Genomic DNA, 57,105 nt, shown 5'->3' with positions numbered 1-57,105 from the left:
GGCTGCAGACCCAGCGCCTGTGCGGCCTCGATCCAGACCGGCAGTTCGCGCTGATACAGCGCATTGGTGTCCTTGAAGCCGATGGCGGGCTCCAGAGCGACGGTCTTCAGCACTTCCTTGATCTTCGGATCGCTGTTGGCGGCGACGAACAGTTGCGACAGACGGTCGACGATCGGCTGCGGCGTCGCCTTCGGCACGGCCCAGCCGGAGAAGCCGCTGACGGTGAAGAATTTCGACGTCGCCCCCTGTTCGGGCAGGGTCTTGATATCGGGGATCGCGTCGACCTTCTTCGAATGCACGGCGAACACCACGCCGCGATTGCTCTGCAGCACCGATTGCGCGGCCGTGTAGCTGCCCATGGCGAAATCCAGCGAGCCGTCGGCAAGGCCGGTCCACATCGGCGCTTCGCCGCGATAATGGATCGGCTCGATCTTGAGGCCATACTGCTTGTTGAGTTCGTTGACAGTGAAGTGCGGGGCGGAGCCGACGCTGTAGGTGCCGAAGTTGATCTTGTCCTTCTTCTTCGCATAGGCGACGAAATCGTCGAGCGACTTCACGCCCGATGCCGGATTCGCCACCAGCAGCAGTCCGGCGCCGGGGACGACGCTGACCAGCGACAGGTCCTTGTCCATGTCGTAACCGGGCGTCTTCAGCATCACCCGGTTCATGATGTAGGTGGTCGAGATGGAGCACAGGATGGTGTGGCCGTCGGGCTCGGCGCGGGCGACTTCGGCGGTGCCGATGGCGCCGGATGCGCCGGCCTTGTTCTCGACGACGACGGTCTGGCCGACCTGTTTGCCGATATACTCACCGAACGAGCGCGCCAGCAGGTCGGTCTGCCCGCCTGCGGGATAACTGCACACCATGCGGATCTGTTTCGATGGCTGCCAGACTGTTTGTGCGGAGGCACCGCGCGTCAGGAATGGCAAGGCGGCGGCAGCCGAACCGGCGGCCAGGAAATCACGGCGATTGAATCGTTTGGTCATGGTTGTTCCCTCCTATGTCTTTTTTTGTGACGGTATCGCATAGCCCATCTGTTCGCCATGCAGACGTCCGGGACAGTTTGGCGCATCGTGTGCGCGAGGTGTCGCAAACCACACTGGTTTAGACGCCCTCGGGTTGCCCGCCCGATGGCGGTGGGCTACCACTGACATCCAGCTTCCCGCTTGATTTAACGTGAGTTTTCCCGATGCCCACGCCCGTTGCCCTGACCATTGCCGGCTCTGATTCCTCGGGCGGTGCAGGCATTCAGGCCGACCTCAAGACCTTCGCGGCTCTGGGCGTCTATGGCGCCACGGTGATCTCTGCACTCACGGCGCAGAACACCCGCGGCGTCACCGGCATCCATCAGGTGCCGGCGGAATTCGTCACGGCGCAGATCAATGAGGTCTTCGACGATCTCGCGGTCGGTGCGGTGAAGATCGGCATGGTCGCACAGCGCGAGATTATTGCTGCCATCGCGGACGGGCTGGCGCGCTGGAAGCCGGCGCATGTGGTGTTCGATCCGGTGATGGTCGCGACTTCCGGCGATCGCCTGCTGGTGCCGGACGCGGTCGAAGCGCTGCGCAGCATCCTGATCCCGCATGCGCACATCATCACGCCGAACATGCCGGAAGCGGCAGCGCTGCTCGATGAAGCCTTGGCGACGAATGAGCAGGAGATCGAGGACCAGGGCAAGCGGCTGCTCGGGTTCGGCTGCAAGGCCGTGCTGATCAAGGGCGGGCACGGCAACGGACCGTCGAGCATCGATTACTTCATCACGGCGGAGCACGCGATTGCGCTGCCGGCGCCGCGCGTGATCACGGTGAACACCCATGGCACCGGTTGCACGCTGTCGTCAGCGATCGCCGCCGAACTCGCCAAGGGGCAAAGCATGGAAGCCGCCGTGCGCGGTGCCAAGGCCTATGTGACCGCGGCGATTGCTGCCGCCGATCGCTTCACGGTCGGTCATGGCCACGGGCCGGTGCATCACTTCCACGCATTCTACTAGAGCCGGACATTCATCACGTTGCAGGCAACATGTCGCGGGCATGCGCCGCATGCTGCGCGTTGACGAGCCGCCGCTGCCGCCAGCGATCGATGGGTCGTTCGACCAGGTGATGGATCGCGACGGACGCGATCAGCGTGAGCGCGAGGGCTGCGAAAGAAGCGGCCCGCGTTTCCGGCATCAGCAGCCATCCCAACAGGAAGTGGCAGATATAGATGGGATAGGACAGCTCGCCGAGATAGCGGTCCCAGCCGATCGTCTTGGTCAGTTCGAATAGCCGCGGGACGGTGACGATCACGGCGGCGAGGAACAAGACGGATGGAAGCGCGGAGACGCCATCCCCCTTGTTGATGCCGAGGCATACGAAGACGAGCGCGGCTGTCAGCATCAGCAAGATCTTCGATCGCCCGCGTTCACTGTTCTCTCCGGCATAGACGGCGTAGCCGAGCGTACCTGCGCAGAACAGCGCGAGTTCGAACACGAAGACACGATAAGACCAGGGATCTCCGCTGAGACCGAACGCCCATTGCGCACCCATGCGGCAGGCGAGACTGGCCAGCAGGAGGCTGAAGATCACGACCGGTCCGCGCCTGACGATGAACGGCGCAAGCAGGTAGAAGTAGATTTCCAGCGCGAGCGTCCAGGCCTGCGGGATCGGCGCGAAAGTGTAGAGCAGGTTCGGCACGCCGACCGGCTGCAAAGTGAGCGCAAGCGTGCCGTCTTTGACGACGAGGAAGAAATAGATTTCCTGACCGACGATCATGAGCTGGGAGGCCACGAAGTAGATCGCGGCGGACCAGTCGAGCGCGATGATCTCCGTCCACTTGCTGGTAACGGCCAGCGAGACGGCGAGGACGAGTAGATAGGCTGGAAACAGGCGGAGCAGGCGGTTCGAGATGAACAGGCGATAGCTGCCGGGGCCGTATTTTCCGTTCAGCACCAGCGCCATGTAGAAGCCGGAAATCACGAAGAAGCTCTGCACCGCGATGTCGCTGGTGAGCACGCTGAGCGGCATGCCGTAATGCGCGCAGACGACCGCCAGCGCGAGGATGATTCTGAGCGTTCCCATCCCTGCAAGCTGCGTGAAAACCTTTAAAGGTTGTTTAGTGGAATCCCCACCACTTTGATGGACGCACAGCGCGTAGGAAGGGTAGAGCGGAGGCGCATGGCGCGGCAGCGAAACCCATCACCGCATACGCCAGCGCTTGTTGCGATGGGTTTCGCTTCGCTCTACCCATCCTACGGGCTGCCGGGGGCTGAGCTACACACAGCCGCTGCGACACTCTGTCGTTGATCTGTCATCCCGCCTTGATATCAGCCGATCAGCACACGGGTTGTCCGATTCCATCGGACACGCTGGACGGAACCAACGATGACGACGCTGGATCTTGAGAAGTCCATTGTTGAAACGGCCTATGCCCGCTGGGCGCCGATCTACGATGCTGTCTGCGGGCCGGTGATGCTGAAGGGCCGCCGTGCTGCTGCCGAAGCGGCGCGTGGTATCGGCGGCAAGGTGCTCGAGGTCGGTGTCGGCACCGGCCTGTCCTTCGACGACTACGATCGCAGCACGGAAATTACCGGTATCGATCTGAGCGAGCCGATGCTGGCGAAAGCGCGTAGCAAGATGGCGAGCGGGCGCTATCCATGGGTGAAGGACGTCCGGCAGATGGATGCCCATGCGATGGACTTCGCCGATGCCAGTTTTGACTGCGTGGTCGCGCAGTTCGTCATCACGCTGGTGGAAAATCCCGAGCAGGTGCTGTCTGAATGCCACCGCGTGGTGAAGCCGGGTGGCCGCATCATTCTCGTCAATCATCTGTATTCGGAAACCGGCTGGGCCGCGGCGCTGGAGCGCTGGGCAGCAGAGAAGACGCGCTCGCTCGGGCTGCGTCCGGAATTCCCGTTCGCACGGCTGCAGGCGTGGTCGCAGGCGAATGCCGACAGCATTCTCGTCGAGCGCCGCAAGCTGCGGCCGTTCGGCATCTACACGCTCGTGACCTTCGAGCGCACCGCACCGGCGCTGGCAGCGTGAGTTGTCATCGCCATGTCACGCAACTCTGCTAGCCGCTCGCATATGGAAAGAGACGCGATGAGTGAAGGCAACGAACACCGCTTTCGCACCTTGTTCATCTCCGACGTGCACCTGGGGGCACGTGGCTCGCAAGCCGACAAGCTGCTCGATTTTCTCCGTGTTCACGATGCCGATACGATCTACCTCGTGGGTGATATCGTTGACGGCTGGGCGCTGAAATCCGGCTGGCACTGGCCGCAGTCGCATAACGACTTCGTGCAGAAGATGCTGCGCAAGGTCCGCAAGGGCGCCAAGATCGTCTATATCCCCGGCAATCACGACGAGTTCCTGCGCAACTATTACGGCACGCATTTTGGCGGCATCGAAGTCGTCGAGACCGCCATGCATGAAGGCGTGGACGGCAAGAAGTATCTCGTCATCCACGGCGACATCTTCGATCTCGTGGTTCAGAACGCGCGGTGGCTCGCGCATCTCGGCGATCGCGCCTATGACTTCGCGATCCAGATGAACCGCCTCGTCAATGCCTGCCGCCGCCTGTTCGGCTTCCCTTACTGGTCGCTGTCGAAATGGGCGAAGATGAAGGTGAAGAACGCCGTGAACTATATCGGCGCCTTCGAGGAGACGCTGGCCGGCGAAGCGCGTCGCCATGGCGCCGACGGCGTGATCTGCGGTCACATCCACTACGCGACGATCCGCGACGAGCACGGCATTCGCTATATGAATTGCGGCGACTGGGTCGAGAGCTGCACGGCGCTGGTCGAACATGAAGACGGCCGCTTCGAGATCCTGACCTGGACCGATGTCGCCAAGAAGGATGCGCCGGTCCCGGCGCTTGCTCCAGCAAAGGCTGCTTGATGCGCATTCTGGTCGCGACCGACGCCTGGCACCCGCAAGTCAACGGTGTCGTTCGCACGCTGACCATGATGGCGGAGGCCGCCGGGACGTTCGGCGTTGAGGTCTCCTTCCTCACGCCGGAGACCTTCCACACCTTCGGCATGCCGAGCTATCGCGACCTGCGCGTCGCCATCCCGCGCCGCCGTCAGATCGCACGCATGATCGAGGCGGCGAAGCCCGACAATATCCACATCGCCACCGAAGGTCCGATCGGCTTTGCCGCGCGCGCCTATTGCCGCCGTCGCAACATTCCATTCACGACGAGCTTCCACACCCGTTTCCCGGAATACATCTCCGCGCGTTTCCCGATCCCGGAAGCCTGGGTCTGGGCCGGCCTGCGCTGGTTTCACGGCGCGAGTTCGGCGGTAATGGCGGCAACGCCGGCGCTGGCCACCGAGCTCCGCGACCGCGGCTTCAAGAATGTCGTGCTGTGGCCGCGCGGTGTCGATGGCCATCTGTTCCGTCCGCGCGATGTCGATCTCGGCTATGCCAAGCCGGTCTATCTGTCGGTCGGCCGCGTGGCCGTGGAGAAGAATCTCGAGGCCTTCCTCGCGCTCGATCTGCCGGGCACCAAGGTCGTGGTCGGCGATGGTCCCGCGCGCAGCGAATTGCAGGCGAAATATCCGAATGCGGTGTTCCTCGGATCGCTGCAGGGCGAGGAGCTGGCCCGGGTCTATTCCGGTGCGGATGTTTTCGTGTTTCCCAGCAAGACCGACACCTACGGCCTCGTGCTGCTCGAAGCGCTGGCGTCAGGCGTGCCGGTGGCAGCTTTGCCGGTGACCGGCCCGAAGGACGTGATCGGCACCGCGCCGGTCGGCGTGCTGTCGGACGATCTGCAGGGCGCATGCCTGCAGGCGCTAAAGATCGATCGCCAGGCCTGTCTCGATTTCGCGGCGAACCATACCTGGGAAGCGTCGGCGCGCGCCTTTGTCGGCAATATCACTAGCGCCCGCGCCGCCGTTACGCTCCGGATGTCATCACCCGCGAAAGCGGGTGATCCAGTAGACACGTCCGCTGCGTTTAAGCCGTGAAGCCGGTGGCTACTGGGTCACCCGGTCAAGCCGGGTGACGACATCCATCGTTTCACGCGCCCTTGTCGCTTTGATACCCCGCGCGTAGCATGCGGGCATGACAAATTCAGCTTTGCCGATCACCGCCGCCGATATCGATGCCGCTGCCCGGGTCATTGCGCCCTATGCCGTGCGCACGCCACTGTTGCCGTCGCCCGCGCTCGATGCGCTCACCGGCGGACGCATCTTCATCAAACCGGAAGTCCTGCAGCGGACCGGTTCGTTCAAGTTCCGTGGCGCCTTCAACAAGCTGTCGTCGATCCCGCAGGCGGATCGGAGCAAGGGCGTCGTCGCATTCTCCTCCGGCAATCACGCGCAGGGCGTTGCCGCCGCGGCGCGGATCCTCGGCATGAAGGCGACGATCGTGATGCCGGCCGATGCGCCCGCGTCGAAAGTCGCGCGCACTCGCGGCTACGGCGCCGAAGTCGTGCTCTATGATCGCGACAAGGAAGACCGCGAGGCGATCGCGAAGAAGATCGCCGGCGACAGCGGGGCCACGGTCGTGCCGCCCTATGACGACGTGTTCGTCATGGCCGGGCAGGGCACGGTTGGGCGCGAGATCGCCGAGGACATGGCAGCCCTTGCCGTGGTGCCGGACATCGTGTCGGCGCAGGCTTCGGGCGGCGGCCTGATCGGCGGCATCGCGACGGCCGTGAAGGCGCGCTTCAGCGACGCGCAGATCATCGTCGCGGAGCCCGCAGGTTTTCACGATCACGAACTGTCGCTCAAGGCCGGCAAGCCCGTCGCTCACGGCAATAGCGGCCGCACCATCTGCGACGCGCTGATGGCCCAGCAGCCCGGCGATATCACCTTCGCCGTCAACCGGCATCTGCTGGCGGGCGCGGTGAGCGCGACGGATCAGGAGGTCATGGAAGCGATGGCCTTTGCATTCCGCGATCTCAAGCTGATCGTCGAGCCCGGTGGCGCCGTGGCGCTGGCGGCGCTTCTCAAAGGCAAGATCGATGCACGTGGCAAGACCGTCGTGATCGTCCTGTCGGGCGGCAATGTCGATGCGGAACTCTATGCGAAGGTGATCAGCTGATGCGCCGACGTCTCTTCACCTCTCCCCACCGGGGAGAGGTCGCGCGCACTTGCGCGCGGGTGAAGGGGCTTGCGCCGCTGCTTGTTGCTCCCCCTCACCCGGATCGTAAGAACGATCCGACCTCTCCCCGGTGGGGAGAGGTGAAGAAGAGTTCTGATCATCTCCGCACTGAGGTGGTGCCTCAGCCCTTACGAGAAGAACGCGATCTTCTCGGCCTGGGTCATACGGCGGATCGGCGCCAGCGGATCGGAGGCGGGGGCTGCCGGATTGGCGATCACGCCATTGGCGATCAGGGCTGCGCCGAGTGAAGGCGCAGCGGGGGCCACCGGCTCCGGCGTCAGTGCAGCCTGGGTGATCTCGGCCAGCGTCATCTCATTGGCGACGGGCGCTGACACGGGCGCGGCCACCGAAGCGCTCGGTGCCGCCTCCTGCACGATCACATCCTGCTGGACCGGTTCGCTGTGCACCGGGGCCGTATAAGCGGGTTCGTCGTGCACGGCTTCTGCTTGCGGCGCGAACAGCTCGTCGTCGGCGACGGACTCGTCGAAATCCATCGCGCCCATTTCCATGGCGACGGCATCGAGCACGGCAAGATCCTCGGCTTCCTCGGCGGCGACGTCTGTCTCGGCCATCGCCGACATCTCGTCAGCGGGCATCGCCGCGGAGGTGTCGACCATGACTTCGGCGGCCTCGGCCAGCGCTTCGGCAGCCGGCGCCTCGACGATCGGCTCCGGTATGGTGACGACCGGCTCGGGTGCCCGCATGATTTCTGCCGGCGCTTCCGCGACGGTCTCGCTCGCATGCGCCTTGAACAGCGGCGTCACCGATGCTTCGCGCGGTTCGGGCGCGGCTTCGGCGGAGGGCTCGGCTTTCGCTGCTGCTGGCAGGCCATCGGCCAGCGCCTCGATGCGCTCCATCAGCGCGTCGTAGCTCGCCAGCACGGCCTCGCGGCTGTTCTCGGGCGTCTGCGCCTGCAGGGCGGCTTGGCCGGCTTCGATGGCCTTCACCTGGGTGTCGAGGAGATCGCAGATGCGGGCATCGGCGCCGCATTCGCGCAGCGTCCAGGCGATCTCGCGCACGATGCGCGCGCCATTGCGGGCGCCGGTCTGGATGTCGTCGCCCTCGCTGCGCGGCAGCACCTCGATGGCGGTGGCCTTGGCCTGGCGTACCGCGGAGCGAATCGCGCCAAGCGCCGCGGTCAGGCTCAGTCCCTGCGGCTGCTGCTTCTGGGCGGCGAGGTTGCCTTCCAGCCGTGAGACGGCTTCGAGCAACAGGTTGGTATCGGCGTTGCGGTTGCGCTTGGTGTATTCGGCCAGGAACCAGCGGCCGCGCGCGGTCTCCATGAAAGCCTCGCGGATCGCCTCATAGTCCGCCTCGCCCGGCACAGTGGGACGGGCGTTGATCGGCGACAGGGCAAATGCTTCTTCAGCCATCAGGTCAACTCGCGGCGCGCCGTCAGGCGCGGTATGTCAGCATGGCAACGATCCCGTACGAATCGCAACCCCGCCGATGATACCTGAAACCGCCCCCAGATCGCCCCGTCGTTAGCGCGCAAATTCGCGCAGCGGCTGGCCATGTTCTACGGTACGGTGTTCGGCTCCAGCGGTTTTTATCTGCCCTTTTTCCCGGTCTGGCTGAAGGCCATCGGGATCGATCCGGCCTGGATTGGTATCATCCTCGCGGTGCCCTCGACGACCCGCTTTACCACGCTGCCTTTCATCACCGCCTTCGCCGAGCGGCATCACGCGCTGCGCCAGACCATGATCGTCTGCGCCTTCCTCACCATGATCGGCTTCGCAGTGGTGGGGATGCTGCGCGAGCCGCTGGCGATCCTGCTCATGTTTGCGCTCACCGCGGTGGTGTGGACGCCGCTGACGGCGCTCACTGATGGTTATGCGCTGAAAGGCGTGGTGCGCTTCGGCTTCAATTACGGCCCGTTGCGGCTGTGGGGCTCGGCCGCCTTCGTGGTTGGCGCGCTCGCCTGCGGCCTGGTCGTGAACTGGCTCGATGGCACGCAACTGATCTGGGTGATCGTCGGCGCGATGGTGCTGTCGGCTATCGTCAGCCTCGGCCTGCAACCGCTTGGCGCGCCGATCGGTGACGGCAAGGTGCTGTCGAAGGCAAGCGCGCTGCTCCGCGATCCCGGCTTTCTCGCTATTGCCGCGTCGACGGCGCTGATCCAGGGCAGCCATGCCGGCTACTACACATTCGCATCGATCACCTGGCAGGCGGCCGGCTATGACGGCCTGACGATTGCGGGCCTTTGGACCATCGGCGTGCTCGCCGAGATCGTGCTGTTCGCGCTGTCGCCGCGCATCACCTTCGCGCCGGCGACACTGGTCATCCTCGGCGGTCTCGGTGCGCTGCTGCGCTGGACGCTGACGGCGCAGACCTTGCCGCTGCCGGTGCTGGTCGTCGTGCAGGTGCTGCACGGCGCCACTTACGGGCTGACGCAGCTCGGTACCATGGGCCTGCTGCTGCAGCACGTGCCGCCGCATGTGATGGCACGAGCGCAGGGCTATGTCACGGCATGTACAGGCCTCGTGATGAGCAGCATGGCGGTGCTGTCCGGCGCGATCTATGCGCGCTACGGCGAGGGCGTGTATTACGTGATGGCGGTCTTGGGCGCAGCCGGCGCCTGCGTGATCTGGTTCGGGCGGAAGCGCGTGAGCGAGAAACTCCACGACGTCGTGTAGGCGAAGCGCTTGCTTTTCCCTCCTCCGCGTCTTCGCGTGGGGAGGGTGGCCGCGCGCAGCGCGGTCGGGTGGGGGTGTTGCACACATGCCGCGCTCGCTTGCCTAGGCACCCCACCCGTCTCAAAGCTCGCTGGACGCTCGCTTTGATCCACCCTCCCCACCGCGCGGCTTCGCCGCTAGGGGGAGGGAGATGCGCAACACTACCCCCATAACCCCGTCTCCGGCGGATACACCGTACTGCCGTCATAGCGCAGCCCGCCGTCGCGATCCCCTGCGAGCAATAGCGGTCCATCGAGATCCACAAACCGCGCGCCTTGCGCGATCAGCATGGCCGGCGCCATGGCCAGCGATGTCGCCACCATGCAGCCGACCATGATGTCGAGGCCCATGTCGCGCGCGGCATCCGCCATCTTCAGGGCCTCGGTGAGGCCGCCGGCCTTGTCGAGCTTGATGTTGAGCGCGTCGTAACGTCCGGCCAGCGCCGGCAGCGAGGCGAGGTCGTGCACGCTTTCATCGGCGCAGACCGGGATCGGCCGCTGCACATGCAGCAGCGCCTCGTCATTGCCTGCGGGCAGCGGCTGTTCGATCAGCGTCACGCCGGCGCGGTGACACGCTGCGAGATTGGCTTCGAGATTATCGGCCGTCCACCCTTCATTGGCATCGACGATCAGATCGGACTGCGGCGCAGCGCTGCGCACGGCCGCGATGCGCGCCATGTCGTCGTCACTGCCGAGCTTGATCTTGAGCAAAGGGCGATGCGCGGCTTTGGCAGTGGCCGCGGCCATCGCCTCGGGCGTGCCGAGCGAAATCGTATAGGCGGTGGTGCAGGGGGCAGGCGCCGGCCGCTGCAGCAGGTCCCAGATGCGCCGGCCGCTCTCCTTGGCTTCGAGATCGAGCAAGGCGCAATCCACGGCATTGCGGGCCGCACCATGCGGCATGGCCGTCTGCAATGCTGCGCGGCCGAGTCCGGCAGCGAAGGGCCCGGCCATCGCCCGAATGGTCGCCAGTGTTGCCTCCGGTGTCTCGCCATACCGCGCATAGGGCACGCATTCACCACGGCCGGTATGACCACCGCGGCTGATTTCGGCAACGACCACCACGGCCTCGGTCTTGGCGCCGCGGCTGATGGTGAAGGAACCGGCGATCGGCCAGGTTTCAATGCGGGCGGCAAGTGTCGCAGGGGCAGGGGATGCAGCGGACAAGGAGGCGTCCTTCGGGTTGAAATGCCGTGAGGTTGATGACGGTCTCTATAAGTTTAAGTGACAGGCGTGAACTTGTTTGCGACGTATTGCGGTGCTTTGAGATCGGGTTCCCGGACACCGGTTTAGACGATGTTAACCATAGCATCGTGTTGGCGCGACTTGTGTTCTCCGATCCGTGTGTTGGCGTGTTAATACTTTGTTCATGACTTGGTTGAACGACCCCAAGGGGGCGCTGTGAGCGCTCCCACTCTCGAACAGATTGCCAAGGGCGATGGTCTGGCGCTATGCGCCGCCGGCGCGTGGACGGCTGCGTCCGCCTCCGTGATGGAGAAGCTCGTCACGGATGCCGAAAAGCTCAGCCGCAGCCGGCCAAACATCTCGATCGATGTGTCAAAGATCGACAAGCTCGACACGTTCGGCGCCTGGCTGATCGAACGCCTGCGCCGCACGCTTGCCTTGGGCGGGCAGGACATTCCGATCGCCGGCCTGTCGGATAATTATGCCAGCCTCGTCGATGAGGTGCGCAAGGTGAAGCCGCAGACGGCAGCGACGGGGCGGGGACCGAACGGCGTCATCGTCGCGCTCGATGGCATCGGTCGCAATGTCTACGGCGTCGGCCAGACGCTGTTGTCGCTGGTCGATATGATCGGCGCCGTGATCGCGGCCTGGTTCCGGATCTGGCTGCATCCGTCGCGCTTCCGGCTCACCTCCATGGTGCATCACCTGCAGCAGGTGTGCTGGAATGCGGTGCCTATCGTCGTGCTGATCACCTTCCTGATCGGCTGCATCGTCGCCCAGCAGGGCATCTTCCATTTCCGCAAATTCGGAGCCGACGTCTTCGTCGTCGATATGCTCGGCATTCTCGTGTTGCGCGAACTCGGCGTCTTGCTGGTCGCCATCATGGTCGCCGGCCGCTCGGGCAGTGCCTATACGGCCGAACTCGGCTCCATGAAAATGCGCGAGGAAATCGACGCGCTGCGCACCATGGGCTTCGATCCCGTCGAGGTGCTGATCCTGCCGCGCATGATGGCGCTGGTGCTGGCGATGCCGATCCTCGCCTTCCTCGGCGCCATGGCCGCGCTCTATGGCGGCGGTCTTGTCGCCTGGATGTATGGCGGCGTCGATCCCGCGACCTTCCTGTCGCGCCTGCGCGAGGTGTTGTCGATCAATCATTTCGTCGTCGGCATGGCGAAGGCGCCCGTGATGGCGATGGTGATCGGCATCGTCGCCTGCGTCGAAGGGCTGGCCGTGAAGGGCAGTGCGGAATCGCTCGGCCAGCACACCACGGCCTCTGTCGTGAAGGGCATCTTCTTCGTCATCGTGATGGATGGCATATTCGCCATCTTCTTTGCATCGATCGGGATCTGATCATGAGCCCGACAGAACCATACGTCGCCCCGGCCATGCGCGAAGCCATCATTCGCGTTCGCGACCTCACGGTCGCCTTCGGCAGCCGCAAGGTGCTGGACGGCCTCAACCTCGATGTCGCACGCGGCGAAATCCTCGGCTTTGTCGGCGCGTCCGGCGCCGGCAAGTCGGTGCTGATGCGCACCATCATCGGCCTGGTGCCGAAAGTGTCGGGCAATATCGAGGTGTTCGGGACCGATCTGCACAGCAACGACAAGGCGCGTCGTGACATCGAGCGTCGCTGGGGCATCCTGTTTCAGCACGGTGCCCTGTTCTCGTCGCTGAATGTGCGGCAGAACATCCAGTTTCCGGTGCGCGAATATCTGAAGGTCTCGCAGCGTCTGCTCGACGAGATCACCATGGCCAAGCTCGCCATGGTGGGTCTCAAGCCGGAAGTGGTGGAGCGCTATCCGTCGGAACTGTCCGGCGGCATGATCAAGCGCGTGGCGCTGGCGCGCGCGCTCGCACTCGATCCGGAGATCGTGTTTCTCGACGAGCCGACCTCCGGCCTCGACCCGATCGGCGCCGGCGATTTTGACGAACTGGTGCGCACGCTGCAGCGGACGCTCGGGCTCACGGTGTTCATGGTGACCCATGACCTCGACAGCCTGCACACCGCCTGCGACCGCATCGCTGTGCTCGGTAGCGGCAAGATCATCGCACAGGGGACTATGGCCGACATGCAGGCCGCGACGCATCCCTGGCTACGTGAATATTTCCATGGCAAGCGCGCACGCGCTGTCATGGCTTGACTGGAGTTTGAGCAATGGAAACGCGGGCGAACTACGTCCTGATCGGAACCTTCACGCTGGCGGTGATCGCGGCAGCGATCGGCTTCGTGATGTGGTTTCAGAACCTGCATTCGGGCAAGCAGCGCACGCCGTTGCGTGTCGTGTTCGAAGGCTCGGCCTCGGGCCTGCGCAATGGCGGCAATGTGAACTTCAACGGCATTCGCGTCGGTGAAGTGGTTTCGGTGAAGCTCGACAATCCCAAGCGCGTGGTGGCGCTGGCGATGATCGACACCGTGGCGCCGATCCGCAAGGACACGCTGGCCGGTCTCGAATTCCAGGGCCTCACCGGCGTCGCCGCCATTGCGCTGAAGGGCGGCGCGCCGGATGCGCCGGACGTGCCGCTCGACACCGACGGCGTGCCGGTGCTGACCGCGGATCCTGATGCAACCAGGGATATCGGCGAGGCCGTGCGTGCGACGCTGCAGAACGTCAACCGGCTGGTCACCGACAACCAGGAGGCGCTGAAGGGCGCGCTCAGCAATGTCGAGACCTTCACCGGCGTGCTCGCAAAGAATGCCGAGTCCATCGACGGCATTATGAAGAAGATCGACAGCATCATGGGCAAGGCCGATGGCGTCGTCGCCAAGACCGACAATATCATGCTCGGCCTCGATACATTGGCAGGCGGCAAGGACGGCGGCGCGCTGACCGCGGCCGTGAAGTCGTTCCACGAACTCACCGACAATCTCGACAAGCGCACCGGGCAGTTGATCATCGATGGCCGCCGCACTCTGGGCGATGCCTCGCGCACGCTGAACGATGTCAGCCGCGCGGTGAACAATCTCGACCGCAACCCGACGCGCCTGCTGTTCGGCCCGAGCACCAGCTCGCAGCAGCAGGCCCCGCCGCCGCAACAGCAGGCGCCGCCGCAGCAGTTGCGAAGGCGCTGATCCGTAGCCCGGATGGAGCGCAGTTTAATCCAGGGATGTCGAGCTAGCTGAAACGCCGGTTCCCGGGTTACGCTGCGCTCCACCCGGGCTACAGGAGCGCTTATGGCTATCGACGATCACTTCACCATCAGCAATGGCCGCGTGATGGCCACCATCAAGGCCGATGGCGCCGAGCTGTGCTCGCTCAAGAATGCGGATGGTTATGAGGTGCTGTGGCAGGCCGGCCCCGAATGGCCGCGTCACGCGCCGATCCTGTTTCCCATCGTCGGGCGGCTCAAGGATGACGTGCTCCGTCATGGCGGCAAGACCTATCCCATGACCCAGCACGGCTTTGCCCGCGACCAGCTCTTTGCCTGGACGGCGCGCGAGAAGACGCTATGCGTGTTGTCGCTGAGCGACAACGAGGCCAGCCGCGCCAAATACCCGTTCGCCTTCCGGCTCGACGTGTCCTACGTGGTCGATGAGGACGAGCTGGTGATCGGCTATGCGATCACCAATACCGGGGACGAGATGTTGCCGGCATCGATCGGTGCGCATCCGGCATTTCACTGGCCGCTCGCGGATGGCATCGCGAAGACCGCGCATCGCATCGTGTTTGCGCAGCCGGAGCCAGCCCCGATCCGACGGCTCGACGGCGGGCTGTTGCTGCCGCAGCCGGAAGCAACCGCAGTGCAGGGCGATACGCTCGCTTTGTCCGAAGCCCTGTTCGCCGCCGACGCGATGATCTTCGATCGGATCGCCAGCACATCGCTGCGCTATGAGGCGCCGGGGGCACCGACCATCACCTTTGCCTGGGATGGTTTCCCGCAACTCGGTATCTGGTCGAAACCATCGGGGGCAGCTTTTCTCTGCATCGAGCCATGGCATGGTTTTGCGAGCGCGGTGGATTTCGATGGCGAGTTCAGCGACAAGCCCGGCGTGATGCAGATAGCGGTCGGCGAGACACGCAGCTTTACGCAGCGGATTGGGTTCGCTTAGTAGCGCTCAGTTCTTTCCCTCCCCCTTGTGGGGAGGGTGGCCGCGCGAAGCGCGGACGGGTGGGGGTGCACCACGGTACGACGTCACGTGGGGATAGACCCCACCCCCGCCTATCGGCGGACCCTCCCCATTCGCTTCGCTCCGGGGAGGGAGGCCATCAGCAATCTCGCGATACGTGCAAACAAAAAGCGGAGGCAGCGCTGCCTCCGCTTTCGCGTTTCAATCTGTGCTGAGCTTTATCCCAGCCGGCCTGCGGCATGGGCCAGAAGCGTGTAGACCTGACCGGTTTCCGATGTCAGGTGGCTGCGCAGGGCGCTCGGGCCGCGTTCATCGCGGGCCACCTCGTCGAGCAGGCGCTCGAATTCGGTGATGTAGCGATCCACGGTGCCCTTGAAGTTGCGGTCGGCGCGATACTTGCGGGCGACTTCATCAAAGGCCTTCTGGCCGGCGGGCGTGTAGAGGCGCTTGCTGAAGGCCTTGCGCTCGCCGCGCTGATAGCGGTCCCACATCTCGGCTGCGAGGTTGCGATCCATGAGGCGCGCGATGTCGAGCGACAGCGACTCCAGCGGATTGCTCGGCGCGGCAGGCTGCGCTGCGCGGGCGCGCGGCTGCTCCTGCTCTTCGTCCTCGGCGCGGCCGAGCAGATCGGTCAGCCAGCCATCGCCACGGTCCTGTTCGGCCGGTGCAACCGACGGCGCTTCGGTGCGGCGCGACGGGCTGCCGAAGTCGGCAGTCGGCAGGCTCGAAGCGGTGCCGATCGGCGAACGGCGCGGCGCTTCGTTGCGCGGCTCGCTACGCACCTCTGCGCGGGTCTCGGCGCGGCTGCTGCCGACCGTGGCCATCACCGGTTCCGGCTCGCGCTGCGGCGCGCTGCGGGCGTTGGTCTGCACCACGTCCATACCGCGGCCGTGACGGGCGACGATGCGGTTGAGCTCGGCGAGGGCTTCGATCTGGTCGACGATCACCTTGCGCATCTGCGCAGTGCTCTCGGCGGCCTCCTGCGGCATCTCGAACACGCCGCGGCGCATGTCGGCGCGGGTGGCTTCGAGCTCGTTGTGCATCTCGGCAGCCATCGCCTTCATGCCCTGGACCATCGACGCGAACTTGTCGGTCGATGCCTTGAACATGGCTTCGGCTTCCTTGGTGCCCTGCTGATAGATGTCGTTCATGGCCTCCGAGGTCACGCGACGCTCTTCTTCTGCCGCGCTGCGCACGGCTTCGAACTGCTTGGTAATGGCCGAGGAGCCTGCACCAGCGGTTTCGGCGACCACGCGGGCGATGTCGCGGGCACGCTCTTCCGCGGCCGCCAGCGACTCGTCGAGCAGGCCGGTGAAGCGGGTGAGGCGCTGATCGAGATCATTGGTGCGCAGATCGATGGTGGAGACCAGCGATTCCAGTGCCTGCTTCTTGTCGCCGACCGAGGTGAGAGTCGAGCGGTTGCTCTGTTCGACCAAAGCTGCGGCATCGACCAGCGCATGGCCATGGGCCTCGAACTGGGTCGATAGCGTGCCGAGGTCTTCGAGCGCCTTCTCGGACTTGGACGAGAACAGCGTGAGCTGCTCTTCCAGCGTCTGGGTCGCGATGCCGTTGCGCGAGGTCACGTCGTTCATGGTGGCGACGAAATCGGCCACGCGGGTGACGAGGGCGCGCTCCAGCGAGTTGAGGTTGTCGTGGGCGCCGGTGAGGACTTCCTGCAGCAGGATGTTGCCTTCACGCAGCCGCTCGAACAGGGCGACCGTGTCGGTGCGCAGGATCTTGCTGGTTTCCTGCATCTCGGTGACGGCGGTGATCGACACCTGGCGCGACTGCTCGATGGCGGTACGCGACGAGGTTTCGAGGTCCTTCAGTGACTTGTTGACCGCGCCGGCTGCGAGTTCGCCAGCCGTGGTGATAGCCCGGGCGACATCGGTGCTGGAGGTCGCCAGCGTCTGCGAGAAGGTCTGGCTGCGATTTTCGATCGCCTTCAGGGCATCCACCGTCACGCGATCGATATCGATCGTGAGCTGGTTGGCCTTGCCGCCGAGTGCATCGACCAGCGAGCCGCGCTTCGCGTCCACCATCTGCGACAGACGTTCGGTCTGCTGCTGCACGTAGCCGACGATTTCGTCGGTCTTCGCGCTCATGGTCGTGCCGAACGAGCCCGATGCCGTGAACACCGACCGTTCGATCTCCGACGACGTGGTCTTGATCTTGGTGGTGATCTCGGTCGAGGCGGCGACCAGCGACTGCTGGGCCTGCGCAGCGCTGACCTTGATATTGTCGGTGGTGTTGGCTGTGACGGCCGACAGCGTACGCTCGATATCGACCGAGATGGCCTTGATCTGCGCAGCGGCATCGGCGGACGAGGTGGTGAGCGAGGTCTGCACTTCGCGGGCGCTGCTGAGCAGCGAGGACGCCGAGTCAGCGCCGATGGCGAGCAGCGTGCGCTCGACATCGATGGCGAGGGTACGGACCGACGCGGTGGTTTCCGACGAGGCCGAGACCAGTGCGTTCTGCGCTTCGCGGGCGTGGCTGACGATTGCCTCGGTGGTCGAGGTGCTCGCGGCCATCAGGCTGCGTTCCATATCGGCCGCAAGGGCCTGGACCTGGCTGGTGGCTTCCGACGACGCCGAGACGAGCGTGGTCTGGGCTTCGCGTGCGCCGGCCACGATCGAGCTTGCCGTTGTGGCGCCAGCGGTCGTGATGCTGCGTTCGACGTCGGCCGCAAGGGTGCGCACCTGGTTCGCGGCATCGGTCGAGGCCTCGATGAGCGAGGACTGCACGTTGCGGGTCGAGGCGAGGATCGATTCCGCGCTGGCATTGCCGGCGGCGATCAGCGTGCGTTCGACATCGGCGGCGAGCGAGCGGACCTGCTGCGATGCATCGGTCGAGGCAGTGACCAGCGTCGACTGCGCCGCGCGGGCACCGGAGAGGACGGCGTCCGCGGTGGCGGTGCCGGCCGTGGTGAGGGTGCGCTCGATATCGGCGGACAGGCTCTGGATCTGCGTCGTGACTTCGGTCGAGGTCGAGACGAGGGTGGTCTGCGCGTCGCGTGCACCGGCGATCAGCGAGGCTGCGGTGGTCGAGCCCGCCGTGGTGAGCGTGCGCTCCACATCGGCCGACAGTGTCTTGACGTGCTCGGACGCATCCGTGGACGCGGTGATGAGCGTGGTCTGGGCTTCGCGGGCGCTGGCGATGATGGCGCCAGCGGCGGTGGTGCCGATGGCGGTCAGCGAGCTCTCGATATCGGTGGCGGTCAGGCGCAGCTGCGCGCCGACATCGGTCGAGACCGAGACGAGAGACTCTTGCGCGGCGCGGGCGCCTGCCTGGATGGTCTCGCTGGTGTTGACCATGAGATGGGTGAGCGAGCGCTCGGCATCGTCCACATGGCCCTTGATGTTGACCGACAGTTCTTCGGCGCGCGCCATGAGCTGATCGCTCGCGGTGCGGCCCGAGGTCTCGATGCGGCCAGCGACGGCCTCAATGCGCGAACCGAGCAACTCCTCGAACTGTTCGACACGTCCTTCGATCTCGGTGGCAATGGCGCCGGCGCGGGTTTCGATACCCTGATGAATGCCCTGGAAGCGCGCAGTGACGGTGTCGGCAAGGTTGTTGCTGCGCGCGTCGATCGCCTCAGTGACGTTGTTGATGCGATAGTCGATCGCAGCGATCGCCTGCACGGTGCCCTCGGTGAGGGAGGTCGTGAGGAACGACAGCCGGTCGTCGATGGAGTGAATGGCCTGCACGGCGCCATCGGTAAGCGACGTGGTGAGGTGGGTGAGGCGGGCATCGACAGTATCGACCGCACGGGTCGCGCCGTCGGTGAGGGTCGACTGCAGCGACTGCAGGCGCGCTTCGACGATCGCGGTGACCGACTGGGCGCGGTTGTCGAAGGTCTCTTCGAGGCCCTTGAGGCGTTCGTCGACGGTGGCGTCGAACGACTTCATGCGGCCGTCGAGCGAGACGTCGAGGCTGTTGACGCGGTTTTCGAACGTGGTTTCGAAATGCGCCAGGCGGCCGTCGAGCGTGTCGGTGATGCCGCCGATATTGGAGGTGACGCGGGCATCGAAGCCGTCGACATAGGTCTTCAGCGTGGTGTTGATGTCTTCCGTGCGCTGGCCGAGACGCTCGACCACTTCGCCGCCGAAGGTCTTCACGGTGCGATCGAATTCGGAGATGTGTTTGGTGATCAACGCACCGAGCGTGCCGCTGTCGCGCGAGAAGCGCTCGGCGAGCTCGAAGCCCTGGTCCTTCACGAGCTGTTCGAACGCATTGATCTGCAGGCTGAGCGTGTCGTGTGCGCTCTCGGTCTGGCTGGCGACGCGGGCGGCCAGCGAGGTGACGGTGGCTTCGAGCGACTCGCTCGCCTTGTCGCCCGAGGTCAGAACCTGGGTGGCGAGGCGGTTGCCGGCGTCGTCGATCTTGCCGGCGAGGTCGTTGCTGCGCAGTTCGAGCTCGAGCAGTAGCGAGTCGCTGGAATTCTTAAGCGAGTCATGGACCTGCTCGGTGCGATCCGAGACGCGATCGACGATCGACGCCGAGCGCTGCTCGAAGTCGCTGGTGATGCGGTCGATGCGCTCGTTCAGCATCTCGTGGACGCGATCGGCGAGATCGACGAACTCGTCGTGGACGTGACCGGTCTTGAAGTTGAGGCTGGTGGTCAGGCGCTCCGATGCATCGAGCACGGCGCGGGTGGTCTCGGAGCTGGCTTCCTCGAGGCGGTCGAGCAGGTCGCCGCCGCGTTCGCCGAGCGCCAGAATCATGTTGTCGCCGGCGCGGCCGAGGGCGCCGGTGATGTGCTCGCCGCGCTCTTCGAGGGCGCTGGTGATGCTCTTGGCGACTTCATCGACACGCGAGGCGATGGCGTCGGAAATCAGCGCGATGTCGTGGCGGAGGTCGATCTGCACACCGGAAATCGCCGAGCGGACCTGTTCGGCCTGACCGACGAGATTGTCGCGCTGATGCGCGATGTCCTGCAGCAGCGCGCGGATGCGCACTTCGTTGTCGGAATAGGCGCGCTCGAGGGCCGACACTTCGTTGGCGACGAGGCTTTCCAGTTCGCCGGCGCGTGCGATGGCGCGCTCGATGCCGTCACCCATGGCGGCGACTTCGCGGCGGATCGCCTGACCCACGGTGACCATGGAATCGCTGGCGCTGCCTTCGGGCTCGGAAAAGCGGATCGCGACCTGGGCCATGGACTGGGCGATCAGGCGCATTTCCTGGCCGCGCCAGGCGAGGCTGGCGAGGAAGTAGAACAGCAGAATGGGGGCGAACAGCACGGCAGCGAGGCCGGCCAGTGCGAGCGTGCCGCCCGAGCCCTGACCGATCAGGGCCTGCAGCGCTGGCAGGAAGGCAAAAGTGAGGACGCCGGCGCCGATCACCCATACGCCGGCAAACAGCGTGGCGAGCGTGTAGACGTTGCGGGCCGGGCGGTTCTTCTGCAGCGCCTGCAGGATCTGGCCGATGGTTTCGCGATCGTCATTGGCGGCGCGGCGGCCGAAACGCGGCTCTTCGGTGGGCTCGAAGGACGGGTGATCGGCAGAAATACGGGAATCGAAGCTGGGCTCGTCCAGATTGACCGGGCCGGAGACCGGCGCGTTATCGGCGCGCAATGTCTGATCGGGGCGGGGCCCGTCGATATTCAGGGCTTCCTGGATAGCGGAAAGGGCGACTTCGGTCGGATCTTTGGCCTTCTTCGAATTATTTGCCATGCTCGTTCCACGCCCCCTGTTACGCAACACCGGAAGTACCCATACGCGTCGTCTCGCTGCATCGGCCAAAGCCGGATGCACCCCGCAAGACGAATTCAGACTGCCGGTCGCTCGGCTTGTCCGCTACTTCCGCAAACATCCTATTGGCTTGGTCGCGCGAATGAAATGGTTCTGGTTAAGACATTCTTAATGATAGTTAACGGCTTCTGCCGGTAACTAGTTGTTAGGCTTCGAATATCCGGAATGGCCCCGTAATCGTGGCGAGTTTTCGTCAAAACCGCGGCGAGAAGCCGGATCGTACACAGAACGTTCCGTTAACCAATTCCGTGTTTGGCTGCCGAAAAGTGCGGCCGGAACCCCCGGCGGCGGGGAATCTGAGCCAATATCAATGCCACTTCACCTCGAATGGGTTCAATGGATGCCGTCACCGCCGCTGGTTCCCGATGACGGACCCATCAATCTCGACCATCTGAACCGCATGACCATGGGCGACGCCTCGCTAGAGCGCGAAGTGCTGGCGATGTTCGCGGCCCAGGCGAGCGAGCTGATCGAAAAAATCGTCCGGATGCCGCCCAACGTGGCGGATCTCGCCCATAAGCTCCGGGGCTCGGCCGAAGCGGTCGGCGCGTTCCGGATCACCGACGCGGCCGAATGGCTGGAAAGCGCCCTGCGGGACAATTCGGATAGCGCCGAAGCGCTGATGACGTTGACCGACGCGGTTCTCGAGGCGAGGGCCGAGATCGACGGCATTCTCAAGCGGTCCTGATCCCCTCTTTCCAGATGACGGTTTTGCGGTGGAGCGCTGGCGCTGCGCGAACCGACCCGTTATAGGACAGCCGTATCTGTCTTCCCGGTAGCGCGAGCATCATGGCCAAAATCAACTTTGTCGATCATTCCGGCGAAACCCGCACCATCGATGCGGATGTCGGCTCTACCGTGATGGAAGTTGCGATCCGCAATGCGATCCCCGGCATCGAAGCCGAATGCGGCGGCGCCTGCGCCTGCGCGACCTGTCACGTCTATGTGGACGAAGCCTGGCAGGAGAGGGTCGGCGCTCCCACCCCGATGGAAGAGGACATGCTGGACTTCGGCTATGACATCAAGCCGAATTCGCGCCTGTCGTGCCAGATCAAGGTCACCGAAGCCCTCGATGGTCTCGTCGTGATCACGCCGGAACGCCAGGCCTGATCAAACGAACGGCTGCCCTTGAGGCCGCCGTATCGCGTTCGTAACAGCGGTCCTGGTGGACCGCGCCGGACTTTACGCGGTTGCCGCGCGGCGCAGCATCCAGGGCTGCAGGCGGGTGATCGTGTCGGCCGGAATGGCGGTCGGCTGGCGGCTCTGCAATCCCACCATGACCGTGGTCGCCGATGACGAGGCGATGCATTTCCCGCCCGAGAACACCACCTGCGCGAATGTCAGCGACGTCCGGCCGATCTTTTCGATCCCGGTGCCGAGTTCGATCGTGCCGGGCCAGTGCAGCTCCGCGCGGAAGTGAATGTCGAGCTTGACCAGCACCCAGCTCAGTCCGTCCGGCGTCAGGCCATATGACGAGTCCTTGGTGAGCATCACGCGGCTGGTTTCGAAATAGCTCGAATAGACCGCGTTGTTGACGTGGTTGTTCGGATCGAGATCCGCGAAACGCACATTGTCCGTCAGGCGAAATGGATAGTCTTCCAGCAGAGGTACGGCTGCGCGGGCAGGGGCATTCACGTCATCGGTCTCCAGCAGATTGCGATCCGTTACAGCGCAGTTACGGCATGCAGGCAAGTCTGCAGCCTCGGATCCGAGCTGGCGTCTGCAGATCGTGCGACCGGCCTTGCGGATGCAGCTCTCCGTTAACTGATGCGCGACTACACTTTGGAACCGACGTGATATTGAGTCGCTGGCGGAAATGATGTGCGCCGCTCGGAGTTCGCGGGTACCGTTACTTATGGCGAAGGTGTGGCGGCGCCACAGACTGATACCCGACGCGTGATCGGCAATCTTGCAAAAGCCATCAAGCGGGGTCACTCTTTCGTCGCGTAAGATTGATAGTTCATGCAGCTGCATCCTCGGTGCCTGCCGGACGACGAACTGCGAAGGGGACGTAGATGACCCAGACCCGATCCCGCCGATTTGCCACCTTGGCTCTTGCGAGCATGACGACCGCTGCCGTCAGCTTGATGTCTACGGTCAGCTTTGCCACGGCGCAGACGGCCGCAGGTCTCTGGCAGAAGATCGAGGACGGCAAGCCGGTCGTCTGGGTTTTGGTCGTCGATCGTGGCGGCGTCTTTGAAGGTGCCATCGCCAAGACCTTCCCGAGCGCCGACGACAAGCCGGGCGACGATATCTGCAGCAAATGCATCGATGACCGCAAGAACCAGCCGGTGCTGGGCATCTCCTTTATCCGCAACATGCAGCAGCAGGGATTGAAGTACGAGAATGGCAACATTCTCGATCCGCGTGACGGCAAGGTCTACAAGGCGAAGATGAGCGTCAGCGCCGATGGCCGCGCGCTCACCGTTCGCGGTTATTGGGGCATTGCGTTGCTGGGCAAGGACGAGACCTGGTATCGCCTCCCGGAAACGGAGATGGCATCGCTCGATCCGACTGTGCTCGCGAAATATGTGCCGCAGACCGTGGCCACGAAGCAGCCGGCGACCACTGGTACGTCCAAGGCACCGGTGAAGAAGGCAAGCGCGACGCCCGCGCAGCCTCAGCAGCGTTAGCGTTTTCATTCCTGGACGGGAGCACGTTCGGCTTCACCGGATTTGCTGTGTGCCGGGTGAGGTCAGGAAGCTCTGCACGCATGTAAACAGCTGCAGCCGGTTACGCTCCATCAGCATGCTGTGGGTTCCTTCGGGAAGCGACACGAGCTGGTTCTCGATGCGAGATGGAAGCCTGTCGAACAGGGCATGGGCCATATAGGGCGGCGTGTCATTGTCCCATTCCGGACTGACCAGCAATGTGGGGGCCTCGATCCTTGCCGGATCGAAGTATGGCCGGCCAACGTTATAGTACTCGACGACGTCCTGGATCACGCCATTCGGTGCGCGCAATTCCGCGGGATGGGTTGATTGGCTCTTGGGATCGGTTGCCCATGTCGTCGTGGCCCAGCAGTCGAACCATCCTTCCGGGATCAGCGTATCGCGTGCATGCTCGGGCACGCCGGCCAGCCAGCGGTCATGGGCCTCAGCTTTCGTCACCGTCCGGTATGCAGGCGAGCGCTGCCCGGCGAGGGCGGCGGTGCGCGGGCCCGGCTGTCGTATCCATAGCGGTGCATAGAGGACAAGGCGGTTCACCAGCTGCGGATTGAGCGACGTATAAGTCGCGACCAGCGTCGTTCCCCACGACCATCCCATCAGCGACAGGGTATTCAGCTGGCGCCGTTCCCGAATGAAGCGCACGGCAGCGGCGATATCGCGAAGGGCCACATCGCCCCGAACGATCGGCTGGCTGTCTTCCGCCGGGCGATCCATTTCCGGCGGTCGCGTGGAGCGGCCATAGCCGCGCAGATCGAGCGCGTAGACGTCGAAGCCTTGTGCAGCGATGAAGTCCATCCAGGAGAAGCCATCCAGCGCGAGATCGAAACTCGTCGATGCCGGATAGGTCGCCCCATGTACGAACAACAGGGTTCGATTGGGGCCGAATTCCTTCATGCCGGATGCATGCTTGTTGCGGACGAAAAGGTCGATACCAGCGTCATCCGATGGAATTCTGAACTCTTCACATTCCAGTGCGTCGATCATCGCTGCCATTCGAAACCTCTGCTGGTCCCGTGAATGTTATTAGAATCTCATTCTAGTCGTTGTAAGAGTTGAACCAAGTCCGCAGATCGCGCTGACGATCACGAACCCTGAACGACCAGTTGCATGAACAAGCCATCCAGCTCGCGCGCCGTCGCCTCGTCGCTGACGGGCATCAGGCGCCCGGTGCGCACATCCTGAAAAACCATTCGCTGCTGCAGGAGCGCATAGACAGCGCGCATGGCCAGGTCCACGCGCCTGTCGACGACATCGCCGGGGATGTCCTTCATGTGATGTCTCACGATCGCGCTGATGCGGTCCGTCACATGTCTGATGAGGGCAGATGCGCGCTCATAGATTTCGTCATCGCCGAGGAGATAAGCAGGGCGAAGCAGATTGCGCTGGCGTGAATAGTAGCGCGTGAGATTGTGGAGGATCGTGTAGATCGATTCCTGGAGCGAGAGATGCTCGTGGCGCTCGAGCCGCATGCTCTCGTCGATATTGGCGATTTGTCGGTCACGGATCGACTCGTGGAGAGCGACCAGGATGCTGGCCTTGTCGCGAAACCGGGCATAGATCGATGCGGGCACACATCCGGCGCGGGCCGCGATGTCGGGGATGGTGATGTCTTCGAACGTGCGGCCGTCCAGGAGATCGTCCAGTGCCTGGATGATCTCCTGGAGACGTCGTTCGCTGCGCGCCTGCTTGGGCGCATTCACGCGGTTCAGGCGAATGATCGGCTCGATGTCATGAGCCTTTGCCGGCTTGGTCGGTCTGCTGCTGTGTGGCTTTGGCATCGCGCGATTCCATAATGGCCATGGTCCTTGTTCCACACTCGGTGGTTCGAGGCGAGCAAAACATCCGGCTTGACAAACTAGAACGTCATTCTAACAAAGTAGAATGTCAATCTAATAACTGACAATAAACAGGAGGATAGTCATGACCGAGGAACACACCTCTCATCATCAGGTTGATCCGATCATCGTCGTCGGTGCCGGTCCGACGGGGCTCGGTGCTGCCCTCGAACTCGCGCGATGCGGTCTCCGCTCGATCTTGCTAGAACGCAACGAGCGCACCAGCTGGCATCCCAAGACCCGGAACTTCAACACGCGCTCGATGGAAATCGCGCGGGGGTGGGGGCGCGAGGTCTATGAAGAGCTGCGTCAACTCGATCTGCCGCCAAACTGGAAGACACCGATCCGCTTCATGGAGTCAATCGTCGGCAAGCAGACCGGTCATCTCGATTCCAGGGGCTTTGCAGGTGCCGGACCGGAACTGAGCCCTGTCAGCTCGGTGCTGTCGTCGCAGGACATGATCGAGCCCGTGCTCCGCAAGGCGATCGAGCGCACCGGGATGGCCGATGTCCGCTTCAATCATGAAGTCGTCGAGATCGTTTCCGGGGATGAGGACGGTGCGTCGGCAGTCGAGATCAAGGTGAAGAACCGCGCCACCGGCGAAATCTATTCGTTGAAGGCGCCTGCACTTGTCGCCGCTGATGGGGCGTCCAGCTTTTTCCGCGAGAAACTGAAGGTCGAAATGGATGGGCCGAAGAAGATCGCCCACTTCATCAATTGCTACTTCCGCGCAGATCTCGAAAAGCATATCGGCGAACGGACAGGCATCCTGCACTTCTTCTCAAACAAGGATGCGCGCGGGGTATTCCAGCCGCTGGATGCGAAGGGGCGCTGGCTGACGCAGCTGGAAGTGCCGGAAGCGGAATGGTCGATCGACTACTTTGATAAGGACAGGTGTGTCGAGCGTATCCGTCTGGGCGCAGGAATTCCGGATCTTCCGGTCGAGGTTCTGTCGATCGGCAAGTGGCAGATGAATGCGGTTGTCGGCCGTCATCTCATTTCGGGGCGCATCATTCTCGTCGGCGATGCCGCGCATATGTTCCCGCCAACAGGAGGCCTCGGTGCGAACACCGGCCTGCAGGGTATGCACAATGCAATCTGGAAGCTGGCGCTTTACCTGAAGGGGAAGGCGGGGCGCGAACTGCTCTCGACTTACGAGACCGAGCGGCGGCCATTCGCGCGTTGGGTTGCCGATCAATCCTATCACAATCGCCAGCAGGTTTGGAAACTCGGGGCGATTTCGCGCGGTGAAACCACTGTCGATGAGGTCGGTCGCGCGGAAGTGTTCCAGATGACGAGCCGCTACGGCAATCATATCGGGCTCGAGCTCGGCAGCGTCTATGAATCGACCGCGGTGGTGCCGGACGGCAGCACGCCGCCGGCAGTGAACGATCCCTTCACCGACTACATCCCATCCGGCGTGCCGGGTTGCCGCGCACCGCATGTCTGGATCGAGCGGGATGGAGAACGGCTATCCACACTCGATCTGGTGTCGCCCGAATTCTCGATTCTTGCGGGGGCGCAGGGTGAGGCGTGGCGGGCCATCGCGACGGCAATCGGCACTGAAGTCGGCCTGGATATCCAGTGCCATCTGGTCGGCACCGACGTCGAGGATGTCGAGCAGACCTTCGGTGATCGCTTCGGCGTCAGCACGACGGGCGCGGTGCTCGTGCGGCCGGATGGCTTCATTGCCTGGCGGGTTGCCGAGATGAAGCCCGGTGCAGAAGAGCACCTGCGTTCTGCACTACTTCACATCCTACACCCGAAGGCGCAGGCCGCGATGGATCGTCTCGCGTCCTGATCACCTGATCCTTGCAAAGACGACGATGCGGCGCATCTGGCGCCGCGTCGATCCAAGAATGGCGCCGGAACGGCGTCGCCCCAAGGAGGAAATCATGCGCCGTTACTTGCGTGCTATCTCGATCTGCTTTGTCTCGTTGCTATTACCCGGTATGGCCTGGGCGAACTATCCGGAACGGCCGATCAAGCTGATCGTCGGGTTTCCGCCCGGCGGCTCGATCGATGTCGTCGCACGGATCCTTGCCGAGAAACTTCGCCCGGTCTTCAATCAGCCCATTGTTGTGGAGAACCGGCCGGGCGCTTCAGGGACGATCGCAGCTCAGTCTACAGCAAGCGCCGAGGCGGATGGCCACACGATCCTCATGACCACGTCGGCGCTGATCATCAATCCGTGGATTTCGCCGTCGCCCTTCGATCCCATGAAGGACCTGAAGGCAGTCACCCGGGTGGCGATGTCGCCTTATGTTCTGGTCGTGAGTCCGAAGCTTCCGATCCATTCCTTTGACGAATATGTCGCTTATGCCAAACAGAATCCCGGCAAGCTGACCTGTTCGACCTATGGCGTCGGGTCGCCGCCGCATCTGGCCCTCGAGATGTTTAAGCGCGCGGGTGAGCTCGATGTGGTGCATGCGCCGTATCGCAGCTTCGGACTCGCGCTTCCCGACCTGATGTCGGGCCTGCTGTCGTGCTCGGTCGATACGCCTGCGAATGTGGAGCAGCATGTCCGGGCGGGGACGATCAGGGCTGTGGCTGTGACGAGCCCGGGAGCGTTGCCCATGTTCCCGGGCTCTGCTCCGATTTCGTCCCGCTATCCGGATGTGGCCGTCGAGGCATGGCAGGGGATTTTCGTGCGTAGCGGCACACCGCAGGCCATCGTCGATCGTATCAACAGCGAACTGGTGAAAGCGTTGAGGGATCCGGAGATTATCAAGCGGATGAGTGACATCGGGTTCACGCCTGTCGGTGACAGCAGCGAAGCCGCCGCTCAGGTCGTTCGCAACGACTTTGACCGATACGGAGCGCTGATCAAGACGCTGAAGCTGAAATCGGAATAGGCGACGCTCGGATCCGGTTCTCTTGTTCAGCTGCAGGCGTACGGCCTGGATAAGGATAGCTCCATCCGGGCCATACTTTTACCTCGCTGGCTGCTGAATCTGCACCGGCGCCAGCGGTTCCTGCGAAACTTCCGCTTCGGCGCCGAGGCGCAGCACGCTTGCGGCTGCCGGCACGACGGCATCGGCCATGGCCGCGTGGCCTTCACCGGTGGGATGGATGGCGCCGCCATAGACCGCAGAGAGAATGCCCCAGGTCGCGTCGTGGATATCGGACGGCTGGACAGCCGCCGAATAGCCCTGCGGATAGGTCATCGCCGCGAAGTAGCTGTCATTGGCATCGCGGATCCACCGGGCGCGGGGCAGATAGGCGCGGAATTCGCTGGCGCCGCGGCCGCAGGCCATCGGCTGCTGGGCTGCTTCCACCAGGCTGGTGTTGAAGCTGTCGCCCTTGGGCGAGAAGCAGGCGCGATCGAAGTCCGGGTCATTGGCGCCGCGGGCGCAAAAACCGTGATTGGCGAAGTTGGCCTGATGCGCATCGACGAAGGTCATGCGGTCGGCTTCCGGATTGCGGCACAGCACGCCGCCTTCGCACATCGCGATCGACTTCAGTTGCGGCAGGAATTCACGCTCGACGAAGTTGGCCACATTCGAAAGCCGGCGGGGATCCGCGGAGAAGGACGGGTGCACGTCGAAACCGCCGGGGCCACCCGGGCAGGGGCCGCCATTGACGAGCGCCGGATTGCCATAGGCCGTGAACACCACGCGGCCCATGTCGCCGCCGACCAGCGGCTTCAACTGCTCGCGCAATTTGCCGAAGCCTGCCGGCAGGTCGCGGGTCAGCGCGCTGCGCGAGTCCTCGACCGAGCCGAGAATGCCGCCGCGCTTGAACAGCGCACGTTCAGTGTCGTTGTCGACGATGACGTCGGCCACGAGACCGGAGAAATTGATGTCGTTGGCGCCGATCGACAGCAGCACGAGATCGAGCCGGCGGTTCGGCGCGCGCTTCTTTACGGCCGTTACGGCTTCACGCAATTCGGCGACCTGAGCGTTGACGCTGCCGGCGCAGGTGGATGCGTTCTTCGTGGTCAGGCATTCGCGGGCACGCTGGCTGCCAAGCAGGCCATCGGCAATGGTGGCGCCGGAGCAGGCGAGGGCAGGTAGCTGACGGCGATGTGCGGATACTGCACGGCAAGCGCGATCGCGGCGCGGGTCTGGTAGCTGTAGAGCGAGCGATGGCAGGCGGCATTGAGCCACTGCGCGCCGGCGCGCTGCCAGGCTTGCAGGGATTCATAGGAATCGCAGGAGCGCCCGCCTTTGAAGGCGGCGCGGCTCGGCCGGTAGAACTGGCCGGCGGGGCCGCCGAGATAGGAGCGGAAGCAGAAGCCATCGTCCGACAGCGCCACCGGCCGATCCGGATTGCCTTCGCCCGATGCGATGGAGTCGCCGAGCCCGGCGATGAAGATGTCGCGCACGACGATATCGGTGGAGGTGCGTATCGGCGCGTCGCCACTGGCGACGTCCACGGTGGCCACGGTGCGGCGACCATAGATGGCGCGGAAATTGATCGGTTCGGCGCAATCGACGGTGGATTGTCGCGGGCCTTCGCCGTCGTCGAACGTCCAGGCACACACCGCGCCGACCGGCACCTCGCCGGTGAGACGCACGGTGACCGGATGTTCGGTCGGCGTCAGGTAGCTCTCCTTGACGCCGTCGCGGGTGCAGGGCTCGCTGACGCGGCCGGCGAGATCGACGCACAAGCGGCCCACGGTATTGCGAGCCCAGCCGCGTCCATCGCTCTGTGTGCCAAGGACCTGTTCGGAGCCAAGCACGCTGCGATTGCGCATGGCATCGACGTGAAGCTGGAAGTCGCGCTCTTCCTTGAACAGGCGAAAGCGATTGCGGACTTCCCAGGAAATCTGGACGGAAGCGCTATTGGCGGGTGCGATGGCGGTCGGCGCCTGCGCAGCGGCCTGCTGTGCGGGCCATAGCGGCGCCATGCCGACAAGCGTGACGGCAACAAGAAATGAACGTCTGGAAAAGGCGTAGGTCATGCGGTTTTGAACGTCACGTATGGGGCGGAAGTAAGAAACGCCTAGCATGCGGAACGCGTTCCGCGGAGTCGGTTCGCAGCGCGATCAGCAGGAAGTGAGCGGACGTGTCATCCCCGCCTGTCGTCGTCCGACCCATACCTCGTTCGTGATGGATCTGTGACGTCGCCATCGACCGAATTCCCGCTTCGCGAGGACCACGAAACGGAGCCCGTTTCAGCCGTGCGACTGCCGCTGATGCACGACCACCGGCGCAGGCTCGCCTTCGCGGTGCTCACTGGAAGAGCCGCCCGTCTTGCGTCGTTGCCACGGGACGATGACGCTGAGCCAGAGTTCGCGGGTGCCCATGATGCAGATCGAGATCGCGAATGGGAGCATGAAATACAGGATGCGGAACATCACCACGGTGGCGATCAGTTCTTCCTGCTTGAACTGCGGCAGCGCCACCAGCATGGCGGCGTCGAATACACCGAGGCTGCCCGGCGCATGGCTGGCAAAGCCGAGCAGGGTGGCAAGGATGAACACCACCGAGACCGAGACGAAGTCCACATAGGGCGTTTCGGGCATCAGGAGATAGAAGGCCAGCGCGCAGAAGCCGAGATCGACCACGCCGATGGCGATCTGCAGCAGGGTCAGCGGCGCCGAGGGCAGCACGACCTTCCAGCCGTTCTGGCCGAGCTGGCGGCGCTCCTTGCCGACCGAGAGCCAGACCAGATAGCAGGCGATGCCGGCAAGACAGGCGAGGCCGATCAGCCGGTTCAGCGAATCCGGCAGCAGATCGATGGCGGATGCGGCCTGCGGATGCCAGACCATGCCGATGCCCAGCACGAAGCAGTTGCCGAGCCAGAAGGTGAGGCCGGAGATGAAGCAGATCTTGGCGACGTCGATGGCGTTCAGCCCGTAGTCCGAATAGATGCGGAAACGGATCGCGCCGCCGGTGAAAACCGTGGCGCCGAGATTATGGCCGATCGTGTAGCTGGTGAAGCTCGACAGTGCGGCAATGCGGTAGGGAACGTGTTTCTTGCCGATCGTCTTCAGCGCGAAGTAATCGTAGAAGGTGAGGGTGCAGAAGGCGCCGATCACGCACAGTGTCGCCATCGCGATCTGCATCGTCGACTTGGCCGCCATCGCCGCCAGGATCTTGGCGGTGTCGAGGCCCTTCAGCGTGGTCACGAGATGCGAGATTGCGAGCGCAATAACGATGAGGCTCGCCACAACACCCAGCCGTTTCCAGCCGATGTGCTGCTTGAAGCCGCGCCCCAGCGCGGTCAGCAGTCGAAACATTTGTCCTCCCGGCGGGGCGACAAGGGGAAAGCCGATTGGGGCATTGGGCTGCAGATAACCAATTCACTCATACGCGACGTTCACTCATCTCGCCCAAACCCATACGGCAAAAACGATCCATTGTGCAGTCCTTGACAGTGGAAGCGTTAACGCCGGGCGGGCACCCGCCACATTCCCGCCACGGCCTCAAAACTGTCACGGCTACAGGTTCGTCCAGTGCCATTTCCATGCATTGATATAGGCCAGATTACCCGATGTTCCATGCCGGAAACGCGGCCGTTCCCAGGAACATGTCCCGAACTCACCTGTTGCCGGTGGTATCTGCAACCGAACGAGACGCGACCAAACGACACAATGCGCCAAACACGCGTTGCGGTCGCTGGCGGCGATGGGCCGGTCAACGGCCCGCTCTCGCTCACTGACGGGATTGAAACGATGGGACTGTTTTCAAAAGACATCAAGACGATGGACGATTTGTTCGTGCACCAGCTGCAGGATATCTACTACGCGGAGAAGCAGCTGCTGAAGGCACTGCCGAAAATGGCGGGCAAGGCGACCGAGCCGGCCCTCAAGCAAGGGTTTGAAGAGCATCTCAAGGAGACCGAAATACATGTCGAGCGTCTCGAACAGGTCTTCGCCATGCACGGTGCCCAGGTCAAAGCAGTGACCTGCCCGGCGATCGACGGCATCATCAAGGAAGCCGATGAAACCGCCGGTGAAGTGGCCGACAAGCGCGTGCTCGATGCCGCACTGATCAATGCTGCACAGGCGGCGGAGCACTATGAGATCGTTCGCTACGGCAGCCTGATCGCCTGGGCGCGTCAGCTCGGCCGCAACGACTGCGCGGCAGTCCTGCAGAAGACGCTCGATGAGGAGAAGCGCGTCGATGCGAAGCTGACCTCGCTGGCCGAAGGCAAGGTCAATTTGCGGGCGGCGGGCTGATCTGTCTGAAGTCCGGCCTTGAAAACGCGCTCAGGTTTACCTGGGCGCGTTTGTTTTTGCGCCCATGCAATCTTGAAGATGGTAGCACTGGGTGCTACCTTCGTGCGGGGCCTGGGGCGTTCGGCATATGCGGACATTCAAGACGGCTTGGTTCGATAAAGCAGCGCGGAAAGCGCGCATCAGCGACGATGAACTGTGCGAGGCGATCGCGCAGGTCCGACTTGGTCAGGCTGATGATCTTGGTGGAGGCGTTTTCAAGAAGCGCCTCAATCGCAATATGCATCGAAGCATCATCGCAGCCCGCGGTCGTCGCTATTGGATTTATGTGTACCTGTTTGCGAAGAAGGACCGTGCCAATATCAGTGATGACGAGTTGATCGCGTTTCGCGATGTCGCGGATCTCCACGCGCGAAAGAGAGAGTTGGAGATCGAGGCAGATATACGATCCAAAGAACTGACGGAGATTTGCGTTGGCACATAAGCCGAAATTCAAAAGCGATGCGTTCGAGGCGATCCATAGCCATGTCGCTGGAATGTATAAGGCTGGAACAGTCGATAAGGCGACAATGCGTCGGTTCGATGAATCCTGCCTAGTCGCTCCGCCAGATCTTGCGCCGGCCCAGATCAAGAAGCTTCGCGTCAAGAACCGCGTCAGCCAGCCTGTTTTCGCGCGCTATCTCAATACGAGCGAGAGCACGGTAGAAAAATGGGAGACCGGCGCGAAGAAGCCGAGCGGGATGGCGCTTAAACTGCTGAGCATCGTTCAGAAGCACGGGCTCGACGTGCTGAGCTGATCGCTTATGCGCGCTTCAACGCGAAATGCGCGCCGCAAAACGCCATGATGCCGCCGAGGGCGAGGGCGGCGAAGCCGGCGAGAACGCCGGATGCGCTGGCGATCGCGTTAGGCGCTGATGCGGCCTGGCCGGCGCCGGCTAGGACCAACACGCCGATGGCGATCAGGAAATTGCGCATGCGCTGCGGGATGCGACCGGACGCCGCGCTGTCCATCAGATTGGCCGTGACATAACCGCCGACAAAGCCCATCGCAGCGATCAACCACCAGGCAATGGCCGCGCCGGCGGGCATGAAGGTGAGGGGATCCTTGCGCCAAAGGCCGCCGAGATCGAGGCCGAACCGCACGCCGAGCATATGCACGGCCAGCGCCAGCATCACGCCGGTGATCATGGCGCCTGCCAGAATCAGGCGGCGCGGAAAAGTGGTCGTCTCAGCCATCAGGAGCTTGTAAGGGACAGGCAGGCGCCCGCGCAAGCGGCGGCGGGTGGGAGACGAGAACGTGTTGGGTTCACTGCTGAACAGGCCAGGCGAGGCGAGCGACGGGCGGACCTATTTCTATCGCGCCTCGCTGATGGGCCCCGCCTATCAGTTCGAACTCACGGACGAGGGGCTGGTCTGGAAGATCGGGCGGCGGTCGGGCGTCTGGCCCTATGCAGATATTGCCTCGGTGCGGCTCTCATACCGGCCGATGGCAATGCAACGGAAGCGCTACAGCGCGGACCTCCAGAATCGCGAAGGTCGCCGGCTCAAGCTGTTCTCCACATCGAAACAGACCGCTGCGCTGATGGAGCCGCAATTCGGCTATCCCGCTTTCATGATTACACTGCATGAGCGGCTCGCCGCAGCGGGCAGTGCGGTGACATTGCGCGCCGGCATCAAGCCGTGGACCTTCAACGTTCTATCGGCGGCGCTCGCTCTGGTCGGTCTGGCGATGGCGGCGCTGTTGATCCGCGCGCTATATGTCGGCGAATTCGCCGGCGTGATTTTTATCGTCCTGTTGAGCGCGCTGTTCGGCTGGCAGGGCTGGGATTTCCTCAGCCGCAACCGGCCACGCAGCTATACATTCGACGATGTGCCGAAGGATTTGCTGGGTTAGGTCGCTGCGCCCTGCCGCACCACCAGTACCGAGCACTTCGCATAGCGCACCACATGTCCGGCATTGGAGCCGAGAAAATAGGTGCGCATGGCGGGGCGGTGCGAGGTCATCACGATCAGGTCGGCTTTGATGTCGGCGGCCTCTTCGAGAATCTCATGATAGATGCCGCCTTGTCGTACGATGCTCGACAGATGCGCGCCATCGATGCCGCAATCGCGCGCCACGGCCGCCAGCGCCTGTTCGGATGTCTCGCGTTGCTGGGTATCGAAATCGGCGGGGACATATTCCGCCAGCATCACCGGCGTCATCGCCATCACATTGAGCAGACGCACCTTGGCGTCGAACGTGCGCGAGAACATCGCTGCCTGCGCGATGGCGGACTTTGCGAGGTCGATCTCGGCGAGATCGATCGGGACCAGAATGGATTTGTACATGTGCGCCTCCATCGTCGGAAGGAGCCTAGCACGGTTCCTCCGCGAAGCGAGGCGACTTATTGACCAATGCCTTTCAGCAGTTTCGGGCTGGCGAAGGTCACCAGCGTGCCCGAGCGGAATGCGATGTCGTTCCAGCTATCGATGGCGAAGTCGATGATCGCGACGCTGCCGGTCGGCAGGTTGTCGGACAGTGCCTTGCGGCCGTCATAGTCGCCGTCCTTGATCAGGCCGAGCGCCATTTCATGCAGGCCGGGGTTATGGCCGACCAGCATCAGCCGACGCGGGTCCTGCACCGCAGCATCGCGGATCACGGCGAGAATTTCCTCGAGGCCGGCGCCGTAGAGTTCTTCCACATGTTCGACGGTCGGCTTGTTGGACGGCATCGCAGCGGAGATCAGATCCCAGGTCTGGCGCGTGCGCATCGCGGTGGACACGCAGACCATGTCGGGATGCGGCGGGTGGCTGTTCAGCCAGCCGCCCATCAGCGCGGCGTCACCGCGTCCACGGTCGTCCAGGCGGCGGTCGAAATCCTTGCCGCTCGGCGCGTCCGCTTCGGTCTTGGCGTGGCGGAACAGCATGAGTCGGCGCATGGGAAATCTCGATTCGATCAGGTGGCTTTCAGCGCGATAGCGCCTTACACGCGGATTAATGGACGCGGCGTATGAGGACAAGGTGACAAGCGCGCCCCCTGTTCGTAAGAAACGGCATGACAACGACTTCCGCAAGCGTGACATTTGGACCCGACATGGCCGATGAGGACCGTGCGCGGCTGACATTTCCGCTCGATGCGGATGTCTGCGTGGTCGGCGCCGGCCTGGCCGGGCTGACGATTGCGCTGGAGGCGGCACGACTCGGTGCCAGCGTCGTGGTGCTGGAGGCCCGCTATGTGGGCTGGAGTGCGTCGGGCCATCAGATGGGCACGGTGATGCCGGGCTTCGGCCTGCCGCTCGCCGACCTGATCACGCGTGTGGGACTGGAGGATGCCCGCGAACTCTGGACACTGTCGAAACAGGGCGCGGACTATGTCCGCACGCATGCGGCCGAGGATGTGATTCCCGGGCTTGGGATCAGTGACGGCGCGCTCGAAGTTTCCAATGTCGATGTCGGCGAAAAGCTGATCGCGCGGCTGCAGATGCTTGGCGAGGATTTCGACACCGACGTCCAGGGCTGGCAGATCGATCGCGTCCGCGACACGCTGAAGACCCAACGCTATTTTCACGGCGTGTACTACCCGAAGGCGTTCCAGATCGACGGGCGCAAATATCTGATGGGCCTGGCGACGCTGGCAAAGCAGGCCGGCGTGCGGATATTCGAGGATACGCCGGTGATCAGCATCGATGCCGGTGGCATTCGCAAGCGCATCGTGACGCCGTCGGCGCGGCTCCGTGCATCGCATGTGGTGCTGGCTGGCAACGTGCATCTCGGTGCGCCCGCGCAACGATTATCCGATACGCTGTTGCCGGTATGGCGCTATGCGGGGATCACCGAACCGCTCGGCGAGCGTCTGGCAGAGGCGGTCACCTTCCAGGGCTCGGTGACGGATACGGACGGCATCGATCACTTCCGGATCGTGGAGGGCGATCGCTTGATGTGGTCCAGCCCGGAAACGACCTGGGCCGCCAAGCCCGAGCGTTTCGCGGGCGCCATTGCGCGGCGGATGCGGCAGGTGTTTCCGCAGCTCGGCAAGGTCGCCATCACCGAGACCTTCGGCGGCCCGATGGGGCAGACCGTCCACGGCATGCCCCAGATCGGGCAGATGCGGCAGGGACTGTGGGTCGCCAGCGGATTCGGCCATCAGGGGCTGAACACGTCCGCAATGGCCGGGCAGTTGATCGCCCGGGCGATGTATGCGCGCGATGACCGCACCCGGCTGTTTGCGCCGTTCGAACTGGTCTGGGCCGGTGGCCGGATCGGCCGCGTCGTCGGCCATGCGGTGGGGCTCTGGCAACGCCAGACCTCGGCGCTGGACGGCACGCTGGCGCGCTATCGCGAGCGGGCATTGGCCAGGGAACTGGTGCGGGAAGCCCGCCTTGCGGCGGCAAATGCCCGTGCGGGGACCGGGCCGCGTTTGTCGGACTAGGGCCTCTCGAACTGGCGCCGCGATCGCGATTTCGTGAGCGTTTTTTTGCCGGGCCGATGTAACCTCGCGCCGTTCGATCCGTAATTCCAGACGAACGGGATACGCATCCCGACCGAGGGAGACCCATCATGATCGACCGTCGCCTGCTTCTGTCTACCGCTGCCGGTATTGGTGGCCTACTGTCGCTGAAATGGCTGACCGCTGCGCCGGCCAATGCCGCCTCCGATGAAAAATTCGAGGTCATGAAGACCGACGAGGAGTGGCGCAAGCAGCTGACGCCGCAGCAATACGAGATCCTGCGCAAGGAAGGCACCGAGCGGCCTTATTCCAGCCCGCTGCTGAAGGAGAAGCGTAAGGGCACCTTCGCCTGCGCCGGCTGCGACAATGCGCTGTTTTCGTCGGAGACCAAATATGAGAGCGGCACGGGGTGGCCGAGCTTCTGGAAGCCACTCGATGGTGGCGTCGGCGAGCGCAAGGACACCAGCTATGGGATGACCCGCACCTCCATCCATTGCCGCCGTTGCGGTGGCCATCTCGGCCATGTGTTCGATGACGGCCCTAAGCCGACCGGTCTCCGCTACTGCATGGACGGTTTCGCGCTGGTGTTCAAACCGGCCACGCCATCGGCGACGTGAGGCTTCTTCTCCCTCTCCCGCCCTTGCGGGGAGGGTCGGGTGGGGTCTGCCACAAACTCCGACGTCACATGGGGCGCCCCCACCCGGCGCTACGCGCCACCCTCCCCGCAAGGGCGGGAGAGGGAAGTAACAGGCGGCGGTGCGCTCGTTCTATCCGGCAAATATTTCCCTTCTAGGCAATTGTGCCCCGGTCTCTGGACCGGGGCGTTTTTGTTAGTTCGCTGATTTGTCTCGCTTATTCCGCTTGGCACGGGCCTTGCGACATTGCCTCCAGCAGCGGCCATCATTTTGGCATCACCCCGGCGGGCCGCCCGGAAGTTGGAGACGATGTAATGGGTATCTTCGGCGCTCTCACCACCTCGGTTGCGGGCCTGCGGGCGAACTCCTATGCGCTGGAAAACATCTCCGGCAACATCGCCAACTCGCAGACCACCGCCTTCAAGCGGATCGATACCAGTTTCACCGATCTCATCCCCGACACCGGCACCAATGCGCAGCTCGCCGGCAGCGTGAATGCGGGATCGCGCAGCACCAATACGGTGGCGGGCTCGGTGCAGTCAGCCTCGGTCGCGACCTATATGGCGATCAATGGCGACGGATTCTTCGCCGTGCAGAAGCCGGGCAACGTTTCGGACTCCACGCCGATCTTCGACGGCGTCAACAAATACACCCGCCGCGGCGATTTCTCGCTCGACAAGAACGGCTACCTCGTCAACGGCGCCGGCTACTATCTGCAGGGCGTGAAGATCGATCCGTCGACGGGCAACCCGGCCGGCTCGACGCCGGAAGTGCTGCGCTTCCAGAACGACTTCCTGCCATCACAGGCGACCACCAAGCTCGATTATCGCGCGAACCTTGCAAGCTATCCGCTGACGGTCGATCACCAGACCTCCGTTCCCGGCTCTGAATTGCTCCGCCCCGCCGACTACCTGTCGAATCCACGCGTGCTCGGCACCGCGGCGACGCCGTTCGGCAATACAGGTATTCCCGGCAATGCGCGCAACAACGCCGAAACCACGCCGCTTCCGATTTCGGGAACCACCGCGCTAAGAGGTGCAGCAGGCACCAACTCGCTGACGGCCGCCTTTGCGCATAACGATACGTTGGTTCTCAAGGTCACCAACGGTGGCACGACCACCACCAACACGATCCAGTTCTACGATCCGGTGACCACGCCGACGCCGACGCCCGTGGTCGGAACGACCTTCGTTGATCTGAGCACGGCGACGATGTCGTCCTTGCTTGCACAGATCGATACGCTGACGGGCAATTCCGGCGCGACCGCCTCGACGATTTCATCGACCGGTGTCGTGACCCTGAATTCCGGCACAGCAAACGACTTCACGCTTGCTGCCGGCTCGTCAGCCACGGCCGTTGCGGCATTCCAGGCCATGGGCTTCACCGGCACCGTCACCGGTCTGCGTTCGGGCGGTGGTACGTCCGGCACCGGCATCGTGATCGGCAGCGACAACCAGACCTTCCTCGATCAGTCGATCGCTGGTGGCGCGACCACCGCTTATGACGGCAACGGCGCTCCGGTCAGCCTCCAGTTCCGCTGGGCGAAGGTGGAATCGGCGACCATGGGCGGCACCGATACCTGGAATCTCTTCTATCAGACCAATCCGTCGGCGACCGGCGCCACGCCGGCCTGGGTCAATGTCGGTACCGATTTCAAGTTCGGTCCGAGCGGCCAGATGCAGCCGGTGGTCGGCCAGATCACGCTGACCGGCCTGACCGTGTCGGGCAAGTCGCTCGGCAACGTCACCATGGCGTTCGGCACCGGCGGTCTCACGCAGTTCGCCGACACCAACGGCAATGCGCAGGTCAACCAGTTCCAGCAGGACGGTTATGCGGCCGGCCAGCTCAAGAGCGTGTCGGTCAGCAATGAAGGTCGCGTGGTGGGCAGCTACTCGAACGGCCGCAATATCGATCTTGCCGAGGTCTCTATCGCAACCTTCAACGGCGCCAACTTCCTGAAACGCATCGATGGTGGTGCATTCGAAGTGACCAATGAATCCGGTGAAGCGCTTTACGGCAAGGGCGGCAGCATTTCCGGCTCGTCGCTGGAATCGTCGAACACCGACATCGCCGACGAGTTCACCAAGCTCATCATCACGCAGCAGGCTTACTCGGCCAACACCAAGGTGATCACGACGACGAACACCATGGTGCAGGATCTGCTGAACGTGATGCGTTAACGCCAAAGGCCGCCTTGGCGGCCGTCCTTCGTGAACCTTGAGAGCGACAGTTAGTCATGAGTCTGAACACCGCACTCTCCATCGCCATGGCCGGCTTGCGTGCCAATCAGGCCGGGCTTGCGCTTGTCTCGTCGAATGTCGCCAATGCGGAAACGCCCGGCTATATCCGCAAGGCAACCGACCAGATCGCGGTCACCGCGGGCGATGGCAGCAGTGTTCGCACCATCGGTGTCAATCGCGAGCTCGACCAGTACATCATGGCGCAGCTTCGCACCGAGATGTCCGGCGCGGGCTACGCGACCTTGAAGTCAAACTATCTGCAGCAGATGCAGAGCCTGTACGGCAATCCCGGTTCGATTGGTTCGCTCGAATATTCCTTCAATGCGTTGACCTCGGCGGTGCAGGCACTGGCGACGAGTGCCGATAGTTCGTCGGCGCGTATCGGCGTGCTCAATGCCGCCAAGACGCTGGCGCAGCAGCTCAACTCGATGACGCAGGGCATTCAGAACCTGCGCGGCGGCGCCGAAAACGGCATCAAGGATTCCGTCACCACCGCCAACAATCTGATGAAGCAGATTGCGACCATCAACAATCAGTTGACGGCCAATCCGCTCGGCGGCACCTCCACCGACTCCAGCACGGCGGCGCTGCTGGACCGGCGCGATCAATATATCAATCAGCTGTCGCAGCTGATGGATATCCGCGTCACCACCAATGGTGCGAACCAGGTGACGGTGTTCACCGGATCGGGCGTGCAGCTCGTCGGCAATGAAGCGGCGACATTGCGCTTCGACGCGCAGAACACGGTGTCGGCGCAGACCGCATGGAATTCGGATCCGGCCAAGAGCACGCTGGGCTCGGTGGTGATCGACCTGCCGAATGGCGGATCGATCGACCTGACCGCGAGTGGCGCGATCAAGTCCGGGACCATCGCCGCCTATACGGAACTGCGCGACAAGACACTGGTCGAAGCGCAGAACCAGCTCGATCAATTCGCGGCATCGATCTCGAGCGCGCTGTCCGACAAGACCACGGTGTCGCCTGCACCGGTGGCGCCGGCCACCGACTATGCGCTCGATGCATCCAAGATGCTGCCGGGCAATGTGATCAATCTCACTTACACCGATGCGGCGACGGGCAAGCAGCAGCAGATCTCACTGATGCGCGTCGATTCACCGGACGTGCTGCCGCTGCCGGATACGGCGACCGCCAATCCGAACGACAAAGTGATCGGCATCGACTTCTCGCAGGGCGTTGCCGGGATCCTGAACCAGATCAATGGCGCGCTCGGCGGCAGCGTTACCTTCAGCGGGACATCGCTGTCGTCCTTGTCGGTCTCCAGCAATCCGGCTTTCGCGACGATCAACGGCCTATCCACGACGGTGACGCAGCCGCCGGGGACGCTGGCCGATGGCAGCACGGAATTCGCGCTTTTCACCGACAATGGTTCTGCTTACAGCGGCGGCGTCTCGACGACCGGATCGCAGATCACGGGTCTTGCCGGTCGCATCTCCGTGAACAATGGGCTGATCGCCGATCCTGCGAAACTCGTCACCTATAGTTCATCGACGCTGGCAGGCGACACCAAGCGCTCGTCCTACATGCTCAACCAGCTCAACAATGCGAGCTTCACTTACGGCGCGCAGACCGGAACGGGCAGCACGAGTGCGCCGTTCACCGGCAACCTGCTCAGCTATATGCGGCAGTTCGTCAGCCAGCAGGGCTCGGCAGCGGAGTCGGCGAAACAGCTCGCAGACGGCCAGAACGTGGTGCTGAACACGCTGGACAAGAAAATGGCGGATGCGTCCGGCGTCAACATGGACGACGAGATGGCGCATCTGCTGGCGCTGCAGAACGCCTACTCGGCGAATGCGCGCGTGATGTCGACCGTGAACGAATTGTACAAATCCCTGATGAACGCATTCTGAGGCCATCATGACAATCAGCGGCGTTGGCGGGCGTACCTCCTATATCGGATCCGGCATTCTCAATCTGCGCAGTCAGCTCGATACGCTGACTCAGCAATTGTCGAGCGGCAAGATCGGAAACACCTATGCGGACCTCGGCAGCGGCGCCAGCCTGTCGATCGCCTTGCGCGCGCAGATCACCACCGTGGCGTCCTATGCGGACACGGCGACCAATCTCAACACGCGCATCGGCGTCGCCAATCTGTCGCTGCAGCGGCTGGTGGCGATCGGCACGGAAGTGAAGGGCGCAGCGGTGAGCGCCGGCGGCAATTTCGACAATACCGGACAGACCCCGGGGCAGAAGACCGCGTCGCTGAATTTCTTTGATAGCGTCGACATGCTCAACGCCAGGTCCGGCGACCGTTATCTGTTCTCCGGCCGCGCGACCAACACGGCGCCGGTGGCGCCGGCCGACCAGATCATGAATGGCAATGGCGCCGCGATTGCCGGCCTCAAGCAGGTGATCGACGAGCGCAAGACGGCCGATCTCGGCGTCAACAATAACGGCCGTGTCGGCACGACAGTCGGCGTGCCGGTCACGACTGTGGTGGCCATCACCGAAGAAGACATGACGCCGACTGCGCCTGCGACCGCGTCGCCTTTCGGCATGAAAGTCGCCAGCATCGCCACCACCATTGCCGGCGCAACGGTGACGCAGCCATCGACGGCGACCCCGCAACAGAAGTCGATGTCGGTCAATTTCGGCACCAGCACGCCGCAGGTCGGCGATACGGTGACGGTCTCCTTCACCATGCCCGACGGCACCCAGGAAAACATCGTGCTGACGGCGTCGGACAAGACGCCGCTGCCGGCGAATTCCTTCGCCATCGGCGCGGCTGATCCCAGCGCGACGCCGCCGGTGACCGTCGCGGAAGCCACGGCGATCAAACTGAACGAAGCACTCAGCACCGCCATGAAGGACCTCGCCAACGGCCCCATGGTGGCCGCGTCGGCCATCGAGGCGGGCGAGAACTTCTTCGACAATCCGCCGCTGCGCGTGGTCGGTGCACCGAATGCTTCGGCGACGTCGGTCGCGTTGCAGGCAGGCGACGAGACCAATACGGTAATCTGGTATCACGGCGAGGCAAATGACGTCGTGCAGAACGGTGCGGCACGCGGATCGGCGGTGTCGCAGATCGATACGTCGATCACGGTGCAGTATGGCGCGCGCGCCGACGAGCAGGCGCTGCGCAACCAGTTGCAGACGGTGGCGGTGTTCGCGGCCGTCGCCGTTGATGCGGACAAGCTCAACAATCCCGCTTATGCCAAGGATGCGAATGCGCAGATCACGGCACTGAACCAGCGCGTGGCCCAGAACCTCGCCGACGTGCCGGGCCAGCAGACCGTCGAGAACATCCAGGCGGATTTCGCCGGAGCGCAAGCCGCGATCAAGTCGAGCACCGACCGTCAAGTGCAAACCAAGGCGATGGCGCAGACGATGCTCGACAGCATCGAAGGCATCAACAATGACGAGGTCGCCACCAAGATCCTGGCGCTGCAGACGGCGTTGCAGGCCTCGTATCAAACGACGTCGACGCTGTATCAGATGAGTCTCGTCAAGTTCCTCTGACGCTCACAGGCGAGGACGCTCGCGCCCGCGAACTGACAATCCAAAAAGAAGCCCGGCTCCCCGCGAGCCGGGCTTTTTTCTTTGTGCGTGTCGCCGCCGGCATGATGCGTCATCCGGATTCCGGCGCTTGCCGGTGCGTGCTGTTCCTCGCCTCGTGGTGATGCGAATCGCGTCGTCATAGGTAGGCATGTCCGATTGTCGTCTCCGTTTTGCGGTGGCGCTTCTGCAGTCTTTGTGCGCGGTTCCATGCATGAAAAATATTTCGCGTTTTGCTGGTTAAGAAATCGTCCTCATCAAGCATGCGGATCTCGAGTTCTAGCGCAGCTAGATACCGAAACTGCACAATGTGTAGTCGTGGTATGTACGTAGGATGGTTTTGATAGTAAGCGTGAAATCGCTAGGTGAGAAGTTGTTTGCGTAGATGTGTAGTCATTGATGAAGTGTAGTTGCGTATGAGAGTAGCGCTGACTTTCGGAGATTGATTTCATGCATTGTTAGAAGCTCGGGCTCATCTTTCCGGCGTCGATCAAGAAGATCGTGTGTTCATTTTACCAGGAAGGTATCTCACATGTCCGGCATCACTCTCTCAGCATCCGTGCGTCAGAATCTGCTCTCGCTGCAGTCGACTGCGGATCTCCTCGCCACCACCCAGGGTCGTCTCTCCAGCGGCAACAAGGTGAACTCGGCGCTCGATAACCCGACGAACTTCTTCACTGCGCAGTCGCTGAACAATCGCGCCAGCGACATCAACAATCTGCTCGATGGCATCGGTAACGGCGTTCAGGTCATCCAGGCCGCCAACACCGGCATCACCTCGCTGCAGAAGCTGGTCGATTCCGCGAAGTCGATCGCGAACCAGGCACTGCAGGCCACGACCGGCTACACCAAGTCCAGCGTCACCTCGAACACGTCGGGCGCCACTGCGACGAACTTGCTCGGCACCACTGCGATCCAGACCAGCTCGGTGACGGGCACGGCTGTGCTGAACAACAACACCGCCGTCTATTCGGCTCATGCCGGTGCTGCCGGTACGGCCGTGCTGAACGACAACACCGGTACGGCTGTTGCCATCACCGGCGTAACCAAGCTGTCGGGTACCGCCGGTGCAGCCTCGGACAACCTGGCGACCGCATTCATCGCGACCGATACGATCGTTGCCAATGGCAAGACGATCGCGTTCAACAGCGGCGCCGGCACCACGGGTTCGATTGCCGCCGGCAACCTGTCGATCGATATCACGACCGGTACTGTGCAGGACGTCCTGACTGCCATCAACACCGCGACCGGTGGCACCTCGGGTATCTCGGCTGGCAGCATCACGCTGACCACGGGCACGACCGCCGATATCGCTCTGTCGGGCACCGGCGTCGCCAAGCTCGGCCTTGGCACCACCTATGCCGCTTCGCGCAACTCGGCTCCGGCCACCGCGACTCCGATCGTCGGCACGACCAAGATCGCGGGTGCCACGGGGCAGGGTGCTTTGGCGACAAACCTGACGACGTCCGACACCATCACGGTGAATGGCCGCACGATCTCGTTCTTCGACTCTGGCGCTGGCGGTTCGGCTGGCTCGGCGGCGAACACGACCTATTTCGATCTCGCTACGGCGACTGTCGAGGACGTGCTCGATCAGGTCGACACCTATAGCGGCGGTGCGGCGCATTCGTATAGCAACGGCAAGATCACGCTGAACGCTTCCACGACCGCCGATCTCGTTCTGGGTGGCACGGGTCTCACCAAGCTGGGTCTGGTCGCCGGTACGACGGCTGCCAGCAAGGCGGCGGATGCCGGCCTGACCGGCAAGACTCTGACGATCGAAGCCACGGGCGGTCCGACCAGCGGTGCTGTTGCCACCAACATCACCTTCGGCACCGGCACCAGCCAGATCTCGACCCTTGACCAACTGAACAAGGAGCTGGCGAAGAACTTCCTACAGGCCTCGATCAGCACCAAGGGCGAGATCACCATCACCACCACGAACGATGCCGCTTCGTCCAGCATCGGCGTGATCGGTGGTACGGCAACGGCCGTCGGTTCGGCGTTCGAAAGCAAGGTGGCGACCGCTGCGGTTGCCGACGCTGCCTCGCAGGCCACGCGTGCCAGCTTCGTCAGCCAGTTCAACCAGGTGATCGACAATATCCGCACCACCGCGCAGGACGCGTCCTTCAACGGCGTCAACCTGCTCAACGGTGACACGCTGTCGCTGACCTTCAACGAAACCGGCAAGTCGAAGCTCGACATCTCGGGCGCATCCTTCGGCCCGGACGGCCTCGGTCTGTCGTCGCTGGCGGCGGGTACGGACTTCATCGACAACGCGTCGACGAACAAGATCCTCGCCAGCCTGACCAATGCCAGCTCGAAGCTTCGTTCGCAGGCGTCGGCCTTCGGTTCGAACCTCTCGATCGTGCAGATGCGTCAGGACTTCTCGAAGAACCTGATCAACGTGCTGCAGACCGGTGCGTCGAACCTGACGCTGGCCGACACGAACGAGGAAGCGGCCAACAGCCAGGCGCTGTCGACCCGCCAGTCGATCGCCGTCTCCTCGCTCGCGCTGGCCAACCAGTCGCAGCAGGGCGTGCTCCAGCTGCTCCGCTAAGCGCAGCGAACGGACCAAAAAACAAAGCGGCGGGGGCAACCCCGCCGCTTTTGCGTTGATGCGCTCCGGATTTCCCGGTCGGCGGCGAGCGGTAGGATGAGGCCTGTCACATGCAGCGGCGCAAGCTTCGCTGCATTTTTTTGTGCGTAGGGATCTACCGGCTAAATCGCTGGAATCGCTGAACATTGCCGCGGTTCTTACGTAAGCGTGGCGGTGCTTAATTACAAAAACCGCGCAGCATTTTACCAAGCTTTAAGGCCCGCATCCCCATGGTACCACATCGACCAAGAAGGTCGTCGTTGTGTCTACCAGGAAGGTAACCAAACATGTCCGGCATTACACTCTCGGCATCAGTCCGTCAGAACCTGCTCTCGCTGCAGTCGACCGCTGATCTGCTCTCGACCACCCAGAACCGCCTCGCGACCGGTAACAAGGTCAACTCGGCGCTCGACAATCCCACCAACTTCTTCACCGCCCAGTCGCTGAACAACCGCGCCAGCGACATCAACAACCTGCTCGATGGTATCGGCAACGGCGTTCAGGTCATCCAGGCCGCCAACACCGGCATCACCTCGCTGCAGAAGCTGGTCGACTCTGCGAAGTCGATCGCCAACCAGGCGCTGCAGGCCACCACCGGCTACACCAAGTCCTCGGTCGCCAGCGAAGCCTCGGGCGCGACCGCTGCCAACCTGCTCGGCACCACCGCTGCCACCACCTCTTCGGTCACCGGTTCGGTCAAGCTGAACAACATCTCGGAAACGTTTACTGCTGGCTTCAGTGCGCTCGGCACTGCGATCACCAGCAACACGCAGGGTGCCTATGTCGCTCCGGTACGTACTGGCGCGAACATCGCCGGTATCACCGACGGGACCAGCTTGGTCAGCGATATCAGCACCAACACGCCTGCTGCAGGTCAGACGCTGACGATCGGCTCGACGACCTTCGGTATCGTCGGCACCGGCACGGCCTCGACCGCTTCGACGATCTCCGTCGATGACGACATCGACTCGGTCCTCACGAAGATCAACAGCGCTCTTACTGCTGCTGGTGGTGGTTCAGCTGTGCTCAACGGCACCGCGATCGACATCACCGGCAACACCGGCTCGAGCCTGACCATCGGTGGCACTGCCGCCGCCGGCTTCGGCCTGACCTCCGGCACCTTTGCCCGCACCAATGCGCCGCATACCCCGACGGCTGTGACGACTGGCTCGCTGCTCGCCGAGCCGGCGTCGCCGACGTCGAATGGTCTCGCCACGCCGTTCACCACGTCTGACACGATCACCGTCAACAACACCACGATCAACTTCTACGACTCGGGTGCAGGTCAGTCGACCCCGCCAGCGTTGGCGAACAACGTGTATCTCGATCTCGCCAGCACGACGGTTGCCAACCTGAAGACTGCGATCGATAACGCCAGCGGTGGTTCGCTGACGGTCAACGCCCAGGGCCAGTTCCGTCTCGCCACGGGTACCGCCACCGACGTTACCCTCGGCGGAACCGGCGTCGGCAAGCTCGGTTTGGCCACCGGCACTGTCGCACGTACCTCGGCTCCGGCCGTTGCTGCGCCGGTCACCGGTGCGACCACGCTGAAGGGCGCTGTCGGCACGAACTCGCTGACCGCGAACTTCACGTCGGCCGACAAGATCACGGTCAACGGCAAGACGATCGGCTTCTACGACTCGTCGCTGGGTGAAACGGATCCCCTGACGACCAACACGACCTCGTTCGACCTCGCAACGGCGGATGTTGCCGACGTTCTCGCGCAGATCGACATCTACAGCGGCAACACCGGCACGGCTTCGTCGGTCGTCGGTGGCAAGGTGCAGCTGAATGCCGGCACGCTCGCCGATCTCGACCTCGGCGGCACCACCGGTACCCTGGCCAAGCTTGGCCTGACGGCTGGCGTCACCGACGCGAGCAAGGCTGCCGGCGGCAGCCTGTCCGGCCAGACCCTGACCATCGCTTCGGTTGGCGGCGGTACGGCGACCAACATCACCTTCGGCACCGCCGATGGTGAGGTCAGCACGCTGGCTCAGCTGAACACGAATCTGGCGGCCAACAACCTCCAGGCCTCGATCAGCAGCACCGGCAAGCTGACGATCACGACCACGAACGACAATGCGTCGCTCGATATCGGTCTGATTGGCGGTACGGTGACCGGCACCGGCGGTATCTTCGAGGGCAAGACGGCATCCGCCGCTGAGCCCGATGCTGCCTCGCAGGCCACCCGCGCCAGCTTCGTTGCCCAGTTCAACCAGGTGATCGACAACATCCGCACCACGGCGCAGGATTCGTCCTTCAACGGCGTGAACCTGCTCAATGGTGACACGCTGTCGCTGACCTTCAACGAAACCGGCAAGTCCAAGCTCGACATCTCCGGCGTCTCGTTCGGTCCGGACGGTCTCGGCCTGTCGGCTCTGAAGGGCGGCACCGACTTCATCGATAACGCGTCGACGAACAAGATCCTGGCAAGCCTCAACAATGCCAGCTCGCAGCTTCGTTCGCAGGCTTCGGCCTTCGGTTCGAACCTCTCGATCGTGCAGATGCGTCAGGACTTCTCGAAGAACCTGATCAACGTGCTGCAGACCGGTGCGTCGAACCTGACCCTCGCTGACACCAACGAGGAAGCGGCCAACAGCCAGGCGCTGTCGACCCGCCAGTCGATCGCTGTCTCCTCGCTCGCGCTGGCCAACCAGTCGCAGCAGGGCGTGCTCCAGTTGCTCCGCTAAGCGCAGCGAACGGAACGAAAAACAAGGCGGCGGGGGCAACCCCGCCGCTTTTTTCGTTGTCATTGCCCGCTCGGCGGGGCGCCCGCAAGGCACTGGCCTTGCGGGCCTTTTTCATTTTGGGACAGATTCTGCGGAGGTCTTAATACGGCGTTAACCATATCTTAAATTGTCAGTGACCATATTCGGCCCTGAGCAGGAAGCAGGCAGGCCGAGAATCGGCCGTACTTGATCCGGTGACACCCCTCAGGGGTGCGTCGAGGTCCCTCTTCCAGAAGGGCGTTGAACATCACCGGCTGCATCGCTGCGACTGACAGGTCGTAGGCGGCTGCCATGCGGCGCGGACCTGAAGGTCCGGTTTCCGCAAGGAACAGGAAGGTCACAACATGTCAGGCGTAGTTCTCTCGGCGTCCGTACGCCAGAATTTGCTCTCGCTGCAATCGACAGCCGATCTGTTGGCGACCACGCAAAGCCGGCTTGCCAGCGGCAAGAAGGTCAATTCCGCCCTCGATAACCCGACCAATTTCTTCACCGCCGCCGGCCTCGACAGCCGCGCCGGCGACATCAACAATTTGCTTGATGGCATCAGCAACGGCGTGCAGATCCTGCAGGCCGCGAACACCGGCATCACCTCGCTGCAGAAGCTGGTGGACACTGCCAAGTCGGTCGCCAATCAGGCGCTGCAGAGCAATGTCGGCTACACCAAGTCGTCCCTGACCACGCCGGCCAATCCGGGCGCCAACGCCGACAACATCCTCGGCGGCACCGGCATCGCCAGTGGTTCGATTGCGGGCTCGGTTCTCAGCAACAATCACACCGGCGCCATCACGCCGGCGATCAATGCCGGCAGCATCGTCAACAACAACCATCTCGGCGCCTATCAGAGCGTTGCGGTGCTGGGCTCAGCGCTGAACAGCGACAACACGACAACGACTGCCCAGAACGGCTCGACCATTCTGTCGGGCACGGCAGGTGCGGGCACCAATAACCTGGCCACGCCTTTCATTGCGGCCGACACCATCGTCGTCAACGGGACAACCATCGGCTTCAACTCGGGCGCCGGCACCACTGGCTCGGCGACAGCGGGCACGCTGTCGATCGACATCACGACTGGCGATGTGGATGACGTCCTGGCGGCGATCAACGCGATCTCGGGCGGCTCGTCTTCGATCTCGGCTGGCGGCGCTATCACGCTGAATACGGGCACCACCAGCGACCTCATCATCAGCGGTAACGGTCTCGCTAAGCTCGGTCTTGCTGCCGGCACGACCAACCGCACCAATGCTGCGCCGACGCCGACGCCGATCACGACTGCGACGCGTCTCGCTGGCACAGCGACGCCGACCTCCAATGCGTTGCCGACAGCGCTGACCACGACCGATACGATCACCGCGAACGGCCAGACCATTGCGTTCTTCGACAGCGGCGCAGGCGGCTCGGCTGGCAGTGCGGCAAACACGACTTATCTCGATCTGGCGACGGCTACGGTGCAGAGCGTTCTCACCGAGCTGGACACGATCACCGGCTCGGCGACGGGCGCCTCGACGGTGACGGCGGGCGGCCAGGTGAATGTGAGCACGGGTGTCGGTCAGGATCTCGTGCTTGGCGGCACAGGCCTCACCGCGCTGGGGCTCACCGGCGGTACCACAACGCGTACCATTGCGCCCTCGACGCCGGCGCCGATCACCGCCGCCAGCAAGCTCAGCGGTCCTGCCAACCCGACCTCAAGTGCCCTGACGACGCAGTTCGCTGCAGGCGACACCCTCGTCATCAACGGCAAGACGATCTCGTTCAACAACGGCACCGGCACCGTCGGCAGTGCAACGGCAGGTACGCTGTCCATCGACATCACCACCGGCACCGTCAATGACATCCTGCAGGCCGTGGACTCCATCACCGGCGGCACCGGTTCGGTCGTATCGACGGCCGGCATCGTCACGCTGCAGACCGGCCTCGCGCAGGACCTGACGCTGGGCGGCAACGCGCTCGCAAAGCTCGGCCTCACCACCGGCACCTTCCAGCGCACGCCGGCGACCGGCGGCCTCAGCGGCCAGACGTTGACCATTGCCGCGACCACGCCGAACACCACGGCCACGAATATTACGTTCGGTACCAATCCCGGCCAGGTCTCGACGCTGGCGCAGTTGAACGCAGCGCTGCTGCCCAACAATCTGCAGGCTGTGATCTCGACCACCGGCGCCATCACCATCACCACGTCGAACGACGCGGCATCACAGACCATCGGCGTGATCGGCGGCTCGGCGACCACCACGGGCAACCTGTTCAATGGCCTCAGCCCGTCAGTGCCGACGCCGGATCCTGTCTCGATGTCGGCGCGCGCGCTGCTGGTCGAGCAGTACAACAACATCGTCAACCAGATCACCACGACGTCGCAGGATGCTTCGTATAACGGCATCAACCTGCTGAATGGCGATACGCTGAAGCTCGTGTTCAACGAGACCGGCAAGTCGACGCTCAACGTGCCCGGCGTGACGCTGTCGCCGGAAGGCCTCGGCCTGCCGGTTCTCCAGCGCGGCATCGATCTGCTCGACAACAACTCGGCCAACGCCTTGCTGGGCCAGCTCAATGCCGCCAGCACTCGGTTGCGCTCGGAAGCATCGACGCTCGGTTCGAACCTCTCGATCGTGCAGATTCGTCAGAATTTCGCGAAGAACCTGATCAACGTGCTGCAGACCGGCTCGTCCAACCTGACGCTCGCCGACACCAATGAAGAGGCCGCGAACAGCCAGGCGCTGTCGACCCGCCAGTCGATCGCCGTGTCCGCGCTGGCGCTCGCCAACCAGTCGCAGCAGAGCGTGCTCAAGCTGCTCCAGTAAGGCTGGGACTAGACGATATTGTTCCAGGCGGCGGGGGAAACCCCGCCGTTTGGCTTTTCGGAGCAAGCCATCGCGTGAGTCGGCGTGGTATCTGAGTGACTGGATAATTTGACGCAGTCGTCGTATTTCTACGGTCGGCGGCGTGTCATGCCGATGCGCATATGTCCGCTCTGCGAAGACGGAAAGAGGAGATCGGAATGCCACTGCGAGTCGAACTAAAGCCGGGTGAGCGAATCATCATCGGCCAAAGCGTGATCACCAATTCCGATACGCGCACGGCGTTCCTGATCGATGGCGATGCGCCCATTCTGCGCGAAAAAGATATCCTCACCGCGGAGACCGCGAACACGCCGGTCAAGCGTATCTATCTCTGCGTGCAGATGATGTATCTGGAGAACGATATACCGGCCTATCAGGAACTGTATCTCGGCTTCATCAAGGAACTGATCGAAGCGGTGCCGAGCTATCACGAGCCCATCGGCGAGATTAGTAAGCTTATCTTAAGTGGCCAACTTTACAAAGCACTCAGGGAATTGCGGCCGCTGATCAAGCGGGAAGAAGATTTGCTGAGGTAGTTTCATGTCCATCGGTGCCAGTGCCTATGCACGTACTGCTCAAACGACGGCAACACCGCGCGACATCGAGGCCCAGGCGCTTCTCAAGGCGGCACGCAAGCTGCAGGACGTGATGACCAATCTCGGCCACACCGATGCCGAGTTCGAAGACGCTCTGCTCTTCAATCGCAAGCTCTGGTCGATCTTCGTCGGCGATGCGATGAACGATTCCAATCCGGAGTCGGTCGAGATCCGCCAGAACATCGCGAATATCGGCATCTTCGTGCTGACCCAGTGCGCCGCGCTGAAGCTGCAGCCGGATGCCACGAAGCTGCAGTCGATGATCGATATCAATCGCAACATCGCGGCTGGCCTCAGCGGCCGCGGCGCCTGATCATCCCTGTGTAACGCGTTGTTAACGCGCACTGCTGCCTAGTGGCGATGCAGTACGGCTGGTGATTCCAGCCATCACCAGCAGGGACCGCGATGGCCGACGCACTCAGCATTCTCGCAACCGCGTACAAGACGACCACGCCGATTACGCCGGGCAAGTATGTTCCGGTGGACGCAGATGCCTACAAAGGCAGCTGGAAGGGCACCTACGCGAACGGCAAGAAGTTCGAAGTCGCCATTTCGCAGGTCAACGGTTTCCGGGCGCAGGTCAAGTATCAGAGCGAAGGCACGGTCAAGTACCAGCAGGTGCTGATCAAGGACAACGCCTTCCGCGTCGGTGATACGAAGGTGACCTTGAGCACGAATGCCGCCGGTGAGATCATCCCGAACAAGGCCGTCATCAAGAACGTCGTGACGGATAGCGCAACGGGTGGGACCTATCTCGACACGGCCTATGCGACGCGCAGCTGACGCTTACGCGTTGCGATCGGTTTCCATGCGCCGGTCGAACGATCTTGCTTCCTGCTTGGCCGTATCCATCGCACGCAGATAGGCTCGCGTTCGCAACTTCGTCTCTTCCGGATACTGGTTGATGATCTGGTTCGTCTTCTTGTCGACCGACACATAGACCATCTGCCCGGCATCGCGATCGATGATCACGCCTTTCGAGATGCGATCGCTGTCGACCTGTTGATAGTTCGCAGGCGAAATATTGACGTGCGAGATACCAGGGGCAGCCGTCACGGTTTTATCCGGCGGCAGTTGAGTAGGCACGGCTTCGCGCACCGCTTCTGGTGCGGGTCTGACGATCTGTGCCGCAACCGGTGCCCCCACCGGTTTGATCAAATAGTCGGTACTCATGGCAGCCCTCCTGGCTCCAATGACGTTTCCCGACCCCTTCCCAAACGCAGAGATTGCATCAAATCCGTGAATTCGATGCTTAAGTCCAGCCGACAATTTGAATCAAAAGCGAGTGGTGCCGCCGCTTGAAAGTGACGCGGCCGGCACCAGGCTCGGAGTGCCGCCTAGAGCGATCGGCTCATCATCAGCGGCGTCATGTTGGCGCGGCCGGGCTGTGCCTGTCGTCCCGCCGCCGTGTAGGTCTGCGGGATATTGCGGCGCTGCACTTCGGCATTGACGCCGCGCACGATGCCTTCGGACACCGCATGCGCGGTGGCGAGCACCGTGAGATTGACCTGGAGCATCGCGCGGAAGACGTCGTGATGCTTGCGTAGCGCCTGCAGCAGATCCGGCGTCGTCTTGGCGAGATAGGTCTGACTGATCTTGAGCAGCGAGATCATCGTGATGTAGCGCTTGGAAATATCCGCCTTCGGCGCTTCGAGCTTGATGGCTTCGCGGATATTGCCGGCGCGGATCAGCGCGGTTTCCTTGTCGATGATGGCGAGGAGGTCGTTCATCACCGTCATCAGCGCATCGGCGAGCTGGCGTGCTTCCGTCGGCGTCGCAACCGGGCGAGGCGCGACGATCGGAGCCGGTTGCTGGCGCATGGCATTGGTCATGACGATGTCCTCGTGCGTTAGTTGGAGGCCGACTTGGCAGAAGTCGAATTGTTGGAAGCCGAATTGTTTGAAGACTGGGCCTGCTGCAGAATGAGCGAGCGGAACACTTCGTTGGAGATGCCGACGCCGCCGGCCTTGGCGAAGGACTTCGAATATTCGTCCGTCAACATCGAGCGCCATGCGCTGGTGCCAGTGCTTTCGCCGAACGGGCCTTCGCCTTTGATGCCCGATGTCATCTGCGCGAACATGGTGTTGAGGAACATCGCCTCGAAGTCTTCGGACTGCTTGCGCGTCTTGGCTTGCGCCTGCGGCGAAACCTTCTGCATTGCTTCGATCAGCGACACATCGGGGCGGCCGTTGATGGTCGGGTGCTTGGCCTGGTAGGCGGCGGCTGCGTTGATGCCGTTCATCACATCACCTCGATATCGGCCTGGATGGCACCTGCGGCCTTGATGGCCTGCAGGATGCCGATCAGGTCGCGCGGTCCGATGCCGAGACCGTTGAGGCCGTCGACAAGCTGCTGCAGCGAGACGCCGTCCTTGACGATGGCGAATTTCTTGCCGTCCTCGGTGACGCCGACGCGGGTCGATGGGGTCTGCACCGTACGGCCGTTGGAGAATGCGCCGGGCTGGCTGACATTGGCGCTTTCGGAAATGGTGACGGTGAGGTTGCCCTGGGCAACGGCGACCGTCGCCACGCGGACATCGCGGCCCATCACGATGATGCCGGAACGTTCGTCGATGATGATCTTGGCGGCGAGATCCGGCTCGACCTGCAACTGTTCGATCTCGGTGAGCAGGGCGACGACGTTGCCCTTGAACTCGGCGGGGATCGACATCTGCACGGTGGACGGATCGATCGGCTCGGCGGTCTTGCTGCCGAGGAAATCGTTCACCGCGGCGGCGATGCGCTTGGCGGTGGTGAAATCAGGATTGCGGAGCGCAAGGCGCACATTGGGCAGCCTGTTCAGTGCGAATTCGATCTCGCGCTCGATGATGGCGCCGTTGGCGATGCGGCCGACGGTCGGCACGCCGCGGGTGATGCTGGCGGCAGCGCCTTCGGCGGCAAAGCCGTTGATGGCGAGGGAGCCCTGGGCGACGGCATAGACATTGCCGTCGGCGCCGAGCAGGGGGTGACGAGCAGGGTGCCGCCGGTGAGGTTCTTGGCATCGCCGAGCGCCGAGACAGTGACGTCCATGCGGGTGCCCTGGGTGCCGAAAGCGGGCAGGTTGCCGGTCACCATGACGGCGGCGACGTTACCCGTACGCAGCGTCTGGCCGCGAATATTCACGCCCATGCGCTCCAGCATCGCCTGCAGCGACTGGCGGGTGAAGGGGATGTTGTTGAGGGTGTCGCCGGTGCCGTTGAGGCCGACCACCAGACCGTAGCCGATAAGCTGATTCTGCCGGACGCCTTCGATATTGGCGAGATCCTTGATCCGGGACGTGGCATGCGCCGACGCCAGTGACAGCACAAGCGCGAACAGGGCCGCGCAGGCCGTCTGGCAGATTCGGATCGAAGGTAGACTCGGCATCCTCTGCTCCCCGCTGAGGTCTTGGCTCGGACCCTCGCCACTCCCATGACGATGTCCGGCTATCTCTATGCGAGGCCCGTGCCAGCCTGTTCGATGTTGTAAATATCTGAAATAAAACGACAAAAATCCCGTTCAAGGGTTCCGCAGGTCGTCTGGCCCACGCCGAAACTGCCGGTTGCGGCAGATTTTGCCGGGCTGTTTACGTTTGATTAACCATAAACCGCGAGGGTGCAGACAGGGCCGCCGGCTTTCGCGATGCTGTCGCTGGATGGGGCGGAGTGGCCACTGTGCGGACCGAAAATGGCCGCCATTTTCGCTGGACTCGCCGATGCGCATTTACGGACCGAACGGCACCACGCTTGGAACTCCCTCATCGGGCGCCAAGAAAGCCAGCTCGTCGACCTTTTCGCTGCCTGACACGGCACCTGCCGCGGATGCCCGGCCTGCGGCAGCACCGCGCGCCGCCAATAGCATCGATGCGCTTCTGGCCATGCAGGGCGTCGAGGACGCCACGGAACGCCGCAAGCGCTCGGTGCAGCGCGGGCGCGGTGCGCTCGACGTTCTGGACGAACTCAAGATCAGCATGCTGGCAGGCTCGATCACGCCCGCGACCGTGGCCCGGTTGCGCACGGCTGCGGCCGATCTCAAGGCCTCATCCGGCGATGCCGGTCTCGACGCGGTCCTCTCGGAGATCGAATTACGGGTGGAAGTCGAACTCGCCAAGGCCGGGCAGGTCTGAACCTCGACCTATTCCAGGCCGAACGCCAAGTTCCAGTGGAGAACATCCCGGGGAGCATCCGGGGACCGTTCCCGGACGTTATTGTCTGTCACACGGCGTAGCTATATAAGCGCCCGCGCGACCGGGTATTTCCGGCGCCATGAAGCATTGATGGATTGGCCTTGGACAAGACAAAGAGCTATCGCCCCTCCGATAAAGAGCCTTTCATGAATGACCGGCAGCGCGAGTATTTTCGCGCCAAGCTGCTGGCCTGGAAGGAAGAGATCCTCCGCGAATCGAAGCTCACCCTGCAGACCCTGCAGGAAGAGAATGTGAACCACCCCGACCTGGCCGATCGTGCCTCGTCGGAAACCGACCGCGCCATCGAACTCCGTGCCCGCGATCGGCAGCGCAAGCTAATCTCCAAGATCGATGCAGCGCTGCTGCGGATCGAGGATAACAGCTACGGCTATTGCGAGGAGACCGGCGAGCCGATCTCCCTCAAGCGCCTCGAAGCCCGCCCGATCGCGACGCTGTCGGTGGAAGCCCAGGAGCGCCACGAGAAGCGCGAAAAGGTCTATCGCGACGAATAGTCGTTTGGAATGCAGCGGTCGCCTTCGAAGGCGGCCGTTTTTGTTTGGGGAGGATGTCGATGGAGAAGTCTCTCGCGATTGCCGAGGTGCTGGCCTATGTGCGCCAGAATCGCACGCCGCTGGCCGAGCTGCCGCCGGAAGCGATCCCGCATGATGAAGCCGATGCCTATCGCGTGCAGGACGCGCTTCACAATCTGCTGTCACCGCATTTCGGCACGCAGGTCGGCTACAAGATCGGCTGCACCAGCGCGGTGATGCAGCAATATCTCGGCATCGATCATCCCTGTGCCGGCGGCCTCTATATGGGCAGCGTGCATGCCAGCGGCGCATCGTTGCGTTATGCCGACTATGTTCACGTCGGCGTCGAGTGCGAGATCGCCGTTCGATTGGCTCACGACCTCACGTCGTCGGGCGAGCCTTTCACCGCAGCCACCGTTGCTCCGGCGATCGAGGCCTATTTCCCGGCCATC

General features: G+C 63.1%; 48 protein-coding genes and 2 pseudogenes (2 of these 50 only partly in view). 33 read left to right on the top strand and 17 right to left on the bottom strand.

Annotated features, from left to right (window positions below):
* Positions 1-986, bottom strand: partial view of a Bug family tripartite tricarboxylate transporter substrate binding protein gene (locus RPMA_RS21100; protein ID WP_211909617.1) — the 5' portion only. It extends 7 nt beyond the left edge of the window; the window shows 986 of its 993 coding nt (coding positions 1-986); its start codon is at positions 984-986; its stop codon lies beyond the left edge, outside the window.
* 203 nt (positions 987-1,189) lie between these two features.
* Between RPMA_RS21100 and thiD the strand changes: the two genes are divergently transcribed.
* On the top strand, positions 1,190-1,990 hold the full coding sequence (gene thiD, locus RPMA_RS21095) for a bifunctional hydroxymethylpyrimidine kinase/phosphomethylpyrimidine kinase (RefSeq protein ID WP_211909616.1): 801 nt from the start codon (positions 1,190-1,192) through the stop codon (positions 1,988-1,990).
* A gap of 13 nt (positions 1,991-2,003) precedes the next feature.
* Here the strand turns inward: thiD and RPMA_RS21090 are convergent, their stop codons facing one another.
* Positions 2,004-3,056, bottom strand: coding sequence for an acyltransferase family protein (locus tag RPMA_RS21090; RefSeq protein ID WP_211909615.1), 1,053 nt, complete (start codon positions 3,054-3,056; stop codon positions 2,004-2,006).
* Positions 3,057-3,359: 303 nt separating this feature from the next.
* Between RPMA_RS21090 and RPMA_RS21085 the strand changes: the two genes are divergently transcribed.
* The 4 genes from RPMA_RS21085 (at position 3,360) to RPMA_RS21070 (ending at position 7,025) form a co-directional block, all read left to right on the top strand.
* Positions 3,360-4,019 (top strand): class I SAM-dependent methyltransferase, encoded by a 660-nt coding sequence (locus RPMA_RS21085; RefSeq protein WP_211909614.1) that lies wholly within the window; start codon positions 3,360-3,362, stop codon positions 4,017-4,019.
* 42 nt (positions 4,020-4,061) lie between these two features.
* The gene (locus RPMA_RS21080; protein ID WP_211913758.1) at positions 4,062-4,874 is read left to right on the top strand and encodes a UDP-2,3-diacylglucosamine diphosphatase; all 813 of its coding nucleotides are present in this window, start codon (positions 4,062-4,064) and stop codon (positions 4,872-4,874) included.
* Positions 4,874-5,944, top strand: coding sequence for a glycosyltransferase family 4 protein (locus RPMA_RS21075; protein ID WP_211909613.1), 1,071 nt, complete (start codon positions 4,874-4,876; stop codon positions 5,942-5,944). The genes RPMA_RS21080 and RPMA_RS21075 overlap by 1 nt, the downstream gene beginning before the upstream one ends.
* A gap of 97 nt (positions 5,945-6,041) precedes the next feature.
* The gene (locus tag RPMA_RS21070; RefSeq protein ID WP_211909612.1) at positions 6,042-7,025 is read left to right on the top strand and encodes a threonine ammonia-lyase; all 984 of its coding nucleotides are present in this window, start codon (positions 6,042-6,044) and stop codon (positions 7,023-7,025) included.
* Positions 7,026-7,213: 188 nt separating this feature from the next.
* Here RPMA_RS21070 and RPMA_RS21065 read toward each other — a convergent pair whose 3' ends face one another.
* The gene (locus RPMA_RS21065) at positions 7,214-8,458 is read right to left on the bottom strand and encodes a hypothetical protein (RefSeq protein WP_211909611.1); all 1,245 of its coding nucleotides are present in this window, start codon (positions 8,456-8,458) and stop codon (positions 7,214-7,216) included.
* 141 nt (positions 8,459-8,599) lie between these two features.
* Here RPMA_RS21065 and RPMA_RS21060 point away from each other — a divergent pair, with 141 nt between their 5' ends.
* Complete coding sequence (locus tag RPMA_RS21060; protein ID WP_211909610.1) at positions 8,600-9,721, top strand: MFS transporter; 1,122 nt, start codon at positions 8,600-8,602, stop codon at positions 9,719-9,721.
* A 200-nt stretch (positions 9,722-9,921) separates the two neighbouring features.
* On the opposite strand, the gene dgcA is transcribed toward RPMA_RS21060, so the two are convergent.
* On the bottom strand, positions 9,922-10,923 hold the full coding sequence (gene dgcA / locus RPMA_RS21055; protein WP_211909609.1) for an N-acetyl-D-Glu racemase DgcA: 1,002 nt from the start codon (positions 10,921-10,923) through the stop codon (positions 9,922-9,924).
* A gap of 234 nt (positions 10,924-11,157) precedes the next feature.
* On the opposite strand from dgcA, the gene RPMA_RS21050 reads away from it, so the two are divergent.
* The 4 genes from RPMA_RS21050 (at position 11,158) to RPMA_RS21035 (ending at position 14,989) form a co-directional block, all read left to right on the top strand.
* On the top strand, positions 11,158-12,291 hold the full coding sequence (locus RPMA_RS21050; protein ID WP_249225325.1) for an MlaE family ABC transporter permease: 1,134 nt from the start codon (positions 11,158-11,160) through the stop codon (positions 12,289-12,291).
* Positions 12,292-12,293: 2 nt separating this feature from the next.
* On the top strand, positions 12,294-13,082 hold the full coding sequence (locus RPMA_RS21045) for an ABC transporter ATP-binding protein (protein WP_211909608.1): 789 nt from the start codon (positions 12,294-12,296) through the stop codon (positions 13,080-13,082).
* Between the two features lie 14 nt (positions 13,083-13,096).
* The gene (locus tag RPMA_RS21040) at positions 13,097-14,011 is read left to right on the top strand and encodes an MlaD family protein (RefSeq protein ID WP_211909607.1); all 915 of its coding nucleotides are present in this window, start codon (positions 13,097-13,099) and stop codon (positions 14,009-14,011) included.
* A gap of 102 nt (positions 14,012-14,113) precedes the next feature.
* Positions 14,114-14,989 (top strand): aldose 1-epimerase family protein, encoded by an 876-nt coding sequence (locus tag RPMA_RS21035; protein ID WP_211909606.1) that lies wholly within the window; start codon positions 14,114-14,116, stop codon positions 14,987-14,989.
* Between the two features lie 236 nt (positions 14,990-15,225).
* On the opposite strand, the gene RPMA_RS21030 is transcribed toward RPMA_RS21035, so the two are convergent.
* Positions 15,226-20,679 carry an apolipoprotein A-IV repeat region-like domain-containing protein gene (locus RPMA_RS21030; protein WP_211909605.1) on the bottom strand — a complete coding sequence of 1,818 codons (5,454 nt, stop codon included), beginning with the start codon at positions 20,677-20,679 and terminating at the stop codon, positions 15,226-15,228.
* 418 nt (positions 20,680-21,097) lie between these two features.
* On the opposite strand from RPMA_RS21030, the gene RPMA_RS21025 reads away from it, so the two are divergent.
* Positions 21,098-21,445, top strand: a complete 348-nt coding sequence (locus RPMA_RS21025; RefSeq protein ID WP_408056456.1) for an Hpt domain-containing protein — start codon at positions 21,098-21,100, stop codon at positions 21,443-21,445.
* A gap of 101 nt (positions 21,446-21,546) precedes the next feature.
* Positions 21,547-21,867, top strand: coding sequence for a 2Fe-2S iron-sulfur cluster-binding protein (locus RPMA_RS21020; RefSeq protein WP_211909604.1), 321 nt, complete (start codon positions 21,547-21,549; stop codon positions 21,865-21,867).
* Between the two features lie 72 nt (positions 21,868-21,939).
* Here the strand turns inward: RPMA_RS21020 and RPMA_RS21015 are convergent, their stop codons facing one another.
* Positions 21,940-22,392: an acyl-CoA thioesterase gene (locus tag RPMA_RS21015; RefSeq protein WP_211909603.1), complete on the bottom strand. Its 453-nt coding sequence runs from the start codon at positions 22,390-22,392 to the stop codon at positions 21,940-21,942.
* Between the two features lie 428 nt (positions 22,393-22,820).
* On the opposite strand from RPMA_RS21015, the gene RPMA_RS21010 reads away from it, so the two are divergent.
* Positions 22,821-23,390, top strand: a complete 570-nt coding sequence (locus RPMA_RS21010) for a DUF2147 domain-containing protein (RefSeq protein WP_249225324.1) — start codon at positions 22,821-22,823, stop codon at positions 23,388-23,390.
* Between the two features lie 33 nt (positions 23,391-23,423).
* Here the strand turns inward: RPMA_RS21010 and RPMA_RS21005 are convergent, their stop codons facing one another.
* A complete protein-coding gene (locus tag RPMA_RS21005; protein ID WP_211909601.1) occupies positions 23,424-24,419 on the bottom strand; it encodes an alpha/beta hydrolase in 996 nt (331 codons plus the stop codon).
* A gap of 89 nt (positions 24,420-24,508) precedes the next feature.
* Positions 24,509-25,204, bottom strand: a complete 696-nt coding sequence (locus RPMA_RS21000; RefSeq protein ID WP_211909600.1) for a TetR/AcrR family transcriptional regulator — start codon at positions 25,202-25,204, stop codon at positions 24,509-24,511.
* Between the two features lie 142 nt (positions 25,205-25,346).
* On the opposite strand from RPMA_RS21000, the gene RPMA_RS20995 reads away from it, so the two are divergent.
* Both RPMA_RS20995 and RPMA_RS20990 read left to right on the top strand, forming a co-directional pair.
* A complete protein-coding gene (locus tag RPMA_RS20995) occupies positions 25,347-27,062 on the top strand; it encodes an FAD-dependent monooxygenase (protein ID WP_211909599.1) in 1,716 nt (571 codons plus the stop codon).
* Between the two features lie 94 nt (positions 27,063-27,156).
* The gene (locus RPMA_RS20990; protein WP_211909598.1) at positions 27,157-28,116 is read left to right on the top strand and encodes a Bug family tripartite tricarboxylate transporter substrate binding protein; all 960 of its coding nucleotides are present in this window, start codon (positions 27,157-27,159) and stop codon (positions 28,114-28,116) included.
* Positions 28,117-28,194: 78 nt separating this feature from the next.
* On the opposite strand, the pseudogene RPMA_RS20985 reads toward RPMA_RS20990, so the two are convergent.
* Both RPMA_RS20985 and RPMA_RS20980 read right to left on the bottom strand, forming a co-directional pair.
* Positions 28,195-30,113 (bottom strand): annotated as a pseudogene (locus RPMA_RS20985) (hypothetical protein).
* Positions 30,114-30,380: 267 nt separating this feature from the next.
* Positions 30,381-31,448 carry a lysylphosphatidylglycerol synthase transmembrane domain-containing protein gene (locus RPMA_RS20980; RefSeq protein ID WP_211909597.1) on the bottom strand — a complete coding sequence of 356 codons (1,068 nt, stop codon included), beginning with the start codon at positions 31,446-31,448 and terminating at the stop codon, positions 30,381-30,383.
* Positions 31,449-31,883: 435 nt separating this feature from the next.
* Here RPMA_RS20980 and RPMA_RS20975 point away from each other — a divergent pair, with 435 nt between their 5' ends.
* The 3 genes from RPMA_RS20975 to RPMA_RS20965 all read left to right on the top strand — a co-directional run bounded on the left by RPMA_RS20975 (position 31,884) and on the right by RPMA_RS20965 (position 33,184).
* The gene (locus tag RPMA_RS20975; RefSeq protein ID WP_211909596.1) at positions 31,884-32,390 is read left to right on the top strand and encodes a YciE/YciF ferroxidase family protein; all 507 of its coding nucleotides are present in this window, start codon (positions 31,884-31,886) and stop codon (positions 32,388-32,390) included.
* 127 nt (positions 32,391-32,517) lie between these two features.
* Positions 32,518-32,871: a type II toxin-antitoxin system RelE/ParE family toxin gene (locus RPMA_RS20970; protein WP_211909595.1), complete on the top strand. Its 354-nt coding sequence runs from the start codon at positions 32,518-32,520 to the stop codon at positions 32,869-32,871.
* Complete coding sequence (locus RPMA_RS20965) at positions 32,861-33,184, top strand: helix-turn-helix domain-containing protein (RefSeq protein WP_211909594.1); 324 nt, start codon at positions 32,861-32,863, stop codon at positions 33,182-33,184. Before RPMA_RS20970 ends, RPMA_RS20965 begins: the two co-directional genes overlap by 11 nt.
* Positions 33,185-33,188: 4 nt before the next feature.
* On the opposite strand, the gene RPMA_RS20960 is transcribed toward RPMA_RS20965, so the two are convergent.
* A complete protein-coding gene (locus RPMA_RS20960; protein WP_211909593.1) occupies positions 33,189-33,623 on the bottom strand; it encodes a hypothetical protein in 435 nt (144 codons plus the stop codon).
* A gap of 61 nt (positions 33,624-33,684) precedes the next feature.
* Here RPMA_RS20960 and RPMA_RS20955 point away from each other — a divergent pair, with 61 nt between their 5' ends.
* Entirely contained in the window at positions 33,685-34,281 is a 597-nt protein-coding gene (locus RPMA_RS20955; protein ID WP_249225322.1) for a hypothetical protein, read from the top strand.
* Here RPMA_RS20955 and RPMA_RS20950 read toward each other — a convergent pair.
* Both RPMA_RS20950 and RPMA_RS20945 read right to left on the bottom strand, forming a co-directional pair.
* The gene (locus RPMA_RS20950; protein WP_211909592.1) at positions 34,278-34,715 is read right to left on the bottom strand and encodes a universal stress protein; all 438 of its coding nucleotides are present in this window, start codon (positions 34,713-34,715) and stop codon (positions 34,278-34,280) included. The two genes, RPMA_RS20955 and RPMA_RS20950, sit on opposite strands and share 4 nt — an antisense overlap.
* 56 nt (positions 34,716-34,771) lie before the next feature.
* Positions 34,772-35,305 (bottom strand): SixA phosphatase family protein, encoded by a 534-nt coding sequence (locus tag RPMA_RS20945; RefSeq protein WP_211909591.1) that lies wholly within the window; start codon positions 35,303-35,305, stop codon positions 34,772-34,774.
* A gap of 155 nt (positions 35,306-35,460) precedes the next feature.
* Between RPMA_RS20945 and RPMA_RS20940 the strand changes: the two genes are divergently transcribed.
* The 11 genes from RPMA_RS20940 (at position 35,461) to RPMA_RS20890 (ending at position 52,742) form a co-directional block, all read left to right on the top strand.
* Positions 35,461-36,795 carry an NAD(P)/FAD-dependent oxidoreductase gene (locus tag RPMA_RS20940; protein ID WP_408056455.1) on the top strand — a complete coding sequence of 445 codons (1,335 nt, stop codon included), beginning with the start codon at positions 35,461-35,463 and terminating at the stop codon, positions 36,793-36,795.
* Positions 36,796-36,923: 128 nt separating this feature from the next.
* Positions 36,924-37,430, top strand: a complete 507-nt coding sequence (gene msrB / locus RPMA_RS20935; protein ID WP_211909589.1) for a peptide-methionine (R)-S-oxide reductase MsrB — start codon at positions 36,924-36,926, stop codon at positions 37,428-37,430.
* Positions 37,431-37,762: 332 nt separating this feature from the next.
* Positions 37,763-39,628: a flagellar hook-basal body complex protein gene (locus RPMA_RS20930; RefSeq protein ID WP_211909588.1), complete on the top strand. Its 1,866-nt coding sequence runs from the start codon at positions 37,763-37,765 to the stop codon at positions 39,626-39,628.
* A 56-nt stretch (positions 39,629-39,684) separates the two neighbouring features.
* Positions 39,685-41,556, top strand: a complete 1,872-nt coding sequence (flgK, locus tag RPMA_RS20925; RefSeq protein ID WP_211909587.1) for a flagellar hook-associated protein FlgK — start codon at positions 39,685-39,687, stop codon at positions 41,554-41,556.
* Positions 41,557-41,563: 7 nt separating this feature from the next.
* Entirely contained in the window at positions 41,564-43,165 is a 1,602-nt protein-coding gene (locus RPMA_RS20920) for a flagellar biosynthesis protein FlgL (protein ID WP_211909586.1), read from the top strand.
* A gap of 568 nt (positions 43,166-43,733) precedes the next feature.
* Positions 43,734-45,761 (top strand): flagellin N-terminal helical domain-containing protein, encoded by a 2,028-nt coding sequence (locus tag RPMA_RS20915; RefSeq protein WP_211909585.1) that lies wholly within the window; start codon positions 43,734-43,736, stop codon positions 45,759-45,761.
* A 326-nt stretch (positions 45,762-46,087) separates the two neighbouring features.
* Complete coding sequence (locus RPMA_RS20910; RefSeq protein WP_211909584.1) at positions 46,088-48,490, top strand: flagellin N-terminal helical domain-containing protein; 2,403 nt, start codon at positions 46,088-46,090, stop codon at positions 48,488-48,490.
* Positions 48,491-48,873: 383 nt separating this feature from the next.
* Positions 48,874-51,324 carry a flagellin N-terminal helical domain-containing protein gene (locus RPMA_RS20905; protein WP_211909583.1) on the top strand — a complete coding sequence of 817 codons (2,451 nt, stop codon included), beginning with the start codon at positions 48,874-48,876 and terminating at the stop codon, positions 51,322-51,324.
* A gap of 197 nt (positions 51,325-51,521) precedes the next feature.
* Positions 51,522-51,899 (top strand): flagellar biosynthesis repressor FlbT, encoded by a 378-nt coding sequence (flbT, locus tag RPMA_RS20900; RefSeq protein ID WP_211909582.1) that lies wholly within the window; start codon positions 51,522-51,524, stop codon positions 51,897-51,899.
* A 4-nt stretch (positions 51,900-51,903) separates the two neighbouring features.
* Positions 51,904-52,272: a flagellar biosynthesis regulator FlaF gene (flaF, locus tag RPMA_RS20895; RefSeq protein WP_211909581.1), complete on the top strand. Its 369-nt coding sequence runs from the start codon at positions 51,904-51,906 to the stop codon at positions 52,270-52,272.
* A 92-nt stretch (positions 52,273-52,364) separates the two neighbouring features.
* Positions 52,365-52,742, top strand: a complete 378-nt coding sequence (locus RPMA_RS20890; protein WP_211909580.1) for a hypothetical protein — start codon at positions 52,365-52,367, stop codon at positions 52,740-52,742.
* Between the two features lie 3 nt (positions 52,743-52,745).
* Here RPMA_RS20890 and RPMA_RS20885 read toward each other — a convergent pair whose 3' ends face one another.
* The 4 genes and pseudogenes from RPMA_RS20885 to RPMA_RS20870 form a co-directional block, all read right to left on the bottom strand.
* Positions 52,746-53,132, bottom strand: coding sequence for a hypothetical protein (locus tag RPMA_RS20885; RefSeq protein ID WP_211909579.1), 387 nt, complete (start codon positions 53,130-53,132; stop codon positions 52,746-52,748).
* 164 nt (positions 53,133-53,296) lie between these two features.
* Positions 53,297-53,791, bottom strand: a complete 495-nt coding sequence (locus RPMA_RS20880; RefSeq protein WP_211909578.1) for a hypothetical protein — start codon at positions 53,789-53,791, stop codon at positions 53,297-53,299.
* A 17-nt stretch (positions 53,792-53,808) separates the two neighbouring features.
* Positions 53,809-54,201 carry a flagellar assembly peptidoglycan hydrolase FlgJ gene (flgJ, locus tag RPMA_RS20875; RefSeq protein ID WP_211909577.1) on the bottom strand — a complete coding sequence of 131 codons (393 nt, stop codon included), beginning with the start codon at positions 54,199-54,201 and terminating at the stop codon, positions 53,809-53,811.
* A pseudogene (locus RPMA_RS20870) lies at positions 54,201-55,324 on the bottom strand (flagellar basal body P-ring protein FlgI). The gene flgJ and the pseudogene RPMA_RS20870 overlap by 1 nt, the downstream one beginning before the upstream one ends.
* Before the next feature lie 328 nt (positions 55,325-55,652).
* Here RPMA_RS20870 and RPMA_RS20865 point away from each other — a divergent pair.
* The 3 genes from RPMA_RS20865 to RPMA_RS20855 form a co-directional block, all read left to right on the top strand.
* Positions 55,653-56,063, top strand: coding sequence for a flagellar assembly protein FliX (locus RPMA_RS20865; RefSeq protein WP_211909576.1), 411 nt, complete (start codon positions 55,653-55,655; stop codon positions 56,061-56,063).
* A gap of 206 nt (positions 56,064-56,269) precedes the next feature.
* The gene (gene dksA, locus RPMA_RS20860) at positions 56,270-56,635 is read left to right on the top strand and encodes an RNA polymerase-binding protein DksA (RefSeq protein WP_211909575.1); all 366 of its coding nucleotides are present in this window, start codon (positions 56,270-56,272) and stop codon (positions 56,633-56,635) included.
* A gap of 59 nt (positions 56,636-56,694) precedes the next feature.
* Positions 56,695-57,105: the 5' portion of a 2-keto-4-pentenoate hydratase gene (locus RPMA_RS20855; protein WP_211909574.1), read on the top strand. The gene runs 378 nt beyond the window's last position; 411 of the gene's 789 nt are visible here — the first part of the coding sequence; it begins with the start codon at positions 56,695-56,697; the stop codon falls past the right edge of the window.

The sequence above is a fragment of the Tardiphaga alba genome, from assembly GCF_018279705.1.
Classification (GTDB): Bacteria; Pseudomonadota; Alphaproteobacteria; order Rhizobiales; family Xanthobacteraceae; genus Tardiphaga; species Tardiphaga alba.
This window is presented reverse-complemented; position numbering and strand designations above follow the sequence as displayed.

What these genes read in the sequence shown, in the direction of transcription:
- thiD (WP_211909616.1), top strand. Translation starts at nt 1,190, where the DNA reads ATGCCCACGCCCGTTGCCCTGACCATTGCCGGCTCTGATTCCTCGGGC.
- RPMA_RS21090 (WP_211909615.1), bottom strand. Translation starts at nt 3,056, where the DNA reads ATGGGAACGCTCAGAATCATCCTCGCGCTGGCGGTCGTCTGCGCGCAT.
- RPMA_RS21085 (WP_211909614.1), top strand. Translation starts at nt 3,360, where the DNA reads ATGACGACGCTGGATCTTGAGAAGTCCATTGTTGAAACGGCCTATGCC.
- RPMA_RS21080 (WP_211913758.1), top strand. Translation starts at nt 4,062, where the DNA reads ATGGAAAGAGACGCGATGAGTGAAGGCAACGAACACCGCTTTCGCACC.
- RPMA_RS21075 (WP_211909613.1), top strand. Translation starts at nt 4,874, where the DNA reads ATGCGCATTCTGGTCGCGACCGACGCCTGGCACCCGCAAGTCAACGGT.
- RPMA_RS21070 (WP_211909612.1), top strand. Translation starts at nt 6,042, where the DNA reads ATGACAAATTCAGCTTTGCCGATCACCGCCGCCGATATCGATGCCGCT.
- RPMA_RS21065 (WP_211909611.1), bottom strand. Translation starts at nt 8,458, where the DNA reads ATGGCTGAAGAAGCATTTGCCCTGTCGCCGATCAACGCCCGTCCCACT.
- RPMA_RS21060 (WP_211909610.1), top strand. Translation starts at nt 8,600, where the DNA reads ATGTTCTACGGTACGGTGTTCGGCTCCAGCGGTTTTTATCTGCCCTTT.
- RPMA_RS21045 (WP_211909608.1), top strand. Translation starts at nt 12,294, where the DNA reads ATGAGCCCGACAGAACCATACGTCGCCCCGGCCATGCGCGAAGCCATC.
- RPMA_RS21040 (WP_211909607.1), top strand. Translation starts at nt 13,097, where the DNA reads ATGGAAACGCGGGCGAACTACGTCCTGATCGGAACCTTCACGCTGGCG.
- RPMA_RS21035 (WP_211909606.1), top strand. Translation starts at nt 14,114, where the DNA reads ATGGCTATCGACGATCACTTCACCATCAGCAATGGCCGCGTGATGGCC.
- RPMA_RS21030 (WP_211909605.1), bottom strand. Translation starts at nt 20,679, where the DNA reads ATGGCAAATAATTCGAAGAAGGCCAAAGATCCGACCGAAGTCGCCCTT.
- RPMA_RS21025 (WP_408056456.1), top strand. Translation starts at nt 21,098, where the DNA reads ATGCCGTCACCGCCGCTGGTTCCCGATGACGGACCCATCAATCTCGAC.
- RPMA_RS21020 (WP_211909604.1), top strand. Translation starts at nt 21,547, where the DNA reads ATGGCCAAAATCAACTTTGTCGATCATTCCGGCGAAACCCGCACCATC.
- RPMA_RS21010 (WP_249225324.1), top strand. Translation starts at nt 22,821, where the DNA reads ATGACGACCGCTGCCGTCAGCTTGATGTCTACGGTCAGCTTTGCCACG.
- RPMA_RS21005 (WP_211909601.1), bottom strand. Translation starts at nt 24,419, where the DNA reads ATGGCAGCGATGATCGACGCACTGGAATGTGAAGAGTTCAGAATTCCA.
- RPMA_RS21000 (WP_211909600.1), bottom strand. Translation starts at nt 25,204, where the DNA reads ATGCCAAAGCCACACAGCAGCAGACCGACCAAGCCGGCAAAGGCTCAT.
- RPMA_RS20995 (WP_211909599.1), top strand. Translation starts at nt 25,347, where the DNA reads ATGACCGAGGAACACACCTCTCATCATCAGGTTGATCCGATCATCGTC.
- RPMA_RS20990 (WP_211909598.1), top strand. Translation starts at nt 27,157, where the DNA reads ATGCGCCGTTACTTGCGTGCTATCTCGATCTGCTTTGTCTCGTTGCTA.
- RPMA_RS20980 (WP_211909597.1), bottom strand. Translation starts at nt 31,448, where the DNA reads ATGTTTCGACTGCTGACCGCGCTGGGGCGCGGCTTCAAGCAGCACATC.
- RPMA_RS20975 (WP_211909596.1), top strand. Translation starts at nt 31,884, where the DNA reads ATGGGACTGTTTTCAAAAGACATCAAGACGATGGACGATTTGTTCGTG.
- RPMA_RS20970 (WP_211909595.1), top strand. Translation starts at nt 32,518, where the DNA reads ATGCGGACATTCAAGACGGCTTGGTTCGATAAAGCAGCGCGGAAAGCG.
- RPMA_RS20960 (WP_211909593.1), bottom strand. Translation starts at nt 33,623, where the DNA reads ATGGCTGAGACGACCACTTTTCCGCGCCGCCTGATTCTGGCAGGCGCC.
- RPMA_RS20950 (WP_211909592.1), bottom strand. Translation starts at nt 34,715, where the DNA reads ATGTACAAATCCATTCTGGTCCCGATCGATCTCGCCGAGATCGACCTC.
- RPMA_RS20945 (WP_211909591.1), bottom strand. Translation starts at nt 35,305, where the DNA reads ATGCGCCGACTCATGCTGTTCCGCCACGCCAAGACCGAAGCGGACGCG.
- RPMA_RS20940 (WP_408056455.1), top strand. Translation starts at nt 35,461, where the DNA reads ATGGCCGATGAGGACCGTGCGCGGCTGACATTTCCGCTCGATGCGGAT.
- msrB (WP_211909589.1), top strand. Translation starts at nt 36,924, where the DNA reads ATGATCGACCGTCGCCTGCTTCTGTCTACCGCTGCCGGTATTGGTGGC.
- RPMA_RS20930 (WP_211909588.1), top strand. Translation starts at nt 37,763, where the DNA reads ATGGGTATCTTCGGCGCTCTCACCACCTCGGTTGCGGGCCTGCGGGCG.
- flgK (WP_211909587.1), top strand. Translation starts at nt 39,685, where the DNA reads ATGAGTCTGAACACCGCACTCTCCATCGCCATGGCCGGCTTGCGTGCC.
- RPMA_RS20920 (WP_211909586.1), top strand. Translation starts at nt 41,564, where the DNA reads ATGACAATCAGCGGCGTTGGCGGGCGTACCTCCTATATCGGATCCGGC.
- RPMA_RS20915 (WP_211909585.1), top strand. Translation starts at nt 43,734, where the DNA reads ATGTCCGGCATCACTCTCTCAGCATCCGTGCGTCAGAATCTGCTCTCG.
- RPMA_RS20910 (WP_211909584.1), top strand. Translation starts at nt 46,088, where the DNA reads ATGTCCGGCATTACACTCTCGGCATCAGTCCGTCAGAACCTGCTCTCG.
- RPMA_RS20905 (WP_211909583.1), top strand. Translation starts at nt 48,874, where the DNA reads ATGTCAGGCGTAGTTCTCTCGGCGTCCGTACGCCAGAATTTGCTCTCG.
- flbT (WP_211909582.1), top strand. Translation starts at nt 51,522, where the DNA reads ATGCCACTGCGAGTCGAACTAAAGCCGGGTGAGCGAATCATCATCGGC.
- flaF (WP_211909581.1), top strand. Translation starts at nt 51,904, where the DNA reads ATGTCCATCGGTGCCAGTGCCTATGCACGTACTGCTCAAACGACGGCA.
- RPMA_RS20890 (WP_211909580.1), top strand. Translation starts at nt 52,365, where the DNA reads ATGGCCGACGCACTCAGCATTCTCGCAACCGCGTACAAGACGACCACG.
- RPMA_RS20885 (WP_211909579.1), bottom strand. Translation starts at nt 53,132, where the DNA reads ATGAGTACCGACTATTTGATCAAACCGGTGGGGGCACCGGTTGCGGCA.
- RPMA_RS20880 (WP_211909578.1), bottom strand. Translation starts at nt 53,791, where the DNA reads ATGACCAATGCCATGCGCCAGCAACCGGCTCCGATCGTCGCGCCTCGC.
- flgJ (WP_211909577.1), bottom strand. Translation starts at nt 54,201, where the DNA reads ATGAACGGCATCAACGCAGCCGCCGCCTACCAGGCCAAGCACCCGACC.
- RPMA_RS20865 (WP_211909576.1), top strand. Translation starts at nt 55,653, where the DNA reads ATGCGCATTTACGGACCGAACGGCACCACGCTTGGAACTCCCTCATCG.
- dksA (WP_211909575.1), top strand. Translation starts at nt 56,270, where the DNA reads ATGAATGACCGGCAGCGCGAGTATTTTCGCGCCAAGCTGCTGGCCTGG.